This is a genomic window from Photorhabdus temperata (assembly GCF_025384845.1).
GTDB lineage: Bacteria > Pseudomonadota > Gammaproteobacteria > Enterobacterales > Enterobacteriaceae > Photorhabdus > Photorhabdus temperata.
The window spans coordinates 1-57,671 of record NZ_JAJAFX010000005.1 but is presented as its reverse complement, the minus strand read 5'-3'; the positions used below and the strand labels follow the sequence as shown (position 1 = coordinate 57,671).

The 57,671-nt window shown below is 43.2% G+C and carries 45 protein-coding genes, 1 tRNA gene and 7 pseudogenes (1 of these 53 running past the window's edge); 32 read left to right on the top strand and 21 right to left on the bottom strand.

What is annotated here, in order from left to right; genetic code table 11:
* The 12 genes and pseudogenes from LGZ99_RS03020 to LGZ99_RS02965 form a co-directional block, all read left to right on the top strand.
* Nucleotides 1–233: the 3' portion of a DUF6392 family protein gene (locus LGZ99_RS03020; protein ID WP_023046625.1), read on the top strand. 232 nt of this gene lie to the left of the window's left edge; 233 of the gene's 465 nt are visible here — the last part of the coding sequence; its start codon lies beyond the left edge, outside the window; the stop codon is at nt 231–233.
* A 108-nt stretch (nt 234–341) separates the two neighbouring features.
* Complete coding sequence (locus tag LGZ99_RS03015; RefSeq protein ID WP_023046626.1) at nt 342–809, top strand: DUF6392 family protein; 468 nt, start codon at nt 342–344, stop codon at nt 807–809.
* Nucleotides 810–914: 105 nt separating this feature from the next.
* Nucleotides 915–1,046 carry a DUF6392 family protein gene (locus LGZ99_RS03010; RefSeq protein ID WP_390894000.1) on the top strand — a complete coding sequence of 44 codons (132 nt, stop codon included), beginning with the start codon at nt 915–917 and terminating at the stop codon, nt 1,044–1,046.
* Nucleotides 1,028–1,881: pseudogene (locus tag LGZ99_RS03005) on the top strand (IS5 family transposase). Before LGZ99_RS03010 ends, LGZ99_RS03005 begins: the two are co-directional and overlap by 19 nt.
* Before the next feature lie 841 nt (nt 1,882–2,722).
* Nucleotides 2,723–4,399, top strand: coding sequence for an S-type pyocin domain-containing protein (locus LGZ99_RS03000; RefSeq protein ID WP_262978838.1), 1,677 nt, complete (start codon nt 2,723–2,725; stop codon nt 4,397–4,399).
* Nucleotides 4,396–4,854 (top strand): DUF6392 family protein, encoded by a 459-nt coding sequence (locus tag LGZ99_RS02995; protein WP_036840371.1) that lies wholly within the window; start codon nt 4,396–4,398, stop codon nt 4,852–4,854. Before LGZ99_RS03000 ends, LGZ99_RS02995 begins: the two co-directional genes overlap by 4 nt.
* Before the next feature lie 105 nt (nt 4,855–4,959).
* Nucleotides 4,960–5,082, top strand: a complete 123-nt coding sequence (locus LGZ99_RS02990; protein WP_390893999.1) for a DUF6392 family protein — start codon at nt 4,960–4,962, stop codon at nt 5,080–5,082.
* 1,214 nt (nt 5,083–6,296) lie between these two features.
* Nucleotides 6,297–6,467, top strand: a pseudogene (locus LGZ99_RS02985) (S-type pyocin domain-containing protein); the annotation flags it as partial.
* Nucleotides 6,468–7,086: 619 nt separating this feature from the next.
* Nucleotides 7,087–9,987: an insecticidal toxin complex protein TccA gene (tccA, locus tag LGZ99_RS02980; RefSeq protein WP_036840374.1), complete on the top strand. Its 2,901-nt coding sequence runs from the start codon at nt 7,087–7,089 to the stop codon at nt 9,985–9,987.
* A 98-nt stretch (nt 9,988–10,085) separates the two neighbouring features.
* Nucleotides 10,086–14,789 (top strand): insecticidal toxin complex protein TccB, encoded by a 4,704-nt coding sequence (gene tccB, locus LGZ99_RS02975; RefSeq protein ID WP_051769617.1) that lies wholly within the window; start codon nt 10,086–10,088, stop codon nt 14,787–14,789.
* A 136-nt stretch (nt 14,790–14,925) separates the two neighbouring features.
* Nucleotides 14,926–18,057 carry an insecticidal toxin complex protein TccC gene (tccC, locus tag LGZ99_RS02970; RefSeq protein ID WP_036840375.1) on the top strand — a complete coding sequence of 1,044 codons (3,132 nt, stop codon included), beginning with the start codon at nt 14,926–14,928 and terminating at the stop codon, nt 18,055–18,057.
* Nucleotides 18,058–18,309: 252 nt separating this feature from the next.
* Nucleotides 18,310–19,275 (top strand): annotated as a pseudogene (locus tag LGZ99_RS02965) (IS630 family transposase).
* 12 nt (nt 19,276–19,287) lie between these two features.
* Here LGZ99_RS02965 and LGZ99_RS02960 read toward each other — a convergent pair.
* Nucleotides 19,288–19,779, bottom strand: a pseudogene (locus LGZ99_RS02960) (transposase); the annotation flags it as partial.
* Nucleotides 19,780–19,818: 39 nt separating this feature from the next.
* Here LGZ99_RS02960 and LGZ99_RS24775 point away from each other — a divergent pair.
* Nucleotides 19,819–19,953 (top strand): annotated as a pseudogene (locus LGZ99_RS24775) (AAA family ATPase); the annotation flags it as partial.
* 321 nt (nt 19,954–20,274) lie between these two features.
* Here the strand turns inward: LGZ99_RS24775 and LGZ99_RS24995 are convergent.
* Nucleotides 20,275–20,392, bottom strand: a pseudogene (locus LGZ99_RS24995) (IS110 family transposase); the annotation flags it as partial.
* A gap of 415 nt (nt 20,393–20,807) precedes the next feature.
* Here LGZ99_RS24995 and LGZ99_RS02950 point away from each other — a divergent pair.
* The 5 genes and pseudogenes from LGZ99_RS02950 to LGZ99_RS02930 all read left to right on the top strand — a co-directional run bounded on the left by LGZ99_RS02950 (nt 20,808) and on the right by LGZ99_RS02930 (nt 24,241).
* A complete protein-coding gene (locus tag LGZ99_RS02950; RefSeq protein ID WP_036840376.1) occupies nt 20,808–21,137 on the top strand; it encodes a hypothetical protein in 330 nt (109 codons plus the stop codon).
* 20 nt (nt 21,138–21,157) lie between these two features.
* On the top strand, nt 21,158–21,559 hold the full coding sequence (locus LGZ99_RS02945) for a hypothetical protein (protein ID WP_036840378.1): 402 nt from the start codon (nt 21,158–21,160) through the stop codon (nt 21,557–21,559).
* A 54-nt stretch (nt 21,560–21,613) separates the two neighbouring features.
* Nucleotides 21,614–21,928 (top strand): annotated as a pseudogene (locus LGZ99_RS02940) (DUF29 domain-containing protein); the annotation flags it as partial.
* Between the two features lie 144 nt (nt 21,929–22,072).
* Complete coding sequence (locus tag LGZ99_RS02935; RefSeq protein ID WP_051769620.1) at nt 22,073–23,179, top strand: toxic anion resistance protein; 1,107 nt, start codon at nt 22,073–22,075, stop codon at nt 23,177–23,179.
* A gap of 54 nt (nt 23,180–23,233) precedes the next feature.
* Nucleotides 23,234–24,241 carry a 5-bromo-4-chloroindolyl phosphate hydrolysis family protein gene (locus LGZ99_RS02930; protein ID WP_036840379.1) on the top strand — a complete coding sequence of 336 codons (1,008 nt, stop codon included), beginning with the start codon at nt 23,234–23,236 and terminating at the stop codon, nt 24,239–24,241.
* 870 nt (nt 24,242–25,111) lie between these two features.
* Here the strand turns inward: LGZ99_RS02930 and LGZ99_RS02925 are convergent.
* The 5 genes from LGZ99_RS02925 to aspA all read right to left on the bottom strand — a co-directional run bounded on the left by LGZ99_RS02925 (nt 25,112) and on the right by aspA (nt 30,679).
* A tRNA-Phe gene (locus tag LGZ99_RS02925) sits at nt 25,112–25,187 on the bottom strand.
* Nucleotides 25,188–25,315: 128 nt separating this feature from the next.
* Nucleotides 25,316–25,888, bottom strand: a complete 573-nt coding sequence (dicD, locus tag LGZ99_RS02920; protein ID WP_036840387.1) for a division control transcriptional repressor DicD — start codon at nt 25,886–25,888, stop codon at nt 25,316–25,318.
* Between the two features lie 16 nt (nt 25,889–25,904).
* The gene (locus tag LGZ99_RS02915; protein ID WP_036840388.1) at nt 25,905–27,632 is read right to left on the bottom strand and encodes a protein-disulfide reductase DsbD; all 1,728 of its coding nucleotides are present in this window, start codon (nt 27,630–27,632) and stop codon (nt 25,905–25,907) included.
* A 179-nt stretch (nt 27,633–27,811) separates the two neighbouring features.
* A complete protein-coding gene (locus tag LGZ99_RS02910; RefSeq protein WP_021324348.1) occupies nt 27,812–29,113 on the bottom strand; it encodes an anaerobic C4-dicarboxylate transporter in 1,302 nt (433 codons plus the stop codon).
* A gap of 141 nt (nt 29,114–29,254) precedes the next feature.
* The gene (aspA, locus tag LGZ99_RS02905; RefSeq protein ID WP_023044632.1) at nt 29,255–30,679 is read right to left on the bottom strand and encodes an aspartate ammonia-lyase; all 1,425 of its coding nucleotides are present in this window, start codon (nt 30,677–30,679) and stop codon (nt 29,255–29,257) included.
* Between the two features lie 376 nt (nt 30,680–31,055).
* On the opposite strand from aspA, the gene LGZ99_RS02900 reads away from it, so the two are divergent.
* The 3 genes from LGZ99_RS02900 to groL all read left to right on the top strand — a co-directional run bounded on the left by LGZ99_RS02900 (nt 31,056) and on the right by groL (nt 33,738).
* A complete protein-coding gene (locus LGZ99_RS02900; protein ID WP_023044633.1) occupies nt 31,056–31,550 on the top strand; it encodes an FxsA family protein in 495 nt (164 codons plus the stop codon).
* Between the two features lie 198 nt (nt 31,551–31,748).
* Nucleotides 31,749–32,042 carry a co-chaperone GroES gene (locus tag LGZ99_RS02895; protein WP_021324345.1) on the top strand — a complete coding sequence of 98 codons (294 nt, stop codon included), beginning with the start codon at nt 31,749–31,751 and terminating at the stop codon, nt 32,040–32,042.
* 49 nt (nt 32,043–32,091) lie between these two features.
* Nucleotides 32,092–33,738 carry a chaperonin GroEL gene (gene groL / locus LGZ99_RS02890; RefSeq protein WP_023044634.1) on the top strand — a complete coding sequence of 549 codons (1,647 nt, stop codon included), beginning with the start codon at nt 32,092–32,094 and terminating at the stop codon, nt 33,736–33,738.
* A 129-nt stretch (nt 33,739–33,867) separates the two neighbouring features.
* On the opposite strand, the gene LGZ99_RS02885 is transcribed toward groL, so the two are convergent.
* Entirely contained in the window at nt 33,868–34,080 is a 213-nt protein-coding gene (locus tag LGZ99_RS02885; RefSeq protein ID WP_023044635.1) for a hypothetical protein, read from the bottom strand.
* Between the two features lie 224 nt (nt 34,081–34,304).
* Between LGZ99_RS02885 and LGZ99_RS02880 the strand changes: the two genes are divergently transcribed.
* The gene (locus tag LGZ99_RS02880; RefSeq protein WP_235184790.1) at nt 34,305–35,186 is read left to right on the top strand and encodes a LysR family transcriptional regulator; all 882 of its coding nucleotides are present in this window, start codon (nt 34,305–34,307) and stop codon (nt 35,184–35,186) included.
* 705 nt (nt 35,187–35,891) lie between these two features.
* Nucleotides 35,892–36,236: a DUF4156 domain-containing protein gene (locus tag LGZ99_RS02875; protein WP_036840392.1), complete on the top strand. Its 345-nt coding sequence runs from the start codon at nt 35,892–35,894 to the stop codon at nt 36,234–36,236.
* Nucleotides 36,237–36,294: 58 nt separating this feature from the next.
* Here the strand turns inward: LGZ99_RS02875 and epmB are convergent, their stop codons facing one another.
* Nucleotides 36,295–37,323, bottom strand: a complete 1,029-nt coding sequence (gene epmB, locus LGZ99_RS02870) for an EF-P beta-lysylation protein EpmB (RefSeq protein WP_021324341.1) — start codon at nt 37,321–37,323, stop codon at nt 36,295–36,297.
* A gap of 38 nt (nt 37,324–37,361) precedes the next feature.
* Here epmB and efp point away from each other — a divergent pair, with 38 nt between their 5' ends.
* A complete protein-coding gene (efp, locus tag LGZ99_RS02865) occupies nt 37,362–37,928 on the top strand; it encodes an elongation factor P (RefSeq protein WP_021324340.1) in 567 nt (188 codons plus the stop codon).
* Nucleotides 37,929–38,157: 229 nt separating this feature from the next.
* Nucleotides 38,158–38,472, top strand: a complete 315-nt coding sequence (gene sugE, locus LGZ99_RS02860) for a quaternary ammonium compound efflux SMR transporter SugE (RefSeq protein WP_021324339.1) — start codon at nt 38,158–38,160, stop codon at nt 38,470–38,472.
* A 110-nt stretch (nt 38,473–38,582) separates the two neighbouring features.
* Here the strand turns inward: sugE and frdD are convergent, their stop codons facing one another.
* The 4 genes from frdD to frdA are packed head-to-tail and all read right to left on the bottom strand — an operon-like array spanning nt 38,583 to nt 41,882.
* On the bottom strand, nt 38,583–38,936 hold the full coding sequence (frdD, locus tag LGZ99_RS02855; RefSeq protein ID WP_021324338.1) for a fumarate reductase subunit FrdD: 354 nt from the start codon (nt 38,934–38,936) through the stop codon (nt 38,583–38,585).
* Nucleotides 38,937–38,955: 19 nt separating this feature from the next.
* Nucleotides 38,956–39,348, bottom strand: coding sequence for a fumarate reductase subunit FrdC (frdC, locus tag LGZ99_RS02850; RefSeq protein WP_021324337.1), 393 nt, complete (start codon nt 39,346–39,348; stop codon nt 38,956–38,958).
* A 16-nt stretch (nt 39,349–39,364) separates the two neighbouring features.
* A complete protein-coding gene (locus tag LGZ99_RS02845; RefSeq protein ID WP_036840395.1) occupies nt 39,365–40,099 on the bottom strand; it encodes a succinate dehydrogenase/fumarate reductase iron-sulfur subunit in 735 nt (244 codons plus the stop codon).
* The gene (frdA, locus tag LGZ99_RS02840) at nt 40,092–41,882 is read right to left on the bottom strand and encodes a fumarate reductase (quinol) flavoprotein subunit (protein ID WP_036840398.1); all 1,791 of its coding nucleotides are present in this window, start codon (nt 41,880–41,882) and stop codon (nt 40,092–40,094) included. Before frdA ends, LGZ99_RS02845 begins: the two co-directional genes overlap by 8 nt.
* Nucleotides 41,883–42,590: 708 nt before the next feature.
* On the opposite strand from frdA, the gene LGZ99_RS02835 reads away from it, so the two are divergent.
* From LGZ99_RS02835 to epmA, 3 genes are all read left to right on the top strand, one after another.
* Nucleotides 42,591–42,989, top strand: coding sequence for a fascin domain-containing protein (locus tag LGZ99_RS02835; RefSeq protein WP_262978837.1), 399 nt, complete (start codon nt 42,591–42,593; stop codon nt 42,987–42,989).
* 434 nt (nt 42,990–43,423) lie between these two features.
* The gene (locus LGZ99_RS02830) at nt 43,424–43,573 is read left to right on the top strand and encodes a hypothetical protein (RefSeq protein ID WP_023046570.1); all 150 of its coding nucleotides are present in this window, start codon (nt 43,424–43,426) and stop codon (nt 43,571–43,573) included.
* A gap of 343 nt (nt 43,574–43,916) precedes the next feature.
* Nucleotides 43,917–44,894, top strand: coding sequence for an elongation factor P--(R)-beta-lysine ligase (gene epmA, locus LGZ99_RS02825; protein WP_021324331.1), 978 nt, complete (start codon nt 43,917–43,919; stop codon nt 44,892–44,894).
* 37 nt (nt 44,895–44,931) lie between these two features.
* Here the strand turns inward: epmA and glpQ are convergent, their stop codons facing one another.
* Nucleotides 44,932–46,008 carry a glycerophosphodiester phosphodiesterase gene (gene glpQ / locus LGZ99_RS02820; protein WP_021324330.1) on the bottom strand — a complete coding sequence of 359 codons (1,077 nt, stop codon included), beginning with the start codon at nt 46,006–46,008 and terminating at the stop codon, nt 44,932–44,934.
* Between the two features lie 183 nt (nt 46,009–46,191).
* Entirely contained in the window at nt 46,192–47,544 is a 1,353-nt protein-coding gene (glpT, locus tag LGZ99_RS02815) for a glycerol-3-phosphate transporter (protein WP_021324329.1), read from the bottom strand.
* 547 nt (nt 47,545–48,091) lie between these two features.
* On the opposite strand from glpT, the gene LGZ99_RS02810 reads away from it, so the two are divergent.
* Complete coding sequence (locus tag LGZ99_RS02810) at nt 48,092–48,523, top strand: DUF29 domain-containing protein (RefSeq protein ID WP_036840401.1); 432 nt, start codon at nt 48,092–48,094, stop codon at nt 48,521–48,523.
* A 213-nt stretch (nt 48,524–48,736) separates the two neighbouring features.
* On the opposite strand, the gene LGZ99_RS02805 is transcribed toward LGZ99_RS02810, so the two are convergent.
* Nucleotides 48,737–49,837 carry a glycerol dehydrogenase gene (locus tag LGZ99_RS02805; RefSeq protein ID WP_036840403.1) on the bottom strand — a complete coding sequence of 367 codons (1,101 nt, stop codon included), beginning with the start codon at nt 49,835–49,837 and terminating at the stop codon, nt 48,737–48,739.
* A gap of 248 nt (nt 49,838–50,085) precedes the next feature.
* A complete protein-coding gene (locus LGZ99_RS02800; protein WP_023044375.1) occupies nt 50,086–50,760 on the bottom strand; it encodes a 7-cyano-7-deazaguanine/7-aminomethyl-7-deazaguanine transporter in 675 nt (224 codons plus the stop codon).
* 185 nt (nt 50,761–50,945) lie between these two features.
* On the opposite strand from LGZ99_RS02800, the gene tusA reads away from it, so the two are divergent.
* The gene (tusA, locus tag LGZ99_RS02795) at nt 50,946–51,200 is read left to right on the top strand and encodes a sulfurtransferase TusA (RefSeq protein WP_021324325.1); all 255 of its coding nucleotides are present in this window, start codon (nt 50,946–50,948) and stop codon (nt 51,198–51,200) included.
* 199 nt (nt 51,201–51,399) lie between these two features.
* Here the strand turns inward: tusA and LGZ99_RS02790 are convergent, their stop codons facing one another.
* Nucleotides 51,400–53,670: a zinc/cadmium/mercury/lead-transporting ATPase gene (locus LGZ99_RS02790; protein ID WP_036840405.1), complete on the bottom strand. Its 2,271-nt coding sequence runs from the start codon at nt 53,668–53,670 to the stop codon at nt 51,400–51,402.
* Nucleotides 53,671–54,095: 425 nt separating this feature from the next.
* On the opposite strand from LGZ99_RS02790, the gene LGZ99_RS02785 reads away from it, so the two are divergent.
* Nucleotides 54,096–55,151, top strand: coding sequence for a HesA/MoeB/ThiF family protein (locus tag LGZ99_RS02785; RefSeq protein ID WP_051769631.1), 1,056 nt, complete (start codon nt 54,096–54,098; stop codon nt 55,149–55,151).
* The gene (locus LGZ99_RS02780; protein ID WP_051769634.1) at nt 55,130–56,311 is read left to right on the top strand and encodes an MFS transporter; all 1,182 of its coding nucleotides are present in this window, start codon (nt 55,130–55,132) and stop codon (nt 56,309–56,311) included. Before LGZ99_RS02785 ends, LGZ99_RS02780 begins: the two co-directional genes overlap by 22 nt.
* A 133-nt stretch (nt 56,312–56,444) precedes the next feature.
* Here the strand turns inward: LGZ99_RS02780 and LGZ99_RS02775 are convergent, their stop codons facing one another.
* The 3 genes from LGZ99_RS02775 to LGZ99_RS02765 all read right to left on the bottom strand — a co-directional run.
* Nucleotides 56,445–56,708: a DUF1145 family protein gene (locus LGZ99_RS02775; RefSeq protein WP_036840407.1), complete on the bottom strand. Its 264-nt coding sequence runs from the start codon at nt 56,706–56,708 to the stop codon at nt 56,445–56,447.
* A gap of 23 nt (nt 56,709–56,731) precedes the next feature.
* The gene (rsmD, locus tag LGZ99_RS02770) at nt 56,732–57,316 is read right to left on the bottom strand and encodes a 16S rRNA (guanine(966)-N(2))-methyltransferase (RefSeq protein ID WP_036840409.1); all 585 of its coding nucleotides are present in this window, start codon (nt 57,314–57,316) and stop codon (nt 56,732–56,734) included.
* A gap of 201 nt (nt 57,317–57,517) precedes the next feature.
* Nucleotides 57,518–57,671 (bottom strand): transposase (locus LGZ99_RS02765; RefSeq protein ID WP_262978843.1); only part of this gene is annotated, 154 nt, incomplete at its 5' end.

Below are 57,671 nucleotides of genomic sequence, written 5' to 3'. Positions count from 1 at the left end.
GTGAATTGCCATCACCATTAATCCCTAAAATGTCACGTGAATGGATTCATGAACAGTTTGGTGAGCCTGAGAAATCTCATCCTCCCGAGATGGTAATGAGGCGCCAGTTTGGTTGGACAGAATTATATACATTACTTGATTTTCGTATTCCCACAAGTATGCAGATTTCCTATGATCTCACTGAACAGGTTGAATCTCTGACTTTCTTACCCACTTCAGAGGTGCGTTGGTAATTAACAATAGATGAGTAGTTATTTTTGAACGCTAATTCATTTGCGAACAACTTTGGAAGTTAAATCTCAAATGAATTGGCTGAATCAAGAATAGAGGTTATATAAATAATGACTATCAACGTTGAAGCGTTAATTAATAGTTTGGGGAGAACCTATCAGGAGATTTTTGATAAAGGACTAATCCCTTATAAAACCAAACCAACAGGATATCCTGGAGCTTCATTCATTGCTCTGAATATAGCTAAAGAGGGTATGCATTTAGCTTTTAAAAGAGATGGTAAGATTTTATTTGCTGTAGAGCTTTTTCTGCTTGATCAGAAGAGACCTTTATATCAATTCCCTAATGAATTACCTTCTCCCTTGAAGCCTTTAATGACTAGGGAATGGGTGCATGAGCAGTTTGGTAAGCCTGAAAAGGCTCTTCCTCCGCGAAAATTTCTCAAGAAAGATGTTGGTTGGACGGAACTGTATACGCTACTGGATTTTCGGATACCAACCAGTATGCAGGTTGATTACGATCTGTTGGAGCAAGTGAAGTCAATTGCATTCTTACCCATCTCAGAAGTACGTTGGTAGTTAATGGAAAGGAGGAAGTTTTTTCTTAAAAGCTTTTTCATCTGCGGTTTGAAGAGGCAAACCGCAGATGAATTGGCTTAACCAAGAATAGGAATTATATAAATAATGGCAGTTAATATTAAAGCGTTAATTAATTGTTTGAGTAAGTCTTATCAGGAAATTTTTGGTGAGGGATTAATTCTTTATAAAACTAAGAACCTATCCCAAAAGGAATTGTCATGTTGTATAATATTCTAGAACGGATAATTTCTGAAGGTATAGAGAGTATGGCAAACAACAAATGGCGGCTCAGTGATGAACTTTGGGGAAAAATGGCGCCACTTATTCCCGAACATAAAACTCAGCATCCGCTGGGCACACATCGTAAACGAGTTGATAACCGCGCCGCTATGGATGCCATCTTCTTTGTGCTCAGAACGGGCTGCCAATGGAACGCCCTGAATGCAACAGGAATATGCTCGTCAAGTTCGGCTCACCGTCGTTTTCAGGAATGGCGTGACGCCGGCGTTTTTGAACGCTTCTGGCAGAACGGTTTACTGGCCTGCAAGCATCTCGCGATCATCGACTGGTCGTGGTTATCACTGGATGGTTGCATGACCAAATCCCCTTTAGCGGGGACAAAAAAACAGGTCGTAACCCCACGGACCGGGGGAAACAAGGCGTAAAACGCAGCCTCATGACCGATACTAACGGGCTTCCTCTTTCACTCGTTGTTGCCGCGGCAAACACGCACGATATCAAATTGGTTGCAGATACGCTTGATGCACTTCAGACAGGCAAGCCCGGTAAAAAGGTCAGGCTGTGTCTGGATAAGGGATATGATGCTGAATGGCTGAGAGGCTATCTACAAAGTCGGCACTACGAGCCGCACATCCAGTCTCGCAAGGAAGAATCAGATGCCTGCCAGAATACGGACTTTAAAGCTCAAAGATGGGTTGTCGAGAGGACTCATAGCTGGATGAATCGCTTTCGCCGGATACTGATCCGATGGGAAAAGAAGGTCGAAAACTATGAAGCTATGTTACATTTTGCGTGCGGGATTATAGTTTGGAACAAAACCCTATTGGGATAGGCTCTAAATCAAATGGTCTTCCGGGTGATGAGGTTATTTAATTATAAATGGTAAAAGAAGGGAACTAGTGTTTTATAGTGAGGGGATGAATTTAAAAGAAATTACACTCATCCTATTAAAGCTTTTATATTAAAGATGGATTTAACTCAATAAATGCAACTTTTCAAAAGGAGAGTTAATTACATTTAATCGAAAATAATAAACCATTAATAGAGAGTTGAAAAGAAACCCGCACGTAAAAAAATATTATTCGAACAAATGGGTATTAAAGCGCTTTCTCGCCGGTTATTTTACGAAGAAAACCCTAAAAATAACGCAATAAAAAAGGGATAAAATGGTTAATGTGGCAGGATTTAAGCCCTGAAAAAAGGGGATAATTATCGGAAAAAACAGAAATGGGTGACAGTGTTGGCTCTTTGAATTTGATAACGTTAATGTATGTTAATGGTGATGATGGACAGACAGATAGCAAATACATCTCACATTAATGACAAATTGACGGTCTTTTGATCAGCGCTTGAGAAAACTTACCGTGCAATCCTGTCAGTTTGATATGCCTTCTCAAACATCATGTAGTGCGTAAAACCGATGTCGCCATTGATTTTAAATTCATTCGTGATGCCCACCTTTGATAAAAAAATGTATCCAATATGTTAATTAACATGATGAATTACCACAATCAATCAAGCTAATTTCTCCAATTTTCGGAATATTCCTATATCTTTTGAAGTTAAATTCATTGCACTATTGATTATCTATTAACCTATAAGTGGTAAGGATATGATGACCAATTTAGTTAGACCCACTCTTCGTACTGTAAACCAATGGGGAAATCAATAGAATGGCAAAAGGCTATTATCTGCTCGTTGGTGATAAAACGACCTGTGGTGGAGTTATCATCACCGGTGACCAGACCATCACATTTAACGGGCGGGCGACCGCGCGTGAAGGGGATCACGTCACCTGCGGTAAACATTCCGGTACTTACATGATTGTCGGGGGCGTACCCAGCATGTTTAGCATGGGACGGCGATTAGCGGGCACATTAGATAGTGTCAGCACCTGTCCCTGTCGGGCCCGGCTGATCAATTCCGTGATGGACAGCTATGAGAAGCAGGAGGAGGTTGCTGACCGGGCTGTTGCTCCCACTAATATGGCGGCGCAGAATTTCTCTTCGCCGGTGAAGGCGGCGGGAAGCGTTCAGTCTGGGCCACAGCTTGTAACGCAGGCTCCTCCACCGCCGATACCGGTGTTTACGAAATCCTGCCAGCGGGGCAAAGGCTGTACGGATGCGGGAACTGAAGCTGAACCCGCGAATAACTTTGGCAGAATGGGAATATATCAGGTGCCGTCATCTCCCGCTCCGGTAGCGGCGCAAAAGCCTGAATTGCCTCCCCAGGGCAAGAAACACCCGCCAGAGCCGGATAAACCGCAGGATAAAAAATTACCGTGGTATAAGCGCTGGTTTCGTGGTGGAAAAGCGCAGGCCGAAGCCGCTGCTACAGCCGTAGCAGCCTCCACCCGCAGCGTGGCAGCGGATGGGGAAGCGCTGGTGATGCGTTACATTGGCGGTGGCGCTGCCAGCTCCGGGCGCTGGCTGGCGGCTCCGAATCCGTTGACGGTCGGGTTAATGGGATTGTTTTATTCACCGAAGCTGAATGAAGGCGAAGAGGACTATTTAAACCGCTATCGCCTTAGTGAGATAGCCGAACAGCTTGGTAAAGCCCCGACTCGTGTGCGTTTCCGCTGGATAAGAGATGAAAAAAGCGGCAGGATGACGGTTCTGGGGTATCACGTCGGCCCGGAAAGTGGTCTGGATAAAGTGCCGGTTCGTATGATGACACTGAATCGGACTACGGGTAATTATGAGTTTTGGGAGCCGGGAGAAAATCGGCCAACGATATTATGGACGCCGAACGAACAGGAGTTTCAGGTTCCAGCCCATACCGGGAATGAAGAACGGCCATTTATTCCGTCGCAAATCACCGTATTGCCAATCCCGGAAAAAGTGGGCAGCGATATTGAATCGTTGCCGATGCCGGAAGAGAAGGATTTCCGCGATTATATTCTGGTATTCCCCATTCCGAATATGCCGCCGGTGTATGTGTATCTGAGTAAACCGCCGGTGAAATTGTTTGAGGTGGATTTGTACAGTAATTTTGTGGGCAGGCCAAGGAATGGAACACATGCTGATCATATGCCTTCTGCGGCGGCTGTTAAGGCAAGATTGAAAATGTTATATCCTGATTTAGATAGAGATATGTTAAATTTTTTGGCAAGAAATGTTGCGGCAATCATCATTCCGGCAGAAGTTCATCAGAAGCTTAGTGCAACCTATGGAGGTCGGAATTCTCCGGTTCAAATAGAACAGGATGCGGAGGACTTGAGAGCAGCTGTGGATCGTGATTTTAATGCAATAAAGCCAGCATTGAAGAACTATGGTGCAAGGGAAGAACAACTTGAAAAAGCCAAATCGAAGATACATGAGCTTAACCAAGAACAGGGGTTATACAAATGACAGTTGATACAGAGGCATTAATAAGCAACTTGGGTAAGACCTATCAGCAAATTTTTGATGAAGGATTAATTCCTTATAAGAATAAGCCAAGTAGTTTTCCTGGTGATCCAGATGTTCATATTGATATGGTGAGAGAAGGTATTTTTTTATCATTTGAACGGGGGGGGAAGATATTAAACGAAGTCACTTTAAGGTTGCTTAGAGGCGATAAAACTTCTTTTATATTTCCCAATAAATTACCATCACTATTGAAGCATTCTATGGATAGGGAATGGGTTAAAGAAAATTTAGGTGCTCCGATTAAGTCAATACCACCAAGGCAAATTTTAAAAAGGCAGTTTGGTTGGAAAGATTTATATCGTTTCACAGACGAAATCAGTATGCAGATTTCTTATGACATGATGGAACGAGTAAAATCGGTAACGTTTCTACTTACTTCAGAAGTACGTTGGTAATCAATGGTAGATGGGGCGTTTTTAAAAGCCAATTCATTTGCGAGTGGTTTGAAAAACAAAATCGCAGATGAATTGGTTTAACCAAGAATGGGAGTTAGATAAATAATGGTGGTTAATGTTGAAGCATTAATTAATAGTTTAGAGAACACTTATCAGGAGATTTTTGGTGAAGGATTAATTCTTTATAAAACTAGACCAAATGGTTTTCCGGGTGATGAGGTTATTTAATTATAAATGGTAAAGGAGAGGGATAGAGTTTTATAGTGAGGGGATGAACTTAAAATAAATTACGTTAACCCTATTAAAGCTTTTATATCAAGAAACGGATTTAACTCAATAAACGCAATTTTTCAAAAGGAGAATAAATTGCATTTAATCGAAAATCATAAATTATTAATACAGAGTTAAAAAGAAATCCGCGCGTAAAATAATACTATCCGACCATATGTGTATTAAGGCACTTTCTCGCCGGTTATTTTACGAAGAAAACCCTAAAAATAACCTAATAAAAAAGGGATAAAACAGTTAATCTGGCAGGATTTAAGCCCTGAAAAAAGGGTTGATTATCCGAAAAAAATAGAGTCAGTAAAGATAAAAATCGGGTATGATTAGTCTTCGTTAAATGTAAAATACGATATCCAATGATGATTAAACTTAACAAAAAGCAGACGTTAAAAGGGGTAAAAACAACGGTTAAAACTTTATATCGATTAAAATCATAAGTTTAAAAAATAAATTTTAATAACAGTTTAAATCCTGCCTATCAAATAAACGCAATTTTTCAAAAGGAGAGTGAATTACATTTAATCGAAAATCATAAACCATTAATAGAGAATTGAAAAGAAACCTGCACGTAAAAAAATATTATACGAACAGGTAGGGATTAAAGCGCTTTCTCGCCAGTTATTTTACGAAGAAAACCCTAAAAATAACCCAATAAAAAAGGGGTGAAACAGTTAACCTGGCAGGATTTAAGCCCTGAAAAGGGGTTTATTATCCGAAAAAAACAGAGTCAGTAAAGATAAAAATGGATATGATTAGTGTTCGTTAAAAGTAAAACATGATATCCGATGATGATTAAACTTAATAAAAAGCAGACGTTAAAAGGAGTAAAAAAACGGTTAAAACTTTATATCGATTAAAACCATAAGTTAAAAAATGACTTTTAATAACAGTTTAAATTCTGCCTATCAAGTAAACGCAATTTTTCAAAAGGAGAGTGAATTACATTTAATCGAAAATCATTAACTATTAATAGAGAATTGAAAAGAAACCCGCATGTAAAAAAATATTATCCGAGAAGATAGGTATTAAATCGCTTTCTCGCCGGTTATTTTATGAAGAAAACTATAAAAATAACCCAATAAAAAAAGGGATAAAACGGTTAATGTTGCAGGATTTAAGCCCTGAAAAAAGGGGATGATTATCGGAAAAAACAGAAGTTGCCAATCCTGGAAAAAGTGGGCAGCGATATTGAATCGTTGCCGATGCCGGAAGAAAAGGATTTCCGCGATTATATTCTGATCTTCCCGATTCCGAACATGCCACCGGTGTATGTGTATCTGAGCACCCTGTATAAATATTCTTTCCAGCTTTCTACTTTCACCAGATAGTAGCTAATAAATCTCTATCCGTGTTTAACAGGTTTTTTGTTCCACGGTATAGCATATTAAAGAAGTAACATTCTTACTCGCATTAGAGTCAATAAAGAAACTCTTATTTATAGCCTTAGCTGTTCAGGTGTAAAATATATTTTTGACTAATTCACCTTTAATTTCCCTTTCGATAGACTATATTGCTTAAAAAAATAATGAATATATGTTGGAAATCTTTATCATATTGATATAAAAGACTATTTTACGGAATTGTTACTATCATTCACCAATATTCCGACACACTGGGTATTACCTTGTTCAAGGTGTGATATTGCGAACTATTATTGATTATTTGTTAAGTTAATCATAAACATCAGTAAATATTTATTTTATAAAGTTATATAAAGGTAAAGTTATTTTATTGTTTGTATTTTATTTTTTAATGTAAGCAAGTTTTGTGATTTATTATATTTTTCCTCACACATTGTCGCTGTATATGACGTCTTTGGAAGGCCAGACGACCTGATGTCCTAATGTGCGTGTTTAATCTGGTACCTCTCTTGAACGTAGCGATAGTGATCATTTTTTTGCACGAAAAAACCTGTTTCTCATGATAAATCTCAACTCAGGAGTTCGTATGAATCAACTCGCCAGCCCCCTGATTTCCCGTACCGAAGAGATCCACAACCTGCCCGGTAAATTGACCGAACTTGGTTATGCTTCAGTGTTTGATGTGGTACGTATACCGCGTGAGCGTTTTATTCGTGAGCATCGTGCTGATCTTGGGCGCAATGCTGAGAAAATGTATGACCTGGCGGTGGGCTATGCTCATCAGGTACTGCACCATTTTCGCCGCAATTCTCTTAGCCAGGCTGTTCAGGTTAGTCTGAGAAGTCCGTTTTCTGTAGCGGGGCCAGATTATGCCAATCAGTTTCTGGATGCAGATACGGGTTGGAAAGATAAAGCGCCAAGTGGTTCACCGGAAGCGAACGATGCGCCGGTGGCCTATCTGACCCATATCTATCAACTGGCCCTTGAACAGGAAAAGAATGGTGCCGGCGCCATTATGAATACGTTGGCAGAGCGTCGCCCAGATCTGGGAGCTTTGTTAATTAATGATAAGGCAATCAATGAGGTAATACCGCAATTGCAACTGGTCAATGAAATCTTGTCCAAGGCCATCCAGAAAAAACTGAGTCTGACTGATCTGCAAGCGGTAAATGCTAAACTCTCCACCACCCGTTACCCGAATGATTTGCCGTATCATTACGGTCATCAGCAGATTCAGACTGCCCAGTCGGTATTGAGCACGACTTTGCAAGATATTACTTTGCCTCAGACCCTGGATCTGCCGCAAAACTTCTGGGAAACGGCAAAAGGAAAATTGAGCGACGCGACCGCCGGCGCGTTGACCCGATTGCAAATAATGGCGAGCCAGCTTTCGCCGGAACAGCAGAAAATCATTACTGAAACCATTGGGCAGGATTTCTATCAGCTTAATTATGGTGATAGTTCACTTACCGCGGACAGTTTCAGCGATATGACTATACTGACCAGCCGAACTAATCTGACTGTACCCCAAGTGGAGCTGATGCTGTGCTCAACTGTCGGGGGTTCTACGGTTATTAAGTCTGATAATGTCGCCGCTGGTGACACTACTGCGACTCCGTTTGTATATGGCGCCCGTTTTATTCATGCCGGCAAGCCAGAGGCTATTACTATTAGTCGTAGTGGAAAAGAGGCTCATTTTGCTCTGACGGTTAACAATCTGGCAGATGATAAGTTAAACCGCATCAATCGCATGGTTCGTCTGCAAAAATGGTTGAATTTGCCCTATGAGGATGTTGACCTGTTAGTGACCTCAGCTATGGATGCTGAGGGCGAGACGAATACTGCCTTGCTGATGAACGACAACACCTTGCGTATGTTAGGTGTGTTCAAACATTATCAGGCGCAGTACGGTGTCACCGCTAAACAGTTTGCTGGCTGGTTGCGAGTGGTGATTCCGTTTGCTATTACGCCAGCAACGTCGTTTTTAGACCAGGTGTTTAATGCTGCCGGTACCTTTGATACATCATTTGTAGTAGATAATCAGGATTTTGTTTATACATCGACCGCGGATGGTGATGGGGTGCGTGTCAAACATATCAGCACTGCACTGGGCCTCAATCACCGTCAGTTCCTGCTGCTGGCTGATAATATTGCTCGTCAACAGGGAAATATCACGTTAAGTACCCTGAACTGTAATCTGTTTGTCGTGTCGGCGTTCTATCGCCTGGCTAATCTGGCGCGTACATTGGGGATAGATCCGGAGGCTTTCTGTGCTTTGGCTGACCGATTGGATGCTGGGACAGGGGTAGTTTGGCAGCAGCTGGCAGGAAAACCGGCGATCACAGGACCGAAAAAAGATTCTCCTTTGGCGGCGGATATTTTGAGTTTGCTGCAAGCATTAAGCGCTATCGTTCAATGGCAACAGCAGCACAATTTATCGGTTGAAACTCTGCTTTTATTGTTGAGTGATAATTCCACTTTCCCCGCGCAAGGCACTGACGATCAGTTGAATTTTATCCGTCAGGTGTGGCAGAACCTGGGCAGTACGTTTGTGGATGCAACATTGTTATCCCGCAGTGGCGCGCCATTAGTCGATACCAGTGGTCACGCCATTGACTGGTTTACTCTGCTCTCGGCAGGTAATAGCCCGCTTATCGATAAGGTGGGGCTGGTGACTAATGCAGGCATAGAAAGTGTCATAGCAACTGTGGTCAATACACAAAATCTGTCTGATGCAGATAAGAAGCTGGCAATCACTACTCTGACTAATACGCTGAATCAGGCGCAGCAAACTCAGCAAGGGGTTGCTGTCAGTCTATTGGCGCAGACGCTGAACGTGAGTCAGTCCCTGCCTGCATTGTTGCTGCGTTGGAGTGGACAAACAACCTATCAGTGGCTCAGTGCGACTTGGGCATTGAAGGATACCGTCAAAATAGCCGCCGATATTCCGGCCAACTATCTGCATCAATTACGTGAAGTGGCGCGCCGTTCCTTGTTAACCCAACAATTCACTTTGAGTCCCGTAATGGTACAGACCCTGCTGGATAATCCGGCCTATTTTGGGATTGCCGCAGAAACGGTGACAAATATCAGTTTGTGGACGCTTTATACCCTGAGTCGTTACGGCGATTTGCTACTCCAGGTGGGTAAAGCTGGTGGTACTGAAAATGATGTACTGGCCTATTTGCGTTCGGCCAATACTGCCACGCCGTTGAGCCAATCTGATGCTGCACAGACGCTGGCAACGCTGTTGGGCTGGGAGGCTAACGAACTGCAAGCCGCTTGGGCGGTATTGGGTGGGATTGCCAAAACCACACCGCAACTGGATACGCTTCTGCGTCTGCAACAGGCACAGAATCAAACCGGTTTGGGTGTTACGCAGCAACAGCAAGGCTATGTCCTGAACCGTGACAGTGATTATGCCCTTTGGCAAAGCACCGGTCAGGCGCTGGTCGCTGGCGTATCTCATGTCAAGGGCAGTCATTGAATATGGCAGAAACTCACCACTTGAATGGGTGAGGCTGATTTTTCCGTATGGCTCAATGGGGCCGCTTCTAAACCGCCATTTAAGTAAGGCAGATAATTATGTTATCGACAATGGAAAAACAACTGAATGAATCCCAGCGTGATGCGTTGGTGACTGGCTATATGAATTTTGTGGCGCCGACGTTGAAAGGCGTCAGTGGTCAGCCAGTGACGGTGGAAGACTTGTACGAATATTTGCTAATTGACCCGGAAGTGGCTGATGAGGTTGAGACGAGTCGGGTAGCACAAGCGATTGCCAGCATACAGCAATATATGACTCGTCTGGTTAACGGTTCTGAGCCGGGGCGTCAAGCGATGGAACCCTCTACCGCGAACGAATGGCGTGACAATGATAATCAGTATGCTATCTGGGCTGCTGGTGCTGAGGTGCGAAATTACGCTGAAAACTACATTTCACCCATCACCCGGCAGGAAAAAAGCCATTATTTCTCGAAGCTGGAAACCACTTTAAACCAGAATCGACTCGATCCGGATCGTGTGCAGGATGCTGTTTTGGCGTATCTCAATGAGTTTGAGGCAGTGAGTAATCTGTATGTGCTCAGTGGTTATATTAATCAGGATAAATTTGACCAAGCCATCTATTACTTTATTGGTCGCACTACCACTAAACCGTATCGCTACTACTGGCGCCAGATGGATTTGAGTAAAAACCGTCAAGATCCGGCAGGGAATCCGGTGACACCAAATTGCTGGAATGATTGGCAGGAAATCACCTTACCGCTGTCTGGTGATACGGTGCTGGAGCATACAGTTCGCCCGGTATTTTATAATGATCGACTATATGTGGCTTGGGTTGAGCGTGACCCAGCGGTACAGAAAGACGCTAATGGCAAAGATATCGATAAGACCCATGCCTATAGCATAAAGTTTGGTTATAAACGTTATGATGATACTTGGACGGCACCAAATACTACTACGCTGATGACGCGACAAAACGGAGATGATGATCAGGATATATCGCGCACCAGTTTGCTGATTAATGAAAATGGCATCACACTACGGGATATAAATTTACTGGCGACCACCGATTTTAGTATTGATCCGACGGAAGAGACTGACAGCAATCCGTATGGTCGCCTGATGTTGGGTGTGTTTGTGCGTCATTTTGAAGGCGATGGGGCCAATAAGAAAAATAAACCTGCTGTTTATGGTTATCTTTATTGTGACTCAGCTTTCAATCGCCATATTCTCAAGCCGTTGAGTAAGAACTTTTTGTTCAGTACCTATCGTGATGAAACGGATGATCAGAATTGTCTGCAATTTGCGGTGTACGATAAAAAGTATGTGATTACTAAGGTTATTTCAGGCAAACCAACAGAAGATCTTGAAAGCACGGGTTGGGTAGGTAAAGTTGATGACTTGAAGCAGGGCACTACCGGGGCCTATGTATATATCGATCAAGATGGCCTGACTCTCCATATCCAAACCACGACCAATGGGGATTTTGTTAATCGCCATACGTTTGGGTATAACGATATTGTGTACGATTCTAAATCTGGTTATGGTTTTTCATGGTCAGGGGATGAAGGTTTTCATCTGGATTACCATAATGGAAATTATTACACCTTTCATAATGCAGCAATCAACTATTATCCCTCTGGATATGGTGGCGGATCTATCCCTAATGGAACGTGGGATATAAATCAGCCGGTTAATGATGCATGGAATACTGTATTTTTGCTTTATGGGCACCATTCTGTCTCTGTGGCGGGGAGTTATATAGCTTGGGCAGGAGATACGCCAGCCAGTTATTACTTGCCTATTCCAGATGGTACACGTTTGGGAGATTGGTCTGGTGCAATAAATTACGCTATCAGTATTGATACACTTGAATCTGCATTTATGTCTCCTGATTGGCCGACACTAACCAGTATCAAAAACTTCAAGAAAATCGCCGATAACCGCAAATTCTCTCAGGAAATCAATGTTGATACTGCGGATGACCGCAACCTGTTCAGACATTATGGTAGCGAAACTTTCGAACTCGCCAGCGGCGCAACTTACTCTACGACCCATACCTTGTCCGAAGCGGATTTTTCCACCGATCCAAATAAAAACTACTTACAGGTTTGTTTGAACGTTGTTTGGAATCATTATGACTACTCATCAGGAAACAAAGGGGCTTATTCTTGGGTGAGCAAGTGGTTTAATGTGTATATCGCGTTGCAGGATAGCAAGGCACCGGATGCTATCCCACGATTGGTTTCTCGTTACGATAGCAAACGCGGTCTGGTGCAATATCTGGATTTCTGGACATCATCATTACCTGCGAAGACCCGCCTTAATACTACCTTTGTGCGTACCTTGATTGAGAAGGCTAATCTGGGGCTGGATAGCTTGCTGGATTACACCTTGCAGGCGGATCCTTCTCTGGAGGCAGATCTGGTCACCAACGGCAAGAGTGAACCAATGGATTTTAACGGTTCAAATGGTCTCTATTTCTGGGAACTGTTTTTCCACCTGCCGTTTATGGTTGCTACACGTTTCGCCAGTGAACAGCAATTTTCACCGGCACAAAAATCTCTGCATTATATCTTTGACCCGGCGATGAAAAACAAACCGCAACATGCTCCGGCTTACTGGAATGTGCGTCCGTTGGTTGAAGGACATAGCGATCTATCACGTCATTTAGGCGATCCTATCGATCCCGATACTCAAGCCTATGCTCATCCGGTGATATATCAGAAAGCGGTGTTTATCGCCTATGTCAGCAACCTGATTGCTCAAGGAGATATGTGGTATCGTCAATTGACCCGTGATGGTCTGACTCAGGCCCGTGTTTACTACAATCTGGCTGCTGAATTGCTGGGGCCTCGTCCAGATGTGTCGTTGAGCAGTATCTGGACACCGCAAGCCCTTGATACCTTAGCCGCCGGGCAAAAAATGGCTTTACGTGACTTCGAACATCAACTGGGTAACAGTAATGCTGCTTTACCCGCATTGCCGGGCCGCAATGTCAGCCATTTGAAACTGGCAGATAATGGTTACTTTAATGAACCGCTTAATGTCCTGATGTTGTCCCATTGGGATACGTTGGATGCACGGTTATATAATTTGCGTCATAACCTGACCGTTGATGGCAAACCACTTTCCCTGCCGTTGTATGCTGCGCCTGCTGATCCGGTAGCGCTACTGGCCCAGCGCGCTCAGTCGGGTACCTTGACCGGTGGTGTCAGCGGGGCAATGTTGACGGTGCCGCCGTACCGTTTCAGCGCTATGTTGCCACGTGCTTACAGTGCAGTCGGTACGCTGACCGGTTTTGGTCAGAACCTGCTTAGTCTGTTGGAACGCAGCGAACGCGCTGGTCAGGAAGAGTTGGCGCAACAGCAATTGTTGGATATGTCCAGCTATGCCATCACATTGCAACAACAGGCGTTGGACGGATTGGCGGCAGATCGTCTGGCACTGCAAGCCAGTCAGGCAACGGCGCAACAACGTCATGACCATTATTACACCTTGTATCAAAACAACATCTCCAGTGCGGAACAACTGGTGATGGACACCCAAACCTCAGCACAGGCCCTGATTTCCGCTTCCACCGGTGTACAGACCGCCAGTGGAGCGTTGAAAGTGATTCCGAATATCTTCGGTCTGGCTGATGGCGGTTCGCGTTATGAAGGGGTGACTGAGGCGATTGCTATCGGGTTGATGGCTTCCGGTCAGGCCACCAGCGTGGTGGCTGATCGTCTGGCGACCACTGAGAACTACCGCCGTCGCCGTGAAGAGTGGCAAATCCAGTATCAGCAAGCGCAGTCTGAAGTGGAGGCATTGACCAAACAACTGGATGCACTGGCGGTGCGCGAGAAAGCGGCTCAGACTTCTCTGCAACAGGCGAAGGCGCAGCAGGTACAAATTCGGACCATGCTGACTTACCTGACCACCCGCTTTACCCAGGCGACTCTGTACCAGTGGCTGAGTGGTCAACTGGCAGCGCTGTACTATCAGGCGTATGACGCTGTGGTCTCTCTGTGTTTGTCTGCCCAGGCTTGTTGGCAGTATGAACTGGGGGATTACGCTACCACTTTTATCCAGACTGGTACCTGGAATGATCACTACCGTGGGTTGCAAGTGGGTGAGGCATTGCAACTCAACTTGCATCAGATGGAAGCAGCTTATTTAGGTCGCCATGAGCGTCGTCTTAATGTGATACGTACTGTATCGCTCAGGGCTCTATTGGGTGATGATGGTTTCAATAAGTTAAAAACCGAAGGCAAAGTCGATTTTGCATTGAGTGAAAAGCTGTTCGACAACGACTATCCGGGGCATTATCTGCGCCAGATTAAAACGGTGTCAGTGACATTGCCGACTTTGATCGGGCCGTATCAAAATGTGAAGGCGACGCTTACCCAAACCAGTAGCAGTACGTTGCTCACTGCGGATATTCATGGTGTTAAGTACCTCAATAATTCGGCAGATACAGAAGGTGATGCAACTCATATTGTCACCAACCTGCGCGCTAGCCAGCAGGTAGCACTCTCTTCTGGCTTGAATGATGCCGGTAGCTTTGAGTTGCGTTTGGAAGATGAGCGCTATCTATCATTTGAGGGGACTGGAGCGGTTTCCAAATGGACACTCAACTTCCCGCGCGCTGTGGATGAGCATATTGATGGCAATACACTGAAGGCGGATGACATGCAGTCGTCACTGTTGGCTAATATGGACGATGTACTGGTGCAGGTGCACTACACGGCTTGCGACGGTGGAGCCAGCTTTGCGGGGCAGGTCAAGAAAACACTTATTTAAATCAACTTTTAACTAATACCTCCTACTCTGGTATGTGCCAGGGTGGGAGAGGCCTGTCATACCTGAAATCAATTTTGCGATCTTTCTCCATTTCATTGGAAGGGAAGCTTTGAAACAAAATAAAAGGAATATGATTATGAGTACGTCTGATACCACTTTTTATACCCAAACCCCAACAGTCAGCGTGTTGGATAATCGCGGTCTGTCCATTCGTGATATCGGTTTTCACCGTGCTGTGGTCAGTGGTGATACTGACACCCGCATCACTCGTCACCAATATGATAACCGCGGACACCTGAACCACAGTATTGACCCACGCTTATATGATGCAAAACAGACCAATGACTCGGTGAAACCTAATTTTATCTGGCAGCATGATCTGGCTGGTAATGCCTTGCGGACAGAGAGTGTCGATGCTGGTCGCACCATCTCATTAAATGATGTTGAAGGCCGTCTGGTCATGACGGTTAATGCAACAGGTGTTCGTCAGACTCGTCTCTATGAAAGCAACACTTTGCCCGGTCGTCTGTTGTCTGTTAGCGAACGGGTTTCCGATGAAGATACTCCTCATGTAACAGAGCGTTTTATCTGGGCTGAGAATACAACTGCGGAGAAAGACTATAACCTCTCCGGTCAATGTATACGCCACTACGACACGGCGGGAGTTACCCGGCTGGAAAGTCAGTCACTGGCAGGCGCCATTTTATCCCAATCTCACCAATTGCTGGCCGAAGGGCAGGAAGCGAACTGGATGGGTGATGATGAAACCGTCTGGCAGAGTATGTTGGCAAGTGAGGTCTATACGACGCAAAGTACAACCAATGCCATTGGTGCTTTACTCACCCAAACCGATGCGAAAGGCAATATTCAACGTTTGGCTTATGACATTGCTGGTCAGTTAAAAGGTAGCTGGTTGACTGTGAAAGGCCAGAATGAGCAGATTATTGTTAAATCCTTAACCTGGTCAGCCGCAGGTCATAAGTTGCGTGAAGAGCATGGTAATGGCGTGGTTACGGAATACAGTTATGAACCAGAAACTCAACGTCTGATAGGTATTACCACCCGACGTGCAGATAACAGAGAATCAACAGCCAAAGTGTTGCAGGATCTGCGTTATGAGTATGATCCGGTTGGCAACGTAATCAGTATCCATAATGATGCGGAAGCTACTCGCTTTTGGCGTAATCAGACTGTAGTGCCGGAGAACCGTTATGTTTATGATTCCCTGTATCAGCTTATTCGTGCGACAGGGCGTGAAATGGCGAATATCGGCCAGCAAAGCAGCAAACTTCCCTCACCAGCTATGCCTGTTCCTGCCGACGACAGCACCTATACCAATTACCTTCGTACCTATACTTATGATCGTGGTGGTAATTTGGTTCAAATCCGACACAGTTCACCTGCAACGCAAAATAATTACACCACAGACATGACAGTTTCAAACCGCAGTAACCGGGCGGTATTGAGTACATTAACGACAGATCCAACTCAGGTGGATGCGCTATTTGATTCCGGTGGTCATCAGAAAACATTAGTGCCAGGGCAAAACCTGAATTGGAATATCCGAGGGGAATTGCAACAGGTAACGCCAGTGAGCCGTGAAGATGCCAGTGATCGGGAATGGTATCGTTATGGCAGTGATGGAATGCGATTGCTAAAAGTGAGTGAACAGCAGACCGGTAACAGTACCCAAGTACAACGGGTGACTTATCTGCCGGGATTAGAACTACGTACAACCCAGGTTGCAGATAAAACAACTAAAAGTTTGCAGGTGATTACGGTAGGTGAGGCTGGTCGCGCACAGGTAAGGGTATTGCACTGGGAAAACGGTAAGCCAGAAGATATCAACAACAATCAGGTGCGCTACAGCTACGATAATCTTCTTGGTTCCAGCCAGCTTGAACTGGATAGCGAAGGGCAGATTCTCAGTCAGGAAGAGTATTATCCGTATGGCGGCACGGCGATATGGGCAGCGAAAAACCAGACAGAAGCCAGTTACAAATTTATTCGTTACTCCGGTAAAGAGCGGGATGCTACTGGACTGTATTATTACGGCTACCGGTATTATCAGCCGTGGGTGGGGCGGTGGTTGAATGCGGATCCGGCGGGAACCGTGGATGGGTTGAATCTGTATCGGATGGTAAGGAATAACCCAATCACATTGACTGACCACGACGGATTAGCGCCTTCTCCGAACCGAAATCGGAATACATTTTGGTTTGCTTCATTTTTGTTTCGTAAACCGGATGAAGGCATGTCTGCTTCAATGAAACGGGGACAAAAAATTGGCAGAGCCATTGCCGGAGGGATTGCGATTGGCGGTCTTGCAGCCACCATTGCCGGTACCGCAGGAGCGGCTATTCCCGTCATTCTGGGTGTTGCTGCCATAGGGGCAGGGATCGGTGCGTTGATGGGATATAACGTGGGGAGTCTCCTGGAAAAAGGAGGAGCATTACTCGCCCGTCTCGTACAGGGAAAATCGACGTTAGTGCAGTCGGCAGCTGGCGCTGCCGCCGGAGCGGGTTCAGCCGCCGCTTATGGTGCGAGAGCACAAGGAGTCGGTGTTGCATCAGCAGCCGGTGCGGCCACCGGAGCCATAGGATCATTAATCAATAATGCTGACCGTGGAATAGGTGGAGCTATTGGGGCCGGGAGTGCGGTAGGCACTATTGATACCATGTTGGGTACTTCTTCCACCCTTACACATGAAATATCGGCAGCGGCGGGAGGTGCGGCTGGTGGGATGATCACGGGTACACAAGGCAGCACCAGAGCAGGAATTCATGCCGGTATTGGAACGTATTACGGTTCTTGGGTTGGCTTTGGTTTAGATGTCGCCAGTAACCCTGCTGGACATTTAGCTAACTATGCGGTGGGTTATGCCGCTGGTCTGGGGGCTGAAATGGCTATTAACCGAATAACCGGTGGTGGATTTTTGGGGAGGATCTTAGGCCGGGTTGTCAGCCCACATGTAGCAGGTTTAGCCAGACAATTAGTGCATTTCAGTGTAGCCAGACCTGTTTTTGAGCCTATATTTAGTGTTCTCGGTGGGCTTGCTGGTGGCATTGGAACTGGCCTGCACAGAGTGATGGGAAGAGACAGTTGGATTTCCAGAGCGCTAAGTGCTGCCGGTAGTGGTATAGATCACGTCGCTGGCATGATTGGTAATCAAATTAGAGGCAGGGTCTTGACCACAACCGGGATCGCCAATGCGATAGACTATGGAACCAGTGCTGTGGGAGCAGCACGACGGGTTATCTCTTTGTAGTCAATATATTGTAGTAAGCATTGCCAGAAATCTCCGTCCAATATTGGGCGGAGATATAAGATGATCACAGATCGACACGTCAGATTCTGAATCGTCTTGCGGAAAAGTTTCGCCATCCTAGCTGTTGCAGAAAATACTAATAATAGAAGCTAAATAAATTTTCAAAATAGTAGATCACTGGAAGGGAACTCAGTCCGATTTTTGCGATCTGATCAATTGCCAAAAATCCCAAACCTCAACACGGACTGAGTGATGCCTATCATAGCACCCATACCTCAAAATGAATGCCAGAAAATGAGAAAACTTATCCATAAAACCCGCGATAAGAACTATTCCCGTCGATTGACGGCGTTATTGATGCTTAATGAGGGATTGACGGTGACTTATGTCGCCAAAACCCTTCATGTCGCGCGCTCTTCCGTCAATCGTTGGGTTGAGTGGTTTACATTATATGGGCTCGAAGGGCTCAAAAGTTTACCGGCTGGCCGACCTGCTGTCTGGGATCTCACCCCTCTCTATAGCCTATTGCTTTTCTTATTACAGCAATCTCCCCAAGAGTTCGGCTATCTTCGCTCTCGCTGGAGTCTTGAGCTTATGACTCATACCCTTAATGAATGACTCAACCTCTCTCTGACACAAAGTGTCCTCTATCGTTACTTTGCTCAGGTGGGGATTGTCTGGCGTAGAGCGGCACCCACGGTAAAACAACCCGATCCTGAATATGATGAGAAAATGGCAAAGATCACGGAAGCCAAAGCGAATATTTCAGAAAAACATCCCATTTTCTATGAAGATGAGGTGGATATTGATTTAAACCCGAAAATCGGCGCAGACGGGTGTTTCAAAGGACAACAAAAACGGGTTATCACCCCGGGAAAAAATGAAAAACATTACCTTGCGGGTTGCCTCAATGCCCAAACAGAGCAAGTCACCTATGTTAAAGGAATAAAAAAGAACTCTGATTTATTTATCAAAATGTTAGATGAATTGAATCATCAATATCCCCATGCGGAAACTCTCACATTAATCTTAGATAACTACTGTATTCATAAAAGTCAGAAGGTAAAGGACTGGCTGGCCCGGCATCCAAAATTTACTCTGTTGTTTTTACCCGTCTATTCACCGTGGCTAAATAAAATAGAACGGTTATGGCAATCGCTCCATGAGACAATAACGCGAAATCATTGTTGTCAATTTATGTGGCAGTTGCTTAATTAACCCGAATTCTGTTTAAGCCGTTACTGAAAAATCGTCTTCCGAATAGAAAATTTTCAGTGATGGCTTCTTCCATTTAAGGCAATAAGCAATCAAACCGCCTAAAACGGTCAACATAAATCCTTTTATACTTCGGTGGCGAGAATGCTCTATTTGAGAAACGGTTTTTAATTGTCCATTAATCGTTTCGATGATGAAACGCCTTGATAACATTATCTTATCCCACTCAGCCAGCAGCCGTGCTTTCATATTTCGGCGTTTTTGGGTGACGAAAGTGACACCGGTTTTGCCTAAATCGTCTGCCAGTTCCTGGCTGAGATAACCTTTATCGCCATAAAGCGAACCCGTTAATTCTGTTGTTAATTCGCGCTTTGCTATCCCGGCAAAGACCTTATGTCGAGGAATGCGAATATTATGGCAGACCCTCAAACTAGTGGAATCAATGAAAGCGATACCTGTTGGTTTCCCTTTTAACTGAGTCAGATAGCTGCATAGTGGCACCAAAACTTTGCTCCTGGAACAGGCTTCTCGTCAATTTCTTATCCAGAATTCGGGTTAATTACCATCAATATGAGCGAGTTTCAGGAGCCGCACAGCGTATCAACCTTGAAAGGGGCACCGCCGGGAGATGTCGGCTATGGTGAAGGTGGGGTGTTAACGGAGGCGGTTCGACGACGTCCGGATCGATTCGATCATTACGAATATTTTGTTGCCGCAGATAAGTCGTAAGTTGCTTACCGCAACGATGGAGAACCAGCATTATTCACAATTAGACGTGATTTGGAAAAATGCGGTATTTCAGTGCCATTTTTGCTGAGATACAAGTCAGAGGAGACATAAGGTTGAGGAACAGAAACATGCTGGCCACCATTATGGTACTTCGAGAGCGAGGTCAATGCTATCAAGGCTATATGCAGACACGGATCTCACGCAACATTGAAAGAACTTCGTGTTTAAAGCTAAGGGAGACTCATTGAGAGCCTTCTTTGCGTTCGATCCAAACTAAGCCGTGTGAATGGATTCGTCCCACGGCTTATTTGTTTTTATCATCGCATATAACAATGACGAGTAGTTTATACATGTAAGCAATGATCGCCATTTTGTTGTACTTACCGGTATCTTTCTTGGCAGACTTTTAAGGTGGGGTTTAAATATTCTAATGTTGGTTATTGTTTAAATAGATGGAAGAAGAATTTGTAAAGTATTTTGTATTTAATCAGGAAATAGGTGTTGGTATTAAACGTATTAGTATATAGTCACTGATCGTGAAATATTATGAAGAATAAGTATCGAAAGGGTATAGAAATAGTAAAGCACAGGTCTTGTTGGCGGAAAAACTTAATTGGGCAAGTAAAGGAGAAAAAGGAGAAATGGTTCAAAAGAGGCTTCCTTTTGGGAAACCTCTTTTGAAAACCTTTGCATTCCTGAAATCCTACCATTTAAGGCAGAGACGTCAGTGCTCTCAGACGGATAACTAATTACCCAGTGGCAATACTCTGGCATAATGGAAAAAAAATATCAACTGGATTATGGTAATGGATATAGAACGTATTAATAGTTTGCTTTCTTCATCTAAAACAGCACCATATAAAAATAACTTTGATTTATCTGAGAAAGATAAAATAGGTGTTTTTCTTGCATTTCAGGATATCTCTGGCTCTTTTTACCCTGTTGTATCAATTACTGAAGTTGCGTTAAGGAATGCTATAAATGAAGCGGCTACTGAAAAATTTCAGAAAATGGATTGGTATGATCATGTTGATTTGAGCAAAGAGTCAAAAAGACAGATTGATATGGCAAAGAATAATGCAAAAGATGAAATAAAAAAAGACCAGTTAAGCCAGATGGTATTATCTGTCGATTGAGTCTTGGTTTTTGGATCTACATGTTAGATAAAAAATATGTTAATAATGAGGATAGGAAAAATTATCTGTGGAGTAATGATAAAATTGAGATGGTTTTTCCTAATGCAATAAATATAAGCAATAATAAAAGAATGAAATTAACTGCTATAAAGGATGAGTTGAAAGGCTTTCTTAATGTCAGGAATAGAGTTTTTCATCATGAGCCAATCTGGAAAGGTAAAAATCAAAAGACCAGAATTAATACAGCAGTAGAAAATATTATCAGGAACTATGATAGTATTTTTAAGATATTAAAATATATTAATTCTGATTTTGAGAGTATTTTAAGAGAGTATGGGTATAGAGAAAACTTCATTGGAAAAGTAAATGTTGAGTTTATTAAAAATAAAAAAAATGACATTGCGAAATTTCTAGATAAGTAAAGTTACAAAGAAAATTTACAATTTAACCAATTGACTAATAATAAGAAGACCTCAGTGATCAATATCGCTGAGGTCATTTGGGCAAATGAACAGGCTGCATTGTTGCGGGCTGGTAAACTCAGTCAGATTGACATTGAAAACATTGTTGAGGAGATAGAAGACGTGGGCAAAAGTGAAAAACGCTAACTGGCAAGCTGGATGGCGGTTTTATTGGCTTACCTTCTGAAATGGAAATTCCAGCCGACTCACTAGGGTAAAAGTTGGGAATTAAACATTAAAGGACAGTGAGAATTTATTCAGCGGCGCTTGAAAAAAACGCCAAGCTTGAAAGCGTTACTGTCTGATCCTGAATGGTTCGAAGATACTTGGCTTATGCTGGCGTTTTTTATTTTAGTGTGTCAGCCTCGCTAGCTGGTTAGAAAGTAGAACTTGTTTTACACTCTCTGTAGACGCCATATAATATTCCTTATTTTACATACAATTATTTCATTATTCAGCTAACAGGATTACTTCATGAGTATTAAGGTTATGCCTATACCATCATCGGATCATGACATGATTGCCAATGAGTCAACTGCTTTGGCTGATCAGGAACACATCAACATATTAATAGCTAAGATCGATATTTCTGAACCTGCGGCGGTGATCAGCTATGGTGCTAAGCCTATGGGAGAAATTGCCCGTTTTGCTGATACTTTGCTGGAGAATGTACGGACAAAAGAGGCTGATGAAGTTGGTCAGAAGCTCTCGGATTTGGTGATGTTTATTCGTGGACATGATACGTTGTCCGCAGAAGAGAAGAGCAGTGGTTTTTTGAGGAAATTACCGCTGATTGGTGGAATTTTTAAGAAAATTGAACGCACCGTTGTTGATCAAAAGACGCTGACACAACAGGTCGATACCATCGCAACCCATCTGGATAGCGCGATGCTTAATTTGCTGCGTGATATCACCGTGTTGGAGCAGCTTTACGATCGTAACCTGGGTTTCTATAAAGAAATATCGTTCTATGTTGAAGCAGGCAGACAGAAACTACAGCAGATTAAAATGGTGGAGTTGCCCATGTTACAGAGAAAGGCTGAAGGGTCTAAAGACCTGATGGATGCGCAGGGTGTTAAAGACATGCTGGAAAATATTAACCGTTTTGAACGCCGCCTTCACGACTTGGAACTGTCAAAAACCATTGCTATACAGACCGCACCGCAGATTCGTATCGTGCAAAATAACAACCAGCAACTAGCGGAAAAGATCCAGAGCAGCATCCTTTCTACATTACCGATCTGGAAAAGTCAGATGGTACTTAATCTGTCACTGAAGGCTCAGGGTAAAGCAGCCAGATTGCAAAAAGAAGTGGCCGATACAACCAACGATTTATTGCGCAAAAATGCTGAAATATTGCAACAGAGCAGCATTGCAACGGCTACTGAAGTGGAACGTTCTATCGTCGATATTGAAACCTTGCATGATGTGCAGAATCGTCTGGTTAATACTATTGAGGATACGATGCGCATTGCGTCGGAAGCGCGCATTAAGCGTACTGAGATTGAAAAAGAGTTGTCCGCCATGGAAGATAATTTGCGTCAGCGTTTAACCGCAGCGGCTGCGCAATATCAGTCATGATCTCAACAAGGTACGTTCCTGACTAATGGATAACAGATAAGAGTAAATACGTATATGTTTACACCTCAACCACATGATGTGGCACAGCGGAAAGAGCAGGGCGTGATGTCTTTGATCGGTGGTATCAGACGGTCTCTATCGCGTGTATTGTTTCATGTCAAAACCTTTTTCCTTGCGTTTGTGCTGTCCTGTATTGCTCTGTTTACTCCCTGGTCTTTTTTGACCTTGCCTGCGGATAATCATCATATCTCCAGTATTGTGCTGTTATCAGGCTATATCGGATTGCTGGCTATTTATCCGCCGAGCCCACATAGGCTGACTACCTTGGCCGGTTGGCTAGTGGTGATATTGAGTCCGCTGGCGGGGCTGTGGGCCGCTGCGCTGCTGTTTGGCGGGCTGGCAACCTTGCTCATTACTATCATCAGGCAACGTAAACTGGAGGTAGGCAGATTCCTGTTGTTACTAATAGCAACGAGTACCATTGTCATGCTGTTTAGAATGGACGCCCATGCTATCCCCGTTTGGTTTGGTGTCGTATTTGTTGTCATTGTATTGGCGGCGGCGTTTGTTGAGCCCTGGCGTAATCTCCGGCAGCAGAAAGTGCTGCAACAGCAGCAACTGATTGTTGCCTGTCAACAAGCGGAGGAACAGCGTCAGCGGGATGACGCACAGGCAGTGTTCGCTGAATATCATGAACAGTTGGAGCAGATCAGGCGCTATCAGTCTAGTATGTCGTCTGATATACAGGGGGTAGTCAACCAGATTGAAGAGAAAACCCAGGCGATAATTGGCTGTATGCAGGCCGATGCCAGGGATGTCACTCCCGGCAAGGCATTTCTCAACCGTTATTTGCCGATGATTGCTAAGGCACTGGAACGTTGTGTTTTGTTGGAGGAGCAAAATGCCAATAATGCACAGTTCGAAGAGGTCAGGTTATTGACTTATCAGGGCCTGCAAGAAATGAGTGCGGCATTCAGTGAGATGCACCAGCATCTGTTGGATAACGATATTGACGATTTGCTGGTGGATCTTAAGGTAATGAATCAGTTGATTCGTTCCTAGGGATTTGGCGTTAAGCTCGATTAATGTTGGTGCCACGCGCGATTGCGCCTTCTTTTCTGATGGCGCAATCGCAGTGACTGCTCTCTTTTGTGGTGGTCAGGTTGGATATAGAGGTGAAGAAAAGAAAATCCTGATGTGTATTGGCATAGTAGTTTGTCTGCCCTTTTATCGAAAATAGCGAAATTGAGTGTTTTAGTACTTGTTTTATTACTACAGCCGCAAAAACAAAAAATCTGTATTTTTTCTGATGATTACAACACTGATAAATCGTATGATTTAAGTCTTTCTATGAATGTACTGTTTGTTGAGAAAGAAAAGTATGGCTTTGGTGTTAGGTAGTTAGTTGATTGATTTATCGAAGAAGAGATAAGCAGTTATATGTTTATCACTAGAATTGAAGCTATAAATTTCAGGCACTTGAAGAAGTCTGTCTTTGATCTTGATCCCGAAGTTAATACTGTAAGGTTGTTGTTTGAATGTTCGATAAATAAAAAACGATTGATGGATGATTTAAATAACACTGACAATAAAAAAGGTTTATGCAAAAGAATCTGGAGAATTATCTAGATGCGTTAAATAAGCTTATTTTGGAAGTAAAAAGCGATGATGATAAAATTTTGATGCTAACTTTCTTATCCAGAATTCGGGTTTATTAAGAAAACAGGCTTTGATTTGGGGTGCTTGACAGTTGCAGTAGAATTTTTGAATTTTTCGCTCAAGCGAAAAATGATATCTAATTCCTCAGATACCCTAGGTTTAGAACCTTTATGCTTTAAATCGAAGCAATGCCGCTGTAACGATGCACTTAGGCAGGTTCCAATATCGGACGCCCGTTGAGATTTCTCAATTCTCAACCAACGCACTTTGATATGGTGCCCGGAGGCGGAATCGAACCACCGACACGAGGATTTTCAATCCTCTGCTCTACCGACTGAGCTATCCGGGCAACGGGGCGCATTAAACCGTATTCAGCCTAAGTCGTCAATGCCTTTCTGATAAAAAATGATAAAAGACGATTTGTTGCTGACTTTTTGCCCCAAATTTGTGTGGTTATTCATCTTAGGCTGATTTTTATTAGCTTAACGCACCATTTTTGCGGCATTTGGCGATAGCCAAAACATCTTCTGCCAGCAGTTTTGCTGTCGCGATATCATCAATATCCCGTTTGATCAGTAGCTTACTCAGGCAACCTTCCAGAATCAGTTCCATCTGTTTGGCAATCAGTTCACAATCTTCGATATCCAGTTGATGTAATAGCTCGGTGGTGTAATGGGAAGAACTCTGTTTTTGCAATTCAGCTAATTGATGGATAGGGTGGTCAGATTCAGGGAATGCACTACAGGCCGCGATAAACAGGCAGCCTGGATAGCGTTTCTCTTTTACTTTTTCACCAAGCGCTGCATAACGAGCCAATAGCTTTTGCTCTGGTGTCAGGTTTTCATCCAATAACATCTGTCGTTGCCAGACTTCGATCTGTTGACCGTGATAACGCAGGCTGTCATAAAGCAGTGCTTCCCGATCGGGCCAGAACTGCTTTAGATATTCCATATCCATGTTAAGTGAACCAAGGAGCATCTCAGCTGTAGCGGATAAGCCATGTTGCTCCAGCAAGTTTAAGACATGACTAAGAACTTGTTCTCGTTGCACGGTGTTCTCCTTCAAATCATTTTTGCAGATGTTGCAAGTGCTCGTTAAAGCGGGTTGCATTTATAAAACCATTTACTCGTGAATCAGGGATCTCTTTTCCTTGAGAATCAAAAAACAGAATAGTCGGTAATCCCCGAACATTCAGTTTTTCCAAAAGCTGTTTTTGCTGTGGGCTGTTATTTGTGACATTTGCCTGTAACAGCAAGGTTTCACGTAGCTGTGATTGAACCTGTGGATCGCTGAAAGTATATTTTTCAAATTCTTTACAAGCGGTACACCAGTCAGCATAGAAATCAAGCATGACGGTTTTATGATTGTTTTGTGCCATTAGGTGTTCCAATTCTTGCCAGTTATTTATCTGGCGGAAATTGAGGCTGTGTTGTGATTGTTGTGTAACTGCCGTACCCCAAAACCAATCCTGTAATGGTCGGGTGGCTATCAGCATCAGAACTAACAATATCAGTTGCATGACTCTCATCCAGCCATTTTGGCTTCTGAGTGTCAGAGCAAATCCCCATCCCAGGAAACTGACCGCCAGCAGGCTCCATAACCGTATTCCCCATACATCACCAATAACTCTTTCCAGCAGGAAAACAGGCAGTGCAAGAATAATGAAGCCAAAAGCTTCTTTGACATATTGCATCCAGGGACCGCTGCGTGGCAGGAGTTTATGACCAAACAGGGTAACGGCAATAAGCGGTAATCCCATTCCCAAAGCATAAAGATAAAGGGTTACGCCCCCTGCTACTGTATTACCACTTTGGGCAATGTAAAGCAGAATGGCGCTTAAAGGCGCGGTAGTACAAGGGGAACAAATTAATCCTGCTAATGCACCCATAGCGAATACACCAAAGAATGAGCCGCTTTTTTGCTGGTTACTCCAGTTGACTAGGCGGGTTTGAACAGAAGAAGGCAGTTGCAGGGAATAAAGGCCGAACATCGACAGTGCCAGTAGAATAAACAGTACCGATAAACCAATCAGCACATATGGATGTTGCAGTGCGGCCTGAAATTGTAAACCCGCAGCGGCGACAATCAATCCAAGTAAGGTGTAGGTGATTGCCATTCCCTGAACATAGCTTAGTGCCAACCAGAAGATCTGTTTCAGGCTTTTAGGGTGCTGACTACCAAGAATAATGCCGGAAATCAATGGATACATTGGCAGTACACAAGGTGTAAATGCGATACCAATGCCAATCAAAAGCGCCCAAAGTGGTGAGAAAGGTAAATTTTTCTGGTCATTTGATGCGCTTTCTGGCGCTTTCTGAGCAGGTTCGGTGGGTATTGCGTTAGCTGTTTTTGATGGGATAACCGTACTTAATGGAACAAGGCGGGTTTCCGGTGGATAGCAGTATCCTGCCGCGGCACAGCCCTGATAAGTGACGACGATATTGGATTTATCATTTGCCTCTGTAATAGGAACATTGACCGTGAGTTGTTGGAAATAAACTTCAGTTTCACCAAAGAATTCATCCTGATGAGCCGTACCTTGTGGCAACGTAATTTTACCTAGTGTGGCCTGTTGTGGCTCAATACGAAGTTGTTTGCGGTAAAGGTAATAACCCGGTTTGATCTGCCAACTTAGTGTCAGTTTGTCGCCTTTTTGCTGAAAATCAAACATGAATGCCTGATCTGCCGGCAAATACAGGTTTTGCCCCGGTTGTTCAAACAGCGCATTCGCTGCCAGTGGGGTAAACATCGTACTGCAAAGCAGTAAAAACAATATCAGAGTACGTTTAATCATAAGGTTGATGATCGCTAATAGAATAGAAATATTCAGCACTATAACCGAAGGCTGTCAGACCAGAAAGTGTTCTGGTTAAGATTAAGACAATAATCAAGGGCTTTCAGAGAAAAGAGCATCATTTCAGAGAAGAATTCAGGGGCGGTGTGAACCCCTGAATTAGGTTGTTATTGACGGGATTAGAGGATCATACCGCCGAACAGGAAGCCGAAGGCAACCGCCAGAGCAACCCCGATGGTGCCGGGAATAAAGAACGGGTGGTTGAAGACGAAACGGCCGATACGGGTAGTTCCGGTGTCATCCATCTGAACTGCGGCAACCAGGGTTGGATAGGTAGGCAGAATAAACAACCCGGAAACCGCGGAGAAAGAAGCGATTGCCGTCAGTGGTGTGACGTTCAGAACCAGAGCCATTGGCATCAGCGCTTTTGCTGTTGCAGCCTGTGAATAGAGCAGGGCGGAACAGAAGAAGAAAATAACCGCCAGCAACCAGGGTTGAGATTGGATTAAGCCGCCGGCAGTGCCTTTGATCCAATCAATATTCGCCTGTACAAAAGTGTCACCTAGCCATGCAACACCCAGAATACAGATACATGCGCTCATTCCTGCTTTAAAGGTACTGGAATTCAGGATGGCGTCAGTATCAACTGAGCAGGACATTGTAGTGATAGTTGCGACACTCAGCATAATGATCAGAATAGCGTGAGTGGTATTCATCAGTGGCTCTTCAACCAGACCGATACTTGGGCTATTGACGATAGCGTAAATAACAACACTGATAACGCCAGCTAAGAACAACAGAACAGAAGCCTTAGCCCTTGGTTTAACTTCAATCTGTTTGCTGCCACGCAGAGTCACTAGGTTTTCTGCCAGACGTTTCAGATAAACAGGATCATCAGACAGTTTGGAATTAAACACCCAGGAGACGATGAAGGACATCAGAACGATAGCTGCGAAAGTGGATGGCAACAGGACCATCAGCAGATGAATATAGCTGACACCGTGGCCTTCCATCAGAGAAGACATATAAACGACCGCAGCGGAGATTGGCGAGGCGGTGATACCAATCTGGGCTGCGACAACCGCAGTGGAAAGCGGACGGCATGGTTTAATGCCTTGTTCTTTTGCAACTTCAGCAATTACCGGCAGTGCTGACAGAGAGATGTTACCTGTACCGGCAAACAGTGTCAGGAAATAGGTAACGATAGGTGCGAGGATCGTGATGTATTTTGGGTTCTTACGCAGTAATTTTTCAGTTTGTTGAACCAAATAATCCAGACCACCAGCGACTTGCATGGCAGAGATTGCAGCGATAACCGCCATAATGATGGAAATAACATCGAATGGAATATGCCCCGGTTTAACACCAATTGCTGACAGCACCAGGACGCCAAGACCACCGGCAAATCCAATGCCGATCCCCCCCAATCTTGCGCCCAGGAAGATGGCCAGCAGAACGATAACCAATTCTACGGCTAACATAATATTTACTCCTTGAAATAATTAAAAATTTGAAAATTTTAGGTTAATACTTTGTGCATGTAGGGAAGTAAAAAGGCACGCTATCCGGTTGGAGTTGCGTGCCTTAATTGCTAAGAGCTATTTTTTATTATATTCAACAACTTAATCTTCAAAACGTTTTGCCTTATAAGCCGGGCGTTTTAGGTTTTCTACACAGAAGATGTCATCCAGCTCAGTTTCGGTCAGTAAGCCACGTTCCAGTACGACTTCACGAACACTCTTGCCAGTTTCAGCACAGATCTTACCGACAATGTCACCATTGTGGTGACCAATGAATGGGTTCAGATAAGTGACGATACCGATCGAGTTGAATACGAAGCTTTCGCAAACTTCTTTGTTCGCCGTGATGCCGTTAATGCATTTTTCTACCAGGTTGCGACAAGCGTTGCTTAACAGGGAGATAGATTCAAACATGGCCTGACCAATAGCGGGTTCCATTACGTTTAACTGTAACTGACCAGCTTCGGATGCCATTGTAACACAAATATCGTTGCCGATGACCTTGAAGCAAACCTGATTCACAACTTCTGGAATAACAGGGTTAACTTTTGCCGGCATGATAGAAGAACCCGCCTGCAATTCAGGCAGGTTGATTTCGTTCAGACCGGCGCGAGGACCGGAAGAGAGCAAACGCAAGTCATTACAGATTTTGGACAGTTTAACAGCTAGACGTTTCAGCGCGCCGTGAACCATAACATAAGCACCGCAATCGGAGGTTGCTTCAATCAGGTCCTCGGCGGGTATGCAAGGTAAGCCAGTGACCTCGGCCAGTTTTTCTACCGCCAATTTTTGATAACCCGGTGCGGTGTTCAGACCGGTGCCGATAGCAGTAGCGCCGAGGTTAACTTCCAACAACAGTTGAGAAGTCCGGTTCAGGTTTTTAACTTCTTCTTTCAGCAGGATCGAGAACGCATTGAATTCCTGTCCCAGCGTCATAGGAACCGCGTCCTGTAACTGGGTGCGGCCCATTTTCAGAATGTCATCAAATTTTTTGGCTTTTTTATCGAAGCCGGTGATCAACAGTTCAAGAGATTCGATCAGTTTCGTGATGGAGTTATAAACTGCGATACGGAAACCGGTTGGGTAGGCGTCGTTAGTTGACTGGCTTTTATTCAGATGGTCATTAGGGTTCAGGTGTTCATATTCACCTTTTTTATGACCTAACAATTCCAAACCGATGTTTGCCAGAACCTCGTTGGTATTCATGTTGAGTGAAGTACCGGCACCGCCTTGAAACACGTCAACCGGGAATTGGTCCATACATTTGCCAGTATTAAGTACTTCGTCACAGGCTTTGATAATAATATCCGCAATTTTTTTGGGAATGGTTTGCAATTCCTTGTTAGCTAAGGCGGCGGCTTTTTTTACCATCACCATGCCACGGATAAATTCGGGTACATCATTAATGGTGTTGTTACTGATGTAGAAGTTTTCAATCGCACGTAAGGTGTGAATACCGTAATAGGCTTCAGCAGGGACTTCTCGTTTACCTAACAGGTCTTCTTCGATACGAATGTTGTTTAACATGAGAACCTTCTTATTAGATTACGTTTTTACTGTCTAATTATGCGTTTTTAAATGATTATGTTGCCAACAGCAATAGTTATGATATGAACCCTTCATCACCAGATTGCTGGCGTGATCATATGCTGGTTAGCAATAAATGCATTGAATCTGGATCACTTTATAGTGGTATTTGCTTAACGTGATTTGATATATGTGATATTAATCACAATTATGAGCCTAATCAGTAAGATTTTCAGAGGATTGAAAACGATGGCTGTGACCCCAATCATATCTCTAATAAACTGAAAAAATGTTAATTTGGTTGTTCCTTGGATTTTGTTGATATGATTTGTTCAGGATACAACCTTTTCATCCCAATTAATTGAAGGAGCACCAAGTGCGTTGGTTGCCATTGATCCTGATATTTTTGCTTGTCTACATTGAGTCAACCTTATTTGTACGTGTTGCCTCTGAATTAGGTGTGTTGTTAACTCTGTTACTGGTGCTGTTTACTTCTTGTATCGGTATTTCTCTGGTACGCAATCAGGGAATGAAGAATTTTATCCAGATCCAGCAAAAGCTGGTTGCTGGGGAGAGTCCGGCGGCAGAAATGGTAAAAAGCGTGTCTCTTTTACTGGCGGGTTTCCTATTACTATGCCCTGGCTTTTTTACTGATTTCCTTGGGTTACTGCTGTTACTACCGCCGGTTCAAAAAACATTAATGATGAAACTGATGCCACATATCAATTTCTATCGTCCTCATAATAGCGGTGGGTTCAGACGGGATAATAATACCTTTGAAGGGGAATATGAGCGCAAGCAAGATGACCCCTCCCGTAAATTGAACGACCCTAAATCCGATTCCGATGATGACGAACATAAGCCCCGTTGATAAGAGGTTATCTGCTGAATGTTGTGTCAAATCATCGGTTTTTTTCTTGTAGGTAAGAAAAAAGTAAAATATTTTTTTGCCTGCCCTTGAAGTATCATAAATAAGTCCCCATTTAATCTATTATGATACTGGTTCAATGAAAGCATACTGGTATCAATCCTCTTACCTGATATGGACTTTCTTATAGGAGAGCTATCAATGAATATTCGTCCATTGCATGATCGTGTAATCGTCAAGCGTAAAGAAGTTGAATCAAAATCTGCTGGCGGTATTGTGCTGACTGGCAGTGCTGCGGGTAAATCTACTCGTGGTGAAGTTTTGGCTGTAGGCAATGGCCGCATCCTTGAAAGCGGTGACGTAAAAGCACTGTGTGTGAAAGTTGGAGATATCGTTATTTTTAACGATGGTTACGGTGTTAAGTCAGAGAAGATCGATAACGAAGAAGTATTGATCATGTCTGAAAGCGACATTCTGGCAATTGTTGAAGCGTAATTGTTGCGCTTAGATCTTCTTAACTGAACGAATTTAAAGGAAAGAAACAATGGCAGCTAAAGACGTAAAATTTGGTAGCGACGCTCGCGTTAAGATGCTACGTGGTGTGAATATTCTTGCTGATGCAGTAAAAGTAACCCTGGGCCCTAAAGGCCGTAACGTTGTTCTGGATAAATCTTTTGGTGCGCCTGCAATCACTAAAGACGGCGTTTCTGTTGCTCGTGAAATTGAACTGGAAGACAAGTTCGAAAACATGGGTGCTCAGATGGTGAAAGAAGTTGCCTCTAAAGCGAATGATGCTGCGGGTGACGGTACAACCACTGCAACTGTATTGGCTCAGTCTATTGTTACTGAAGGTCTGAAAGCCGTAGCCGCTGGCATGAACCCAATGGATCTGAAACGTGGTATTGATAAAGCTGTGATTGCCGCAGTTGCAGAACTGAAAAAGCTGTCCGTACCTTGCTCAGATTCCACCTCTATTGCTCAGGTAGGGACTATCTCCGCTAATTCCGACGAAACTGTGGGTAAATTGATCGCAGAAGCGATGAAGAAAGTCGGTAAAGAAGGTGTAATCACCGTTGAAGAAGGTACAGGCCTGGAAGATGAACTGGATGTCGTTGAAGGCATGCAGTTCGACCGTGGCTACCTCTCTCCTTATTTCATCAATAAACCAGAAAACGGTTCTATTGAGTTAGAAAACCCATATATTCTTCTGGTAGATAAAAAAATCTCCAATATCCGTGAACTGTTACCAGTTCTTGAAGGCGTAGCTAAGGCAAGTAAGCCTTTGCTGATTGTTGCTGAAGATGTTGAAGGCGAAGCACTGGCAACTCTGGTTGTTAACACTATGCGTGGCATCGTAAAAGTTGCTGCGGTTAAAGCGCCTGGCTTCGGTGACCGCCGTAAAGCTATGTTGCAGGATATCGCTGTTCTGACTAACGGTATCGTTATCTCTGAAGAGATCGGTCTGGAGTTGGAAAAAGCCACTCTGGAAGATCTGGGTCAGGCAAAACGTATCGTTATCAACAAAGACACCACAACTATCATTGATGGTGTTGGCGAAAAAGTGGCAATTGATGGCCGTGTTTCTCAGATTCGTCAGCAGGTCGGAGAATCCACTTCTGATTACGACCGTGAAAAACTGCAAGAGCGCTTGGCTAAACTGGCTGGTGGTGTTGCTGTTATCAAAGTGGGTGCTGCAACAGAAGTTGAGATGAAAGAAAAACGCGCCCGTGTTGACGATGCTCTGCATGCAACCCGTGCAGCAGTAGAAGAAGGCGTGGTTGCTGGTGGTGGTGTTGCTCTGGTTCGCGTTGCCGCTTCAATTGCTGGCCTGAAAGGCGACAACGAAGATCAAAACGTAGGTATCCGTGTTGCAATGCGCGCAATGGAAGCACCTTTGCGTCAGATCGTTGACAACGCAGGTGAAGAACCCTCTGTTATCGCGAACAACGTGAAAGCAGGTGAAGGCAACTACGGTTATAACGCGACTACTGAACAGTATGGCAATATGATCGAAATGGGTATTTTGGATCCAACCAAAGTGACCCGTTCTGCACTGCAATTCGCAGGATCTATCGCTGGCCTGATGATCACTACTGAATGTATGGTGACTGACCTGCCTAAAGATGATAAAGCTGATTTAGGTGCAGCAGGCGGTATGGGTGGCATGGGCGGTATGGGCGGCATGATGTAATGTGACGAAAGTCGCATTGCTTTGATGTAACTATACGTCTTGTGTGAGCAGGTTAATTCTGCTCACACGCTTTTTTATAGAAAACATGCCACAACACGCTGAATAGTGGTGTGGTGTTTCAATTCAAACTCAAAATAAGTCACTGGCTGTGACAATAGCGATTTTCCCCACCACGAAGTTGCAATTCACGATCTCGGCAAATTCTTGTGACCCGTCCCGTGTCAGATATATTGATACTTTTTCTTCTGGATCAGATGCTAAATTCAGATAATAGCCGCTTTCCTCACTATACCGCGTACAAATAATCCACCGATTTTCGCAGAAAATTTCTTCTTTTTTCAAAGTTAACTCCTATAGGAGGAAACTTATACAGGTCGATTTCCGGTGGTGAACCCCAAAATCAGGCGTCTTTTAGAAAGGGTAAACACTGAAGCAGCCGGGCTGTCGTAGTAAAAATATATCTTTAACTTTAGAAAAAACGAGCTTATTAGACTAGAATTCATTTATTCATATGATTTTGGAAAAAAATTCAAATATCTATGCACAAATTCAATAGATCTACAGAAATGGCTGTATTCGTTCAGGTAATTGAGTCGGAAAGCCTCTCTGCCGCTGCTCGCAAGCTCGGTATGACGCCATCAGCAGTCAGTAAGCTTATCAATCGACTAGAGATACGACTCGGTGTACGGTTGCTCAATAGAACGACACGTAAGCTTCAGTTAACACCTGAGGGTTCTGTTTTCTATGAGCGCAGTATTAGGATTTTGGAGGACATCGTAGCCGCTGAACAAGAAGCAAATCAGGGGGCGGTGCCTCGTGGACGAATACGCGTACATTGCCATGTTGCGTTTGGAAAACACTGCTTGATGCCTTTGTTGCCGGATTTTCTGCAACGCTACCCAGAGATCACACTCGACATCTCATTGTGCGACTTAGTAGTGGATTTACTTGATGATCGCAGTGATGTGGCGATTCGCGTTGGTCCTCTGGACGACTCGCGTCTTATGGTGCGGCGGTTGGGTTCAAGCCGAATGGTTGTGGTAGGGGCTCCTTCATATCTTGAAAGGATGGGGATACCTTCTACGCCTGGAGACCTTGGTCGCTACAATCGGCTCGGTTTTGGCTTTACCCGTCATGTGAAAGCTTGGCCTTTTATCGATTCAGAAGAGCGGGTGCAACAACTGCCTTCAGGAAATTTGTTGCTCGGTGATGGAGAAACCATGCGTAAAGCTGCGATAGCCGGACTTGGCTTAGCACGTTTGGCACGTTTCCATGTGAATGCCGATATTCAGGCTGGTTTGCTGCTACCTGTACTTGAAAATTATAATCCTGGTGATGAGGAAAAAATATATGCAGTTTTTGTTGGCCCAGGCCGCCAATTCCCATCACGAGTTCGAGTATTTCTGGACTATCTGACAGAGAATATCCATATTGGTGATGGGGAGTGATAATTGCTAAATATGACATCATGAAAATGCTTGGTTGAGTGTTATCATGGTGTCAATGGATACTATTTTCAATATTTCTACTGAATGGGACAGCTCTTCTTTAGCTCATGTTTCATGTTTGCGAGCGGCTGTTAATGGTCACTTTTTCACTCGCTGTTGATAGTTCCTTTATAATCGTGTATCCAATATCTTCTATTGATTCAGTGATGTATCATCCCCGATATGTCAGTTGTTAGTGTGACAATTTAAAAATAGAAAGTCTTCAGGTGATTAATATAAAAAATACTATTATATTTAATCACTTAGAGTAGTAATTAAAAAAATCGTAATTATTTAAATATAATAAAATTCATGTGAAATTTAGATGAATATAATATCTAAATCCTTTAATAGGTGGATTTCCATAAGATGTAATATCATATATTTTCTCGATAAAAAAATGAAATAGAGTTAATTAAATTGGCACGATTTATGGTTTTTTTTAACATTTTTATTAAATTTTTGTGCTTACACTATTAATGGAACGTAACGGGTATCACTTATTTTGTCTGTTTTTTGCTGAATTCATACTGGTGCAGAAAATTTCTGGCCTAAATACTTCACCTTAAGGGGGGATTTTATAAATTATTTGTTTTGCGATATTGGTGTACAACAAGGTATATTGATGATTAGTTGTGAAATTTCCAACGATAAATGGGGAAAGACATGCGAATTAAAGTTTTGCTCAGTGCTTCAGCATTGTTACTGTTAGCAGGGTGTACAGCCACAAATCAATTAACTTCCGGCGGTTCACAGGTTCGTTTTGTTGATACTAAGCCAGGCAGTGAGTGCCAGTTATTAGGTGAAGTGGCAGGTACTCAAAGTAACTGGATGACTGGCGTAAGTAATGAGAGTAGCTCAATGCGTGGTGCCGTTAATGATTTACGCAATAAAGCCGCAGCTATGGGCGGAAATGTGATTTATGGTGTAACCAGCCCAAGTGAAAGCCTGTTATCGAGCTTTGTTCCACTGGACAGTAAAATGATTGGTCAAGTCTATAAATGTCAGTAATTGCATTCTTGATTTGAATGATATGCCCGGCTGAAAGCATCCGGGCATGAATTTTATGTTAATTTTGCCTGAGTCCCAAATCTAATGGCGTCTTACTCGGTTCTCCGCCGATCTCCCTTGCCAGACGTGGCACCAGGTAACCTGAAATTTTTGTCAGTAATTCCCGGATAATCCCTTTGGCTTCCTCATCACTGACCATAAAGTGAGCGGCTCCTTGTACCTTATCCAGTACATGAATGTAATAGGGCAAAATACCCGCATCAAACAGAGCATTGCTCAGATCAGCCAAAATATCCGAGTGATTATTGACGCCGCGTAATAGCACACTTTGGTTTAGTAACGTGACGCCTGCTTGTTTTAGCATCATCATACTATTCCGTAAGGGCGGGTCGATCTCATTGGCATGATTGATATGCGTCACCATGATCACTTGTAATCTCGATTGTGACAGCCGATCGCAAAGCGTTGTTGTGATCCGAGCAGGGATAACCACAGGCAGACGGGTGTGAATACGTAGTCGTCTGATATGGGAAATCTTTTCCAGGTTGCTGATCAACCAGTCCAATTCATGATCTTTTGCCATTAACGGATCGCCGCCAGAGAAGATAATCTCATCAAGCTCAGGATGCTGTTGAATATAATTTAACGCTTGCTGCCAGTTGCGCTTATTACCTTTGTTATCCTCGTATGGGAAATGACGGCGGAAGCAGTAACGGCAGTTAATCGCACATCCTCCTTTAACCAGCAGCAGTGCGCGGTTACGGTATTTATGCAATAAACCGGGAACGGCACTTTGCTGTTCATCCAGAGGATCGGTGGAAAAACCAGATGTAAGCGTAAATTCCTCTGGTGTCGTTATGACCTGAAGCAACAATGGATCATTAGGATCGCTTGCTTGCATACGGGCAGCAAAGGCTCTGGGTACTCGCAGTGGAAACAGCCGACGAGCCGCACTCCCTTTGGTTAGCTCCGGGTGTTCATGTAACGACAATAATTGTAATAATTCGTCAGGATCGGTAATAACATCGGTAAGTTGTTTCAACCAGTCTTCTCTGATGAGGATCTTTGGGGTTATAATATGCGCCATTTTTTGGCTAAGCCATTTTGTTTAAATTAGAGGGTCTCATGGCTACTTATAGTACCAACGAATTCCGTTCAGGTCTTAAAATCATGTTAGATGGCGAGCCATGCTCTGTTATTGAGAGTGAATTTGTTAAGCCGGGCAAAGGCCAGGCGTTTGCCCGTACTCGTATTCGTAAGCTGATTTCCGGCAAGCTATTGGAAAAAACGTTCAAGTCTACTGATTCTGTAGATGCCGCAGACGTAATGGATATGAACCTGACTTACCTGTATAACGATGGTGAGTTCTGGCACTTTATGAACAACGAAACCTTCGAACAGTTAGCTGCTGATGAAAAAGCCGTTGGAGAGAATGCGAAATGGTTGGTTGAGCAGGCTGAGTGTATCCTGACCCTGTGGAATGGTCAGCCGATCTCTGTAACGCCACCAAACTTTGTTGAACTGGAAATCATTGAGACTGATCCAGGTCTGAAAGGTGACACCGCGGGTACAGGTGGTAAACCAGCAACTCTGAGCACTGGTGCTGTGGTAAAAGTGCCTCTGTTTGTACAAATCGGTGAAGTGATTAAAGTGGATACTCGTTCTGGCGAATATGTTTCCCGTGTAAAATAACCGCTGGTTGTATTCTGTAAAAACCGCTGTTTTGGCAACAGACTGCGGTTTTTCTTTAATTGATGTGGAAGGCAATAGCTATTTATGTCTTTAGATCGTTGTAATATTATTTTATTGATACCACAATTTTACACGATTATAATCTGCCTTCATTTCTAATAGTTATTCGGGACGACCTGGATATACTTCGGTTTTTCGGGGACGACCCTACAACTCTATGGGCGTTGATATGTCCTGGTTTATTCTTATTATCGCTGGTTTATTTGAAGTTATCTGGGCGGTTGGCCTGAAATACACTCACGGTTTTACCCGTTTGACACCTAGCCTTATTACTGCTGGTGCTATGGCTATCAGTGTAGGGATGCTCGCTTATGCAATGAAAGGCTTACCAGTAGGAACAGCCTATGCTGTTTGGACAGGAGTAGGCGCAGTGGGTACCGCCATTTTTGGCATTATGGTGTTGGGTGAGTCAGCAAGCCTTGCCAGAGTATTGAGCCTTGCCCTGATTGTTGCTGGTATTATCGGTCTGAAGCTGTCAAGTTAATTTTAAACCGCACTCCAAAGGTTAAATATAGCGTCTTACCGGTTGGCAGTGCGGTTAATGAGATGGTCACCCTACGCTGGCCTTATAACCTTAAGCTCGTTGCTGCTTGATTACAGGGTAAAAACAGCGATGATAGCGACAACACTCAGGATCGCTGCCAGGCCGTAGAAAACCCATTTACCTGCCGGGACATGAATTTTCAGGTCATGCATACCGTGATGAATACGGTGTAAACCGCACCATAGCGGTAGAGTAATCATTAGTAGTAAGAAAGCACGACCAATCAAGCTCTGACAGAAAGTCAGAATCCGTTCATAGTTTAACGCTTCCGGTGCGACTCCCAGTGGCAAAAGGATGGCTACCAGTAAGATAATGGCTGGAGCCACAATTGCGCCCCACATGCCCCCGGCACCAAATAATCCCCAGAAAATCGGTTCATCGGAACGTTTAGGTATTTGATTCATCAGATCCTCCTTATTGGGGTTAAAGTAAGGCTATGCCTAAGATAATGGCGGTGACAATAATGGTGACAGCCCATAACAGCTTGATCACGGGTTCAGGCCCCATTTTTTCACCTTTTATCACTATGTTCGCTGCCTTTGGTGCCAGTTCAAACCACGTTTTGGTGTGTAGCAGAGCGCCCAGTAAAGTGACGATGTTAATCAGCAGAATAACTGGGTTTTGCAAGAACGTGACAAATCCATCCCAGCTTTGTGTACCACCTTTTAGAGCGAATACACCGTATATCAGCAAGATACTAAACCACACAGTGGTAACCGCAGTACTTTCACGCAGAATATAGAAGCGATAAAAGCCCAGTTTCTGCCACCAGTTGGGAGCCATGCTGCGAACATAAGGTTTACGTTTGGTCATCATTGCGCTATTTCTCCCCTTATTGTGGTTTCAGCATGGCGATCATGAAGTCTTTTGCACTTTCGATCTTGCCTTGTTGAATAGCGGCAGCCGGATCGACATGTTTTGGGCAGACTTCAGAACAATAGCCGACGAAAGTACAGCTCCATACCCCATTCTGGCTGTTAAGTTGTGGCATACGTTCCTTCTTACCGTGGTCACGGTTGTCGAGATTGTAACGGTGAGCCAGAGTAATTGCTGCTGGTCCGATAAACTCGGGGTTTAAACCGAACTGAGGGCAAGCGGCATAGCAAAGGCCGCAGTTGATACAACCAGAAAACTGATGATATTTTGCCATCTGTGCCGGAGTTTGAATGTTCGGACCTTCAGAAGATTTACGGCCATTCCCGATAATGTATGGTTTGATAGCTTCCAGGCTTTCAATAAAGTGAGTCATATCTACTACCAGGTCACGCTCAATAGGAAAGTTAGCCAGCGCTTCAACTTTCATACCTTGTGGATAATCACGCAGGAAGGTTTTACAGGCCAGTTTCGGCACACGGTTAACCATCATGCCACAAGAGCCACAGATAGCCATCCGGCAGGACCAGCGGTAAGAGAGGTCGGGGGCCAGATTGTCTTTAATGTAACCTAACGCATCAAGCAACGAGGTCTGTTCATCATAAGGAACCTCATAGGTTGTAGAATGAGGTTCAGTATCATTTTCCGGGTTGTAACGCATGACCTCCATTCTCAGCGTTTTCATATCAGCCATTCGCCTGCTCCTTTTTTTCTTGTGCCGCGGCTTCACCGCCGTATACGCGTTTCGCTGGAGTGGACTTAGTAATTTTTACGTCACTGTATTCCAGACTGGGCGCACTTTCAGAGTTATAGAAAGCCAGCGTATGTTTAAGGAAATTTTCATCATTGCGTTCGGTACAACCTTCATCCAGACGCTGATGTGCGCCACGGGACTCTTTACGGTTTATCGCAGAGTGAATCATACATTCGGCTACATCCAGACCAAAGCCAAGCTCAATGGTGTACAGCAGATCAGTGTTGAAAACACTGGTGTTATCAGTGATCTTCACGTGTTTGAAGCGATCTTTCAGCTCAGCAATTTTATCAACCGTTTTCTGCATGAGTTCAGGGGTACGGTAGATACCGCAACCTTCCTCCATAGAGATGCCCATTTCATCACGGATCTTCGACCAACTTTCCGTTCCTTCCTGTTTTAGCAAGTTGTTCAAACACGCTGCTATATCACTTGCCTGGGCATCCAGAGCGCGGTTCTTGACAGGTTTGGTTTGTTGAGCGTACTTAACTGCTTCTTCACCAGCCATATGGCCAAATACCACCAGTTCAGCCAGAGAATTGGAACCAAGACGGTTTGCACCATGTAGACCAACAGAAGAACATTCACCGACAGCGAACAGACCTCTAATGCGGGTTTCACATTTCTGGTCAGTTTCAATACCGCCCATAGTGTAGTGTGCGGTAGGGCGGACCGGAATTGGCTCTTTGACCGGATCAACGCCAACATAGGCTTTTGCCAGTTCGCAGATAAAGGGCAGACGCTCAAGTAATTTCTTTTCACCCAGATGGCGCAGATCCAGATAAACCACATCGCCACGCTGAGTGGAAATAGTACGACCGGCACGCCATTCGTGCCAAAAAGCCTGAGAAACTTTGTCACGGGGACCCAGTTCCATATATTTGTTTTCAGGTTTGCCCAGTGGGGTTTCAGGGCCGAGGCCATAATCTTGTAAATAGCGGTAACCATCCTTGTTGACCAGAATCCCACCTTCACCACGACAACCTTCGGTCATCAGGATACCGGAACCTGGCAGGCCGGTTGGATGATACTGAACAAATTCCATATCACGCAGTGGAACGCCATGACGGAATGCCATACCCATACCATCACCTGTTACGATACCGCCGTTCGTGTTGTAACGGTATACACGGCCTGCACCACCGGTCGCCATAATAACGGCATTAGCCCGAATCTGAATTTTGGTGCCTTCCATCATATTCAGTGCAACCAAGCCACGTGCCTGACCTTCATCTACCAAAATGTCGAGGACAAAATGTTCATCAAAACGTTGGATTTGGGGGTATTTCAGAGAGGTCTGGAATAGGGTATGCAGCATATGGAAGCCGGTTTTATCCGCAGCGAACCAAGTGCGTTCTATCTTCATACCACCGAAACGACGCACGTTGACGGAGCCATCGTCTCTACGGCTCCACGGACAGCCCCATTGCTCCAGTTGGATCATTTCTGTCGGGCAATGTTCGACAAAGTATTCAACAACATCTTGTTCACACAGCCAGTCACCACCGGATACAGTGTCATTGAAATGGAAATTGTAGGAGTCGTGAGCTTGAGTGACTGCGGCTGATCCGCCTTCTGCTGCCACCGTGTGGCTACGCATTGGGTAGACTTTTGAGATCAAAGCAATCTTCATTTGAGGATTGGCCTCAGCTGCGGCAATTGCGGCACGTAGACCCGCTCCCCCGGCTCCGATGATAGCAAGATCGGCATTAAAGGTTTGCACTGTGCTTCTCCATTGTTCAAGTGAAATGAGTCCGTAAGTAAAAGCGTCGTAACTTTCCTAAATGTTGTTGTTATTGTTTCTCATATAGCTGGATTCTGTAGGTAAAATCCGATGCTTTAACGATTAGGGATAGCTATTTGTTACTTTTTGCATGGGATTAAGTATAGCGAATTGCAAATGAGGGAGATTTGATATGAAAGGGTGTTTTGTTGGATTTGATCACTAAAACTTGATCTGGATCAGGAATTAGTGACTTTATTTGGCATTAATCGATAGCGTTACTATCTAGGGAGAATAGGAGGGCTCATTATGGAACTAAGCATCAAGGTTATACAATGTGAATTTGATTTTTCGGTTGTTTTTGCTGATATCAGAAACTACTTAAATACAATAATATTTAGAAATTTTATTTTGATAATGTTGCAATTGATAATTTTAAATGTTTGTTTTATTTATAATTTATGGTCGTTTAATTTAAATAAAAAATTATTTCAATTTATTCAATAAATGATTGTTATAATTAAATTTTAAATAATCTATCACTCAAAACTAATATTTGGTCATGGTTTGAATTTTTATTTTTTTTTGATCTATACTTGTAAGTGGTGTTTTATTTTAACAGGTATGGTGATAACTGATGTTTAAATAATGTATTCATGGTTGATACAATTTAATTTATGAATTTAAATATATTTAAATGGGGGTAATATGGCATTTATCATTGCATTACAGGCAAATAATCATCTCTATTGGAGTCTAGTAAGCCAGGGGGGAGTTAATTACATTCAAGCTTCTGAATCTGTTATTAGTATACGTTCAAAATTTAAATTAAAACAGATTGATACCAATACGGTAGAGCTTATTTCTGATAATGGTCTTTATTTGAGCCGGATTAGTCGAGTTAGTGGTGATTATATTGAAGCGTCTAAAACCTGTCCTGATGTTTATTGTAAATTTACGGTAGAGGATGTTGGAGTTAATAAAATAGCTCTACGCGCAGATAACAAGAAATATTTAAGTCTGAGCGTTCAGAACGGTATTAATTATATTAAGGTTGACAAGGTTAATGTAGACGCGAATTGCCACTTTAAAGTGTTCCTTCCATAAATAATGATCTTTACTTGAGTATTTTCATAGTGGTCAGGTAAAACTGAGCACTATTTTTTTCTAAAATATAAGATTGTTAATTTAATATCAGATAAAAGAAAAACCACCTGTTTAAAAATAACAGATGAATAATGTGTTCTTAATGTTATTGATAATATTATAATTAATTAGCTTAAATAATTTTTCACTTTTATTATAGTATCTTATTTTTTTGATTTAAATATGATAATTCCCTCAGGTTGTTTAATAAATGCGAGTGATAATTTAATCTATCATTCAGAATAAAGAGAAAATATGTTTTATTGTTTAACGACAATAGTATATATTCAATAAAGGAGACTTTTTTACAAGCATAGAAAGTGGTAATGGTATTTAAATGGTATTCTATGAATAATTAATTTAAGAAATTAAATGTATTTAAACAGGAGGATATGATGGCACTACCAGATCACACTATCGCATTGCAAGCAGACAATGGACTCTATTTGAGCCGGATCAATATAAGCGGTATTAATTATATTAAGCCGGATAAGACCGATATAGACGTGTTTTGTCAATTTAAATTGATAACTCTTTTAGAGTAAATAGTGATATTTGTTTTGCTGTGATCAGGTAAAATCGACCACTATCTTAGTATTTATCTGACGGTAATATTTCGGCAGATATACCCAATAGATTTCAAGTTGCAGCGCGGCGGCAAGTGAACGCCTCCCCAGGAGCATAGATAACTCTGTGACTGGGGTAAGTGAAAGCCGCCAACAAAGCAGCAACTTGAAAGATGAAGGGTATAGATAATAATGGCACATCCGATTGTAGTCTTGATGCAAGGTAAGCTCAGCCATTCCGGGATGATCAGACGGTAATCATTTGTCTGATATGTGTGATGCAGGTAGACTGCATGTTTTGTTTTATTTTGGAGTCATTTACATGAGCGAAACAGCAAACTGGCAGCCAAGTGCACCCGTCGCCAACTTGTTGAAACGGGCGACTGTTTTAGCAGAAATACGGCGCTTTTTCGCAGAACGCGGGGTACTGGAAGTTGAAACTCCTGCAATGGGTCAGTCTACAGTGACTGATATTCAATTGTTTTCTTTTCAGACAGAGTTTGTTGGTCCAGGTGCCGCAGATGGCATGACTCTATATCTGATGACAAGTGCGGAATTTCACATGAAACGCCTGCTGGCGGCAGGAAGTGGCCCTATTTATCAGATCAGCCGCTGCTTCCGTAACGAAGAAGCGGGTCGTTATCATAATCCTGAATTTACTATGCTGGAATGGTATCGGCCTCACTATGATATGTATCGTCTGATAAATGAGGTTGATGACTTACTTCAGCAGATTCTGGACTGCGAAAGTGCAGAATCACTCTCTTATCAGCAGGCTTTTCTGCGTTATCTGGATATTGATCCGTTGTCCGCAGAGAAAGAAAAATTGCGTGAAGTCGCCGCTAAACTGGATCTGAGCAATATTGCTGATACAGAGGAAGATCGGGATATCTTGTTGCAGCTTTTGTTTACCGTCGGTGTTGAGCCGCATATTGGTATTGAAAGGCCAACTTTTATCTACCACTTTCCCGCTTCTCAGGCTTCTCTGGCGGAAATCAGTAAAGAAGATCATCGGGTTGCAGAGCGTTTTGAAGTCTATTTCAACGGTGTTGAACTGGCAAATGGTTTCCGTGAGCTCACTGATGGTGATGAACAACGTCAGCGTTTTGAGCAGGATAACCGTAAACGTGCGGAACTGGGTTTACCTGTCCGGCCGATTGATGAAAACCTGATTGGCGCGCTGAAACAGGGGATACCTGAGTGCGCCGGTGTGGCACTTGGTGTTGATCGTTTGGTGATGCTGGCTTTAGGCGCAGAAAAGCTCAGTGATGTCATTGCTTTTTCGGTAAGCAAGGCATAAAACAACAGGGCGCTGATTAAGGTGCCCTGTTTGCATCTCACTTATGTTGATGCTGTTTTTGCAGGAATTTCACACCCAAATCAGGAAAATCGGTAAATACGCCGTCTACACCCGCTTGATTGTAAATAATATCGAAAAGTTGATCGCCGTTGGTGGCATATTTAGGCAGTGCATCAACCCGAATGGTGTATGGATGGACTTCCATATTATTAGCGTGAGCATCTTTCACCATACCGGTTAACTTAATATTGGTTGGTGTGGAATCTTCCGACACAATCATATGGTAATCAGGGCCAATGCCATCGGCATACTGTGCCACTTCTTTCATTGCACCCGGTTTGAACATCCAATCGTAGCTGTAATTTACCCATTTGCCGTTTGGATGCTTTTCATAGGTTTCATTCCAGTTGGTATAGGCGATAAGTTGAACCAGTTTCAAATCCATGCCCAGCTTAGGTTCCAGCTCGTTTTTAATGCGTTTGAGTTCGTTGGTATCAAAACATTGCAGATAAATTTTATCGCTTTTCTTGGTGTAACCATATTCTTTCAACACCGTCAGCACCTGAGTGGAAATATCTTTGCCTTCTTGCTGGTGGAACCACGGGGCTTTGATTTCAGGGTAGATGCCGATATTTTTACCTGTTGATTTATTCAACCCTTGAACAAACTCAATCTCTTCCTGAAAAGTGTGGATACGGAAATCAGATTTCCACATTGGGAAACGGCCAGAGAAGTTCTGTTCCTGTTTGTGATTTTTAATATCGAAACCTTCCGTGAATTTTAGTGACTTGATTTCAGGCAAGGTAAAGTCGATGGCATAGTAGCGCCCGTCCTGACGGGCTCGGTCGGGAAACTTATTCGCAACGTCAGTCACTCGATCAAGGTAATGATCATGTAATACCACCAGCTCGTTATCTTTAGTCATAACCAGGTCTTGTTCCAGATAATCGGCACCTTCGGCATAAGCCATAGCTTTAGCTGGCAGGGTGTGTTCAGGCAAATATCCGCTTGCGCCTCGATGGGCGATAACAATCTTATCTGTTGTCTGAGCGATGCTCGACATAGATGATGCTAAGATAATGCCCACTACCATTGTTTTGATTGGAGTTTGCATATGTGTTTTTTCTCCGTTTTAACGATGAGATAAAAATCAATCCTATTAAGCTGTTTGTCTTGTTATATGAATAACGCCTACTGGTATAATCTCTTAGTTTAAACATTGAAAAAAGCCGCAGTATAAATAATGCCGCGGCTTAATTGATATTATTAGTGGTATATCACAGTTTAGTGATAATGATTAGCCATACTGACGGGCCAATTCCTGTTTATGTTTGTTTTCTGTGATCATGACAATCAGTAATAGAATAACGGCCAGGATACTACCGCCAATCATCACCATAAAACCGCTGTCCCAGCCGAAGAAGTCAACGGTGTAGCCGACGATAGCACTTGCCGCAACGGAGCCACCTAAGTAACCAAATAAGCCGGTGAAGCCGGCGGCTGTACCAGCCGCTTTCTTCGGCGCCAGCTCAAGAGCATGCAGACCTGTCAGCATAACTGGGCCGTAGATAAGGAAGCCGATAATCAACATACAAGCCATGTCTACAGTTGGATTACCGGCTGGGTTCATCCAGAATACGACAGTTGCGATAGTAACTAATGTCATAAAGAATACGCCTGTTGCACCACGGTTACCTTTAAATACTTTGTCTGACATCCAGCCACACAGTAATGTACCTGGGATACCGGCATATTCGTACAGGAAGTAAGCCCATGAAGATTTATCCAGTGTGAAATGCTTGACCTCACGCAGATAGGTTGGTGACCAATCAAGAACACCGTAACGCAGCAGATAAACGAACACGTTAGCCATAGCGACCATCCACAGTAGTTTGTTCGGTAATACATACTGCATGAAAATCTGCTTAGCTGTTAATTCTTCTTCGTTTTTCTCTGTGTAATCAGATGGGTAGTCGTTTTTATGCTCTTCAATTGATGGCAAGCCGCAGGATTGTGGTGTGTCACGCATTAAGGCAAAAGCGATCAGTGCGACGAGAATTGCGGCGAAAGCCGGCATATAAAGGGCGGCTTTCCAGTCATTAAACCACGCCATGCCCAGCAGGAATAACAATGGAGGTAAACCACCACCGACATTATGCGCACAGTTCCAGACGGAGACGATCCCGCCTCGTTCTTTCTGTGACCACCAGTGCACCATAGTACGGCCGCAGGGAGGCCAACCCATACCTTGGAACCAACCACACATGAACAGCAGCACAAACATAACCGCGATACTGGAAGTCGCCCAAGGAACGAAGCCCATAAACAGCATGACAGCCGCCGCGAGAATCAGACCAGCAGGTAAAAAGACCCGCGGGTTAGAACGGTCGGATATGGAGCCCATGATGAATTTGGAGAAGCCGTATGCGATAGAGATCCCTGATAGCGCGAAACCAAGATCACCTTTGGAAAAACCTTGTTCAACCAGATAAGGCATTGCGAGTGCAAAGTTCTTTCTCACCAAATAGTAAGCGGCATAACCAAGGAAAATCCCCATAAAAATTTGCCAGCGTAGGCGGCGATAGAGTGGATCTATCTGTTTTGTTGGCAGTCGGGGCTTATGAAGCGCCGGCTTGAAAATACTTAACATATTTTGCCTCCGATGGCTTTTTTGGTTATGTGAACAACTCACCGGTTGACTAATGCCACCGGATGGAAAAGTGAGAGGTTTTGTAAGTGATTATTTTCCATAACGAAAATTATGATAGTCGAAATAACCCAACCTATCTGTGAGACAAGACTCAGTTGTTAAAATCGTTTTGCCCTAGCGATAATTTTGAGTGATTTGTTAACTTTTTAAAACGTACTTTACCAATGAAATTGTGACTACCGTCACAATAACGAGCTTTACTTAATTATTGGTGAGCGTTTTTAGTTCGTTTTTGTTCTTTATCAAACAAAAAACCAGTTTTTGTACATATTCTATTTAGGATAAGAGCATTATTAGCCAGGTAATCTGGTTGGAAAGCGGTTATTCATGATGGGGCAGTTTTCCTGTGACTAAAGAAATGGATGTCATCATAGGAAATGAGCCGTTAATCGATTTTAACGATGATATACGGCTTTGACGATGTGGCTGTAATTTGACAGACTAATCAGCTGTACAATTGTATAGCTGATATGCCAATGGAGGAATCATGACAACACGTTATGACAGTGACTTTTATGGCTGGACGCAGGAGCAGGCAAGTTTGCTTCGTTCCGGCAACTTGAGCCAATTGGACATGAAAAACCTTTCGGAGGAAATAGAAAGTATGGGAAATAGCCAAAGAAACGAGCTGGAATCTCGTCTTGAGGTGCTGTTTCTTCACCTTCTAAAATGGCAATTCCAATCCGAATGGCAAGGTCGAAGCTGGAAACTGACGATTGAAGAGCAGCGAAGGAAAATAGCTCGCCGCCTTAAAAAAAATCCTAGCTTAAAGTCAGAACTCAGCGAAATTTTCTCTGATGCTTATGGTGATGCCATTATTGCCGCAGAGAGGGAGACTAATATTAGACGCAGTGTATTCCCTGAAACTTGTCCTTGGACGTTTGAGCAAATAATGGATGAGAATTTTTGGCCTGAATAACGCCGACGCACTTGTCTATCTTGACGCACTGACTTTGGTCAGTGCATTTTGTTGTAGTCCAAAAAACCAGTCAATTTATTTTCACTTCGCTACGAGCGGCATTAGCGTAAACGATTTGTCCTTCACCGACTTCTGCCAATGCTTCACCCACTCCGATAATCATTTTGTCCGAACAAAAAGTAAGAGCGGGACGTTTCCCCGCTCTTTTCTGGTTTAATACAGCCAGTCGCGCCCCATCCGGTCAGCAGTAAGAATAGCGGCATACACTTTTTCCGGTGTCACTTCAAAAGGCATGTTGTGAATGGTTTCGCCTTCAGCACAACTGGCTTCCGCCACTGCCATCACTTTCTCTTTCAGTTTTTCACCGTCTTTCACGCCAAGTTGATCTAACGTAATCGGTAGACCGATCTGCACGCAGAAATCAAGTAAAGTATCCAATTCTTCATTTGGGCTATTTTCCAGCACTAGCTGAACCAATACCCCGAAAGCGACTTTTTCGCCGTGATACATATGGTGGCATTCTTCCAATACGGTAAAGCCGTTGTGTACGGAATGAGCGCCAGCGACACCCGTATTTTCAAAGCCTAGGCCACTTAAATAAGTAATGGCTTCGATAACATTTTCCACCGCGGGTGTACTGACTCCTACCTCAACAGCCAGTTTTGCTTTATAACCTTCTTCCAATAAAGTTTCGTAACAGAGATGGGAAAGAGCCATCGCTATGCGGGATATTCCACCACCTGTCATTCTAGGCTTATGGCCGGCATGACAGACGCGTGCTTCGAAGTAAGTTGCCAGTGCATCGCCAATTCCGGCAATCAGGAAGCGGGTTGGGGCTTTAGCAATAATACTGGTATCAATCAGTATAATGTCTGGGTTGGTTGGGAAAAACAGATAATCCTCATATTCGCCGTCATCGGTATAAACAACAGAGAGAGCACTGGTTGGGGCGTTAGTAGAGGCGATAGTTGGTGCAATCAGAAGAGGTAATTTGGATTCGTGAGCAACTGCTTTTGCTGTATCTTGTACTTTACCGCCACCGATACCAATAACAGCCTGGCATTCGTGCTTTTTAAGCATGTCAGACAGGCGCTGAATTTCATTACGGCTACATTCACCGCCAAACACTTCGAAATGGCTGGTAACATCAGATTCTTCCAGGCTGCTATGAACAGTATCTCCCACTAATTTCATAGCAGAGTTACCGATAATAACAAAAACATGGTCGGCGATGGTTTTTGTGTATTTACCAATATGACGCAGGGCATCAGGTCCCTGAATATATTTGGCTGGGGATTGAATAACTTTCAGCATAAAAATACTCCTTTTGTGGAAACTCAATGTCTGTTTGCCGTATAGATTTTCCTGACAAACAGGGAGCAGAATGTGACAGACCAGAAAATTGGCTTCGGATGAAAAAAGTACTTAATTACTTAACAGACTGACACCGTATGATAAAAAGTAATGGTTGATTATGGATAAATAAAGTTGTTATACCCGTTTTATCGCGGGAAATATGCATTTTTTTGATCTATGCCCGGTATCTGCCGGGCAGATGAAAATCAGCGAATCTGGATATGAGCATTGCCAGCCGGGTAAGCGAAAAAATATTTCAGAATCAGGTTCAGTGAAATGCCGTAAGCTGGCAGGAAAAAGAGCAAGCATATTAATAGTTTAAAACAGTAATCCACTAACCCAATCTCGACCCAGTTAGCGGCCATGAAGGCATCGGTACTGCGGTAGAAGGCGATAAAGAAGAAGACCAAGGTATCAAGCAGATTGCCAAAGAACATAGCGGCAGCGGGAGCGACCCACCAGTTACGTTTTTGGCGCAGGCGGTTAAAGACGTATACATCCAGTATTTGCCCAAGTGAATAGGCCATAAAGCTGGCACAAGCGATACGGGCAACAAATAGATTGAATTCAGACAGCGCTGTAAACTTTTGCCACGTTCCCTGGAAGAAGAGAGCTGAAATAATATAAGAGATCAGTAATGCAGGGATCATAACAGTAGTGATGATTTGCCTTGCCAGTGGTGCGCCGTAGATACGAACAGTCAAATCTGTTGCAAGAAAGATAAATGGGAAAGTAAAAGCTCCCCAGGTGGTATGAAAACCAAAAATAGAGACAGGTAATTGCACCAGATAATTACTGGAAATAATAACCAGGATATGAAATAACGAAAGCCAAATCAAAGCAGTAGTTCGCTGCCGCGTAGTTGTGGTGAATAAAAGCATATTGTACCTTTTTGGATAATGGGGTGAGGGAACCCAATGAAATAGCTGCCGCTTTAGCTGACGGCGCTTCGTATGATACGTCTGTTGCCTGAAAAATCAAAATGTCTGCCTGTAAAGTTAATTTTTGATAGCTTTTTTATAATATAATCCACCGTCATAAATTGCCTGAAATTACAGAGATAGTTATGCCAGATGTTTTTGCCAATCCAGATAAGACTCTTGATACACAAGGACTTCGTTGTCCTGAACCTGTGATGATGGTACGGAAAACTGTACGTCATATGGAAGCAGGGCAAATGTTATTAATTCTTGCTGATGATCCGGCAACCACACGTGATATTCCTGGTTTCTGCCGTTTTATGGAACACCAGCTTGTTGCGCAAGAAACGGAACAGACACCTTATCGCTATCTGGTGCGGAAAAAAGAGAGTCAACTCTGAACATACCTATAGATATAAAAGGGGATTTCTATTGTGTGAATTATTCAAACAAAGCGTGGCGTTATAGACAACATCAAAACAAATACGTTCTTGCAGGGGTAGGTTTTATTAGTACAGGATATGGGTCGACCTTTGGAAGAAGACCCATATCCTTATTGATATTACAGAAATCACTCACTGTATAGCTAAACAGATTTCATTATTTTGTTTTAATTCTCAGTAGCCTGACAGCGTTTGCAGTCACAAGGGCGGTAGCGCCAGAATCCGCCAGTACTGCCATCCACAGGCCAGTAATACCCAACAGACTGGTGACAAGGAAAATCCCTTTTAACCCCAGAGCAATAGCAATGTTCTGGCGGATATTATTGTGAGTGGCACGAGAAAGGGCGATTATTTCTGACAAACCGGTCAGACGGTTGTGAGTCAATGCTGCATCTGCGGTTTCCAGCGCAACATCAGTACCACTTCCCATTGCCACACCGATACTGGAAGCTTTCATTGCAGGTGCGTCATTAATGCCGTCACCGACCATCATTGTGCTGTGATCTTTATTCAGCTTCATAACAGCTTTGACTTTATCTTCCGGCATTAATCCAGCGCGGAAATCTATTCCTAACTGACCTGCAATTGCGGTCGCAGCACGCGGGTTATCACCTGTCAGCATCACTGATTTTATACCCTGATCTTTCAGTAAACGAATGGCATCTATCGCATCCTGACGCAATGTATCCTGCATAGCGATAAGGCCGGTAAATTGCCCATCATGCATCACGGCAACAACGGTTTTACCGTGATCTTCCAATTGAGCAATTTTCTGTTTCCAATGATCGGATAAAGTGCTCTCTGGCAGTTTTCCGGGCGCACTGACTAGAATGCGTTTGCCGTCTAACTGACCTTCAACACCGATACCTGCCAGCGCTTTACGATGATCAGCTTCAGTAACATTAACGTTTTTACTTTCCGTATGTTGCAGGATAGCTTTGGCTAGTGGGTGATGGGAGCCACTTTCTACTGCGGAGGCCAGTGCTAATAGCTGAGATTCGTTGATATTTTCTACTGGTTGTACATCAGTGACTTGTGGTTTACCGGCTGTCAGTGTACCAGTCTTATCAAAGGCGATAGTTGTGATTCGGCCCAGTTGTTCGAGTGCTGCACCACCTTTAATCAGTGCACCCCGGCGGGTTGCGGCTGCAAGTGCTGAGGTGATTGCGGCTGGTGTGGAAATCACCAGAGCACAAGGACAGCCAATCAGAAGTAAAGTAAGACCACGGTAAATCCAGGTTTCCCACGGTTGGCTGAATACAGTGGGTGGAATGATAATAACCAACGCAGAGAATAGCATAATTAGCGGCGTGTAAATCCGGCTGAAACGATCAATAAAGCGCTCAATTGGTGCGCGGCGTTCTTCTGCTTCTTCAATCATTTGCAGGATGCGGTCAATGGCGTTGTTACCCTGTTCGGACAGCACTTTCATCTGTACTGAACGATCCACAGACAGACAACCCGCCGGGACTTTTTCTCCCTGCATTCGTTCAATGGGAATGGATTCACCTGTCAGAGCACTTTCATCAAAGCTGGCGAATGAACTGAGTAATTCAGCATCAGTCGGTAAACGCCCACCTGGTGCAACCTCAATAACATCTCCGGGGCGTAGATCTGCGACCGGGACAGTTTTTTTCTCACCATTTCTTACCAGCAGCGCTTCTTCCGGGACCAATGCCATCAATGCACTTACCCCCCGACGTGCACGGCCGGCGGCGTAGGATTCCAGCATTTCACCAAGCATAAACAGCAGCAGAACCATTGCTGCTTCGGCGGTGGCATCAATAAATAGCGCACCGATTGCTGCAACGCTCATCAGTGTTTCAATAGCGAATGGTGTGCCTGACCGTATTAGCTGCCAGGCTTTGCTGACAATAGGCACCAATCCAATTACGGTAGTGATAATAAAAGCAATGCGGCCAAGTGGGGCATTGACATTAGAGACTCCCCAACTTGTCAGCATCATAAGTGAAAGAATGATGATCGGTGCAAATTCTTTCCAGCGACTGCTTTTTAGCGTCTTCTGATTTGAATCTGGGTTGTGTAGGTTAAATCCAGCCTGATTAACGGCTTGGATAACTGCCGAACGTATATCTGTATCGGCATCCACGACCAGTTTTTCAGTTGCAAATAGAACCTTGGCTTGCTTCACTTCTGGAATTTTACTGACTGCCGTTTCAATCTTGCGAGCACAGCTTGGGCAATCCATGCCATTAACAATCCAACTAAAACGTTGGTTTGCCACAAGCTCAGGAGCTTGTGTCTCTTGTACATCATGGAAATGGTTGTGCTCATGTGAATAAGACTCATCATGTTCATTATGTAAATGCTCACTAACAGTTTTTGCCTGAGTTGTGCAGGCAGTAGAACCACAACAGCTTCCATGCTGGTGGCGATGTTGGTGAGTATTATTTTTATTTGAGTGCATGGGCTCCCCCTTGGAAGAGTCAATTCAACGATAATGACTAAACTCTACACTTTGGAGCCCACTCCAGAGTCAAACAAAAAAGAGAAAATAAATTGGTAAATTGTGCGACTAAGTGTTGACACTGATTTTCATCTGCAATATCGGCTTCATGATGCAAAGCTCTTTTGTGAGTGTATTTTTACGTTGAAAAGGTAAATACAGTTATAGTTATTATCCTTGATAATATTTTTATTGACTTATTTTTTATTATGTGAAATAAGTGAATTGTTGTGAATTTGTTAATGATATTTATCAACATTCTTGTTTCGGGAGGGGAAAAATGATCAGTATAGCTTCTAACTAATTGCGTCAATAATGATTATGTCTTATGCCGTAGAAGATTATTTCTACGGCATAGTACCGAACATATAAATAGAGGGGGGGTTATGGTTAAGATTGCTAGATATATTCAAGCTGGAAGGTTTGAATCTGGTGGGATTTTTGGCGTAGGTTCTAATCAAGTACTCATACCACAGAAGAAGCGATTTGAATCTTTAGTTAAAATCGCTTCTTTTTTAAAAAGAGAAACGGATAGTGATAACCTCTATGAATACATAAAGAATAACGTTAGTGGTGTAAGTGAGGATGATATAAATTTCTCCCTTTCTCTTTTTAGGGAGAAAAATTCACTGATGAGTTTTTCATATTTTAACTCTGATGATAGGTATAGTAGAAACGTACTCTATTATCATTACTTAGGTGCTAACTCTAAAGAAGTTCAGGAAAAAATAAGTAAATCAAAAGTTACCATTATAGGATGTGGGGGGATAGGGAATCATATTTCATATCTTTTGGCGACCTCTGGAGTTGGTACTATATCTATAGTTGATAGTGATATAATTGAGATAAGTAATTTAACTCGGCAAGTCTTATTTTCGGAAAAAGATGTTAATTTTCTTAAAATTGACATATTAGAAAGAGAGTTATTAAAAAGAAATTCAGAGCTAAATGTAAAGAAGGTGAATTTAGAGATAAAACATAAGGATGATTTGTCTAAAATAGAAAAATCTGACCTTTTTATTGTATCCGCTGATACTCCATTTGAACTTATTAATTGGGTTAATGATTATTGTTTTGAAAAAAAACAACCTTATTTAAACGTTGGGTATATAAATGACATATCTGTTATAGGTCCTTTTGTCATTCCAGGAGAAACAGCTTGTTTCAGTTGTTCTAAGGTAGTGCCTGATTACGCCTGTGATGATGAACTACAAGATAATTTGGCAACAATAAATTCTGATTTCAAAGCTGCTACTTTCCCCAGTGTCAATGGGGTAGCTGCTTCATATGCTTTTGGGGATGTTATGAAATTCTTAGGTGGGTATGGTGAAATACTTAGCAAGAATAGAAGAATTGGAATTCACTCTCGTAAAATAAAAATAGAAACACAAGAAATACCTAAAAATGAAAGGTGTAATATATGTGGTCTTCAACCAAAATAATAATAACATATTCTGTTATTTTTAATTCTTTGAGGATGCTTATTGGCGCTACTTCATCGATTTATCTTTTAAGCAAAGGCGTATCTATTGTCGATCTTGGTTTAATGAAGACCATGCAGGCCTGCGTTTTTTTTATATTGGATATACCAACGTCTTATCTTGCTGATAGGATCAGCCGGAAATATGCGATATCTCTTTCTGTCTTCTTTGGTGGAGCTTGGCTTGTTTTAACGGGGGTTTCATCCCATTTATATGGTTTTTATCTGGCCGAATTTTTTAACGCAATTTCTTTGACGATAATAGGTGGAACATATAATTCATACTTGATTGATGTATATAAATCAGAGGGTGGTAAAGACACTCATCGGATACTGGGAATTAACGGTAAATATCATTATATGTCTATGGCTATTGCCGCTATGATTGGCGCTGCAATAGGTGATGTAGGTTCACGATGGATATGGATTCTTGCTGGAACAGGTAGTTTTATATTGATGTTTTTTTCCTTTTTTCTTCCTGAATCAAAGGTTAAATTAGTCAATGGGAAAAAATCAGGGTTAATGAATGATATAAAGGAGATATATTCTCTTTTAATTAAAGGGAGTAAAGACTTCTTATTCGTATTTTTCGCTGTTGTTTCAAATATAGTGTATTTTCAAATATTACTCCAATATTGGCAACCTTATGCTTTTTATGGGTTTTCTGGTGGAGTTAAAGGTTCTTTGTCATATGGAATATTATTTGTTTTTATTCTTATGTCTCAATCTGTCGCAGGATGGATCATCAGTAAAATCAGTGACAATAGAAAACTGATTTGGTTTGGCTTACTTTTGATGTTTGTTTCCACAGGAATATGCCTGTTAGGCGGGGAGAGTTATCCATACTTAATACCTGTAGCCTTAATTTTTATGTTTGGTAGTAATCAATATCTAACAATGGGGCTGAGAGCCGTTTATCATGGCTATTTTGATGCCAGTTTGAGGTCAACATTTGACTCTTTATTATCGACATTTGCACGCTTAATCGTTTTGATACTTTTTCCGGTGGTTGCATATCTTACGGAAATTTTTGGATGGCAAATAATGTCATATTCACTCATTATTTTGTCTTCAATGATTATTTATCTTTATGTGTTTAGCCTGAAATTATCGCTCAGGTAAACACACTAAGGATCTCTTCCAACGCAGAATTAAGATAAGCGGGTGGCTATAAACGAATGGTGGCATCTATTATGCTTATTTCGTTTTCTCCAGTTTGCTTGTGACTACAAGTGAGCATTTCCCGCTAATTGGTTTATTTTTTTAGCTGTTTTTTCTGCATTGACAACAGTTCAAAAACACCAAAAAAGAAAATTTTGGTTTGCATCAGGCCAGAGAGTTTTTGGTCTTTGGGTTGACCCGTTTTCAAAAGCAGCATTTGAAATGCATGCATTACCACCATGAAAATCATGGCGACATCCATAAAATACTTCAACGGCTTGGGAAATGGGTGGATTAAGTTCAATACCAAAAATCCCCAAACACAGATCATTAACAGTTTGCCCAGTTGAATAAACATCAGAGTGTGCTCCAAGATAATAATTATGCGGGTAAATAGCGGATATAGAGCCGGTATGCCACTTGCCCGGCAATTTTTTCGCGATGAAGTTGCCAGTTAACAGGCACATCCGTCGCCGCTGATTCAGATTCAGCCTCAACATAAATCCAGCTTTCATCTGACAGCCAATTCTGTTCTTCCAACAATTTTATTGTTTCGGCAAGCATTCCTTTACGGAAAGGTGGATCAAGGAAAACGACATTATAGGGTGTTCCCGGTGGAGATAAATAGTTTAACGCACTGTTGTTAATGACTTCGGCATTTTGAGCGCCGAGCAGAGCCAAATTCGTGGAAAGTTGTTTTGCTACATTACGTTCATATTCGATAAGTGTAGCCTGTGCTGCATAACGGGAAAGTGCTTCTAATCCAAGCGCTCCGCTTCCTGCATAGCAATCCAGGCAGCGTGCTTCCTGAATAACCGGAGCCAGCCAGTTAAACAGGGTTTCTCTGACGCGATCGGTGGTTGGGCGTAACCCGGGGCTGTCCGGTACAGGTAATTTCCGGCCTCGCCATTTTCCACCAATAATGCGGATTTGTCCCATAGATTGCCGTTGTGGTTTTTTTGCCATAATTTACATAACTTAATAATTAGTCATCAGATAGTGCTGCATAGCCAAAGACATATTTTTGAAAATGCCAGATAAAGGAAATACGCGTTAAAACTTGCTGGCATTAATTTACCATGAAATCCATCTTTACCTCCAAAGGGTACTCCCGCCGACATCAGGCGGGAGGGGAATTTGGACGGGCTTGAAAAGCCCGTAGGATCATCAGCCACGCTGATGTTGAATGTATTGTTTCACCACTTCCAGCGGTGCTCCACCGCATGAACCCGCAAAGTAGGAGCGAGACCAGAGAACGGCCTTTCCGTATGCTCCGCGTAAATCCAGAAACTCATTACGTAAGCTTTGCATTGAAGTTAGC

Coding starts and splice junctions, on each gene's coding strand:
- LGZ99_RS03015 (WP_023046626.1), top strand. CDS start 342: ATGACTATCAACGTTGAAGCGTTAATTAATAGTTTGGGGAGAACCTAT.
- LGZ99_RS03010 (WP_390894000.1), top strand. CDS start 915: ATGGCAGTTAATATTAAAGCGTTAATTAATTGTTTGAGTAAGTCTTAT.
- LGZ99_RS03000 (WP_262978838.1), top strand. CDS start 2,723: ATGGCAAAAGGCTATTATCTGCTCGTTGGTGATAAAACGACCTGTGGT.
- LGZ99_RS02995 (WP_036840371.1), top strand. CDS start 4,396: ATGACAGTTGATACAGAGGCATTAATAAGCAACTTGGGTAAGACCTAT.
- LGZ99_RS02990 (WP_390893999.1), top strand. CDS start 4,960: ATGGTGGTTAATGTTGAAGCATTAATTAATAGTTTAGAGAACACTTAT.
- tccA (WP_036840374.1), top strand. CDS start 7,087: ATGAATCAACTCGCCAGCCCCCTGATTTCCCGTACCGAAGAGATCCAC.
- tccB (WP_051769617.1), top strand. CDS start 10,086: ATGTTATCGACAATGGAAAAACAACTGAATGAATCCCAGCGTGATGCG.
- tccC (WP_036840375.1), top strand. CDS start 14,926: ATGAGTACGTCTGATACCACTTTTTATACCCAAACCCCAACAGTCAGC.
- LGZ99_RS02950 (WP_036840376.1), top strand. CDS start 20,808: ATGGATATAGAACGTATTAATAGTTTGCTTTCTTCATCTAAAACAGCA.
- LGZ99_RS02945 (WP_036840378.1), top strand. CDS start 21,158: ATGTTAGATAAAAAATATGTTAATAATGAGGATAGGAAAAATTATCTG.
- LGZ99_RS02935 (WP_051769620.1), top strand. CDS start 22,073: ATGAGTATTAAGGTTATGCCTATACCATCATCGGATCATGACATGATT.
- LGZ99_RS02930 (WP_036840379.1), top strand. CDS start 23,234: ATGTTTACACCTCAACCACATGATGTGGCACAGCGGAAAGAGCAGGGC.
- LGZ99_RS02915 (WP_036840388.1), bottom strand. CDS start 27,632: ATGATTAAACGTACTCTGATATTGTTTTTACTGCTTTGCAGTACGATG.
- LGZ99_RS02910 (WP_021324348.1), bottom strand. CDS start 29,113: ATGTTAGCCGTAGAATTGGTTATCGTTCTGCTGGCCATCTTCCTGGGC.
- aspA (WP_023044632.1), bottom strand. CDS start 30,679: ATGTTAAACAACATTCGTATCGAAGAAGACCTGTTAGGTAAACGAGAA.
- LGZ99_RS02895 (WP_021324345.1), top strand. CDS start 31,749: ATGAATATTCGTCCATTGCATGATCGTGTAATCGTCAAGCGTAAAGAA.
- groL (WP_023044634.1), top strand. CDS start 32,092: ATGGCAGCTAAAGACGTAAAATTTGGTAGCGACGCTCGCGTTAAGATG.
- LGZ99_RS02880 (WP_235184790.1), top strand. CDS start 34,305: ATGGCTGTATTCGTTCAGGTAATTGAGTCGGAAAGCCTCTCTGCCGCT.
- LGZ99_RS02875 (WP_036840392.1), top strand. CDS start 35,892: ATGCGAATTAAAGTTTTGCTCAGTGCTTCAGCATTGTTACTGTTAGCA.
- epmB (WP_021324341.1), bottom strand. CDS start 37,323: ATGGCGCATATTATAACCCCAAAGATCCTCATCAGAGAAGACTGGTTG.
- efp (WP_021324340.1), top strand. CDS start 37,362: ATGGCTACTTATAGTACCAACGAATTCCGTTCAGGTCTTAAAATCATG.
- sugE (WP_021324339.1), top strand. CDS start 38,158: ATGTCCTGGTTTATTCTTATTATCGCTGGTTTATTTGAAGTTATCTGG.
- frdD (WP_021324338.1), bottom strand. CDS start 38,936: ATGAATCAAATACCTAAACGTTCCGATGAACCGATTTTCTGGGGATTA.
- frdC (WP_021324337.1), bottom strand. CDS start 39,348: ATGATGACCAAACGTAAACCTTATGTTCGCAGCATGGCTCCCAACTGG.
- LGZ99_RS02845 (WP_036840395.1), bottom strand. CDS start 40,099: ATGGCTGATATGAAAACGCTGAGAATGGAGGTCATGCGTTACAACCCG.
- LGZ99_RS02835 (WP_262978837.1), top strand. CDS start 42,591: ATGGCATTTATCATTGCATTACAGGCAAATAATCATCTCTATTGGAGT.
- LGZ99_RS02830 (WP_023046570.1), top strand. CDS start 43,424: ATGGCACTACCAGATCACACTATCGCATTGCAAGCAGACAATGGACTC.
- epmA (WP_021324331.1), top strand. CDS start 43,917: ATGAGCGAAACAGCAAACTGGCAGCCAAGTGCACCCGTCGCCAACTTG.
- glpQ (WP_021324330.1), bottom strand. CDS start 46,008: ATGCAAACTCCAATCAAAACAATGGTAGTGGGCATTATCTTAGCATCA.
- glpT (WP_021324329.1), bottom strand. CDS start 47,544: ATGTTAAGTATTTTCAAGCCGGCGCTTCATAAGCCCCGACTGCCAACA.
- LGZ99_RS02810 (WP_036840401.1), top strand. CDS start 48,092: ATGACAACACGTTATGACAGTGACTTTTATGGCTGGACGCAGGAGCAG.
- LGZ99_RS02805 (WP_036840403.1), bottom strand. CDS start 49,837: ATGCTGAAAGTTATTCAATCCCCAGCCAAATATATTCAGGGACCTGAT.
- LGZ99_RS02800 (WP_023044375.1), bottom strand. CDS start 50,760: ATGCTTTTATTCACCACAACTACGCGGCAGCGAACTACTGCTTTGATT.
- tusA (WP_021324325.1), top strand. CDS start 50,946: ATGCCAGATGTTTTTGCCAATCCAGATAAGACTCTTGATACACAAGGA.
- LGZ99_RS02790 (WP_036840405.1), bottom strand. CDS start 53,670: ATGCACTCAAATAAAAATAATACTCACCAACATCGCCACCAGCATGGA.
- LGZ99_RS02785 (WP_051769631.1), top strand. CDS start 54,096: ATGGTTAAGATTGCTAGATATATTCAAGCTGGAAGGTTTGAATCTGGT.
- LGZ99_RS02780 (WP_051769634.1), top strand. CDS start 55,130: ATGTGGTCTTCAACCAAAATAATAATAACATATTCTGTTATTTTTAAT.
- LGZ99_RS02775 (WP_036840407.1), bottom strand. CDS start 56,708: ATGTTTATTCAACTGGGCAAACTGTTAATGATCTGTGTTTGGGGATTT.
- rsmD (WP_036840409.1), bottom strand. CDS start 57,316: ATGGCAAAAAAACCACAACGGCAATCTATGGGACAAATCCGCATTATT.